The 57671-nt window shown below is 72.0% G+C and carries 42 protein-coding genes; 25 read left to right on the top strand and 17 right to left on the bottom strand.

Annotated features, from left to right (window positions below; all coding sequences use genetic code 11):
- Window positions 1-152: 152 nt before the first annotated feature.
- From ACFY9E_RS01790 to ACFY9E_RS01780, 3 genes are all read left to right on the top strand, one after another.
- Window positions 153-1583, top strand: a complete 1431-nt coding sequence (locus ACFY9E_RS01790) for a S8 family serine peptidase (RefSeq protein WP_390978340.1) — start codon at window positions 153-155, stop codon at window positions 1581-1583.
- A 62-nt stretch (window positions 1584-1645) separates the two neighbouring features.
- Window positions 1646-2221, top strand: a complete 576-nt coding sequence (locus ACFY9E_RS01785; RefSeq protein WP_390978338.1) for a sigma-70 family RNA polymerase sigma factor — start codon at window positions 1646-1648, stop codon at window positions 2219-2221.
- Between the two features lie 5 nt (window positions 2222-2226).
- Window positions 2227-2730, top strand: coding sequence for a hypothetical protein (locus ACFY9E_RS01780; RefSeq protein ID WP_390978336.1), 504 nt, complete (start codon window positions 2227-2229; stop codon window positions 2728-2730).
- A gap of 49 nt (window positions 2731-2779) precedes the next feature.
- Here the strand turns inward: ACFY9E_RS01780 and ACFY9E_RS01775 are convergent, their stop codons facing one another.
- Window positions 2780-3568: an N-formylglutamate amidohydrolase gene (locus ACFY9E_RS01775; protein WP_390978334.1), complete on the bottom strand. Its 789-nt coding sequence runs from the start codon at window positions 3566-3568 to the stop codon at window positions 2780-2782.
- A gap of 81 nt (window positions 3569-3649) precedes the next feature.
- Between ACFY9E_RS01775 and ACFY9E_RS01770 the strand changes: the two genes are divergently transcribed.
- The gene (locus ACFY9E_RS01770) at window positions 3650-3991 is read left to right on the top strand and encodes a DUF5713 family protein (RefSeq protein ID WP_390978332.1); all 342 of its coding nucleotides are present in this window, start codon (window positions 3650-3652) and stop codon (window positions 3989-3991) included.
- A 103-nt stretch (window positions 3992-4094) separates the two neighbouring features.
- On the opposite strand, the gene ACFY9E_RS01765 is transcribed toward ACFY9E_RS01770, so the two are convergent.
- Entirely contained in the window at window positions 4095-6314 is a 2220-nt protein-coding gene (locus ACFY9E_RS01765) for an NADP-dependent isocitrate dehydrogenase (protein WP_390978330.1), read from the bottom strand.
- A 187-nt stretch (window positions 6315-6501) separates the two neighbouring features.
- Here ACFY9E_RS01765 and ACFY9E_RS01760 point away from each other — a divergent pair, with 187 nt between their 5' ends.
- On the top strand, window positions 6502-8046 hold the full coding sequence (locus ACFY9E_RS01760; RefSeq protein WP_390978328.1) for a M1 family aminopeptidase: 1545 nt from the start codon (window positions 6502-6504) through the stop codon (window positions 8044-8046).
- 43 nt (window positions 8047-8089) lie between these two features.
- On the opposite strand, the gene ACFY9E_RS01755 is transcribed toward ACFY9E_RS01760, so the two are convergent.
- On the bottom strand, window positions 8090-9187 hold the full coding sequence (locus ACFY9E_RS01755) for a mechanosensitive ion channel domain-containing protein (RefSeq protein ID WP_390978326.1): 1098 nt from the start codon (window positions 9185-9187) through the stop codon (window positions 8090-8092).
- Between the two features lie 294 nt (window positions 9188-9481).
- The gene (locus tag ACFY9E_RS01750) at window positions 9482-10381 is read right to left on the bottom strand and encodes a lysylphosphatidylglycerol synthase domain-containing protein (protein WP_390980241.1); all 900 of its coding nucleotides are present in this window, start codon (window positions 10379-10381) and stop codon (window positions 9482-9484) included.
- 300 nt (window positions 10382-10681) lie between these two features.
- Here ACFY9E_RS01750 and ACFY9E_RS01745 point away from each other — a divergent pair, with 300 nt between their 5' ends.
- From ACFY9E_RS01745 to ACFY9E_RS01730, 4 genes are all read left to right on the top strand, one after another.
- Entirely contained in the window at window positions 10682-12565 is a 1884-nt protein-coding gene (locus tag ACFY9E_RS01745) for an ABC transporter transmembrane domain-containing protein (protein WP_390980239.1), read from the top strand.
- 77 nt (window positions 12566-12642) lie between these two features.
- The gene (locus ACFY9E_RS01740) at window positions 12643-13131 is read left to right on the top strand and encodes a hypothetical protein (RefSeq protein WP_390978324.1); all 489 of its coding nucleotides are present in this window, start codon (window positions 12643-12645) and stop codon (window positions 13129-13131) included.
- A 123-nt stretch (window positions 13132-13254) separates the two neighbouring features.
- A complete protein-coding gene (locus ACFY9E_RS01735) occupies window positions 13255-14883 on the top strand; it encodes an ATP-binding protein (protein WP_390978322.1) in 1629 nt (542 codons plus the stop codon).
- Window positions 14880-15581 carry a response regulator gene (locus ACFY9E_RS01730; RefSeq protein WP_390978320.1) on the top strand — a complete coding sequence of 234 codons (702 nt, stop codon included), beginning with the start codon at window positions 14880-14882 and terminating at the stop codon, window positions 15579-15581. The genes ACFY9E_RS01735 and ACFY9E_RS01730 overlap by 4 nt, the downstream gene beginning before the upstream one ends.
- On the opposite strand, the gene ACFY9E_RS01725 is transcribed toward ACFY9E_RS01730, so the two are convergent.
- Together ACFY9E_RS01725 and ACFY9E_RS01720 are read right to left on the bottom strand one after the other, a co-directional pair.
- The gene (locus tag ACFY9E_RS01725) at window positions 15563-16042 is read right to left on the bottom strand and encodes a transcriptional regulator (protein WP_390978318.1); all 480 of its coding nucleotides are present in this window, start codon (window positions 16040-16042) and stop codon (window positions 15563-15565) included. The genes ACFY9E_RS01730 and ACFY9E_RS01725 overlap by 19 nt on opposite strands.
- A 157-nt stretch (window positions 16043-16199) precedes the next feature.
- Window positions 16200-17147, bottom strand: coding sequence for a formyltransferase family protein (locus tag ACFY9E_RS01720; RefSeq protein ID WP_390978316.1), 948 nt, complete (start codon window positions 17145-17147; stop codon window positions 16200-16202).
- A 248-nt stretch (window positions 17148-17395) separates the two neighbouring features.
- On the opposite strand from ACFY9E_RS01720, the gene ACFY9E_RS01715 reads away from it, so the two are divergent.
- The 8 genes from ACFY9E_RS01715 to ACFY9E_RS01680 all read left to right on the top strand — a co-directional run bounded on the left by ACFY9E_RS01715 (window position 17396) and on the right by ACFY9E_RS01680 (window position 37429).
- Window positions 17396-18751, top strand: coding sequence for a SidA/IucD/PvdA family monooxygenase (locus tag ACFY9E_RS01715; RefSeq protein ID WP_390978314.1), 1356 nt, complete (start codon window positions 17396-17398; stop codon window positions 18749-18751).
- Window positions 18752-18803: 52 nt separating this feature from the next.
- Entirely contained in the window at window positions 18804-19865 is a 1062-nt protein-coding gene (locus ACFY9E_RS01710; RefSeq protein ID WP_390978312.1) for an iron chelate uptake ABC transporter family permease subunit, read from the top strand.
- Window positions 19862-20923, top strand: coding sequence for an iron chelate uptake ABC transporter family permease subunit (locus ACFY9E_RS01705; RefSeq protein WP_390978310.1), 1062 nt, complete (start codon window positions 19862-19864; stop codon window positions 20921-20923). Before ACFY9E_RS01710 ends, ACFY9E_RS01705 begins: the two co-directional genes overlap by 4 nt.
- 39 nt (window positions 20924-20962) lie before the next feature.
- Window positions 20963-21820 (top strand): ATP-binding cassette domain-containing protein, encoded by an 858-nt coding sequence (locus tag ACFY9E_RS01700; RefSeq protein ID WP_390978308.1) that lies wholly within the window; start codon window positions 20963-20965, stop codon window positions 21818-21820.
- 88 nt (window positions 21821-21908) lie between these two features.
- Entirely contained in the window at window positions 21909-22967 is a 1059-nt protein-coding gene (locus tag ACFY9E_RS01695) for an ABC transporter substrate-binding protein (protein WP_390978306.1), read from the top strand.
- Between the two features lie 4 nt (window positions 22968-22971).
- Window positions 22972-24759, top strand: coding sequence for an ABC transporter transmembrane domain-containing protein (locus ACFY9E_RS01690; protein WP_390978304.1), 1788 nt, complete (start codon window positions 22972-22974; stop codon window positions 24757-24759).
- Between the two features lie 57 nt (window positions 24760-24816).
- On the top strand, window positions 24817-35739 hold the full coding sequence (locus ACFY9E_RS01685) for an amino acid adenylation domain-containing protein (protein ID WP_390978302.1): 10923 nt from the start codon (window positions 24817-24819) through the stop codon (window positions 35737-35739).
- Complete coding sequence (locus ACFY9E_RS01680) at window positions 35729-37429, top strand: ABC transporter transmembrane domain-containing protein (protein WP_390978300.1); 1701 nt, start codon at window positions 35729-35731, stop codon at window positions 37427-37429. Before ACFY9E_RS01685 ends, ACFY9E_RS01680 begins: the two co-directional genes overlap by 11 nt.
- Before the next feature lie 76 nt (window positions 37430-37505).
- Here ACFY9E_RS01680 and ACFY9E_RS01675 read toward each other — a convergent pair whose 3' ends face one another.
- Entirely contained in the window at window positions 37506-38612 is a 1107-nt protein-coding gene (locus ACFY9E_RS01675) for an alpha/beta hydrolase-fold protein (RefSeq protein ID WP_390978298.1), read from the bottom strand.
- 93 nt (window positions 38613-38705) lie between these two features.
- On the opposite strand from ACFY9E_RS01675, the gene ACFY9E_RS01670 reads away from it, so the two are divergent.
- The 3 genes from ACFY9E_RS01670 to ACFY9E_RS01660 are packed head-to-tail and all read left to right on the top strand — an operon-like array spanning window position 38706 to window position 41053.
- Entirely contained in the window at window positions 38706-38918 is a 213-nt protein-coding gene (locus tag ACFY9E_RS01670; RefSeq protein ID WP_352118251.1) for an MbtH family protein, read from the top strand.
- Window positions 38919-38926: 8 nt separating this feature from the next.
- Window positions 38927-40501, top strand: a complete 1575-nt coding sequence (locus ACFY9E_RS01665) for an amidohydrolase family protein (protein WP_390978296.1) — start codon at window positions 38927-38929, stop codon at window positions 40499-40501.
- Window positions 40502-40531: 30 nt separating this feature from the next.
- Window positions 40532-41053, top strand: a complete 522-nt coding sequence (locus ACFY9E_RS01660) for a GNAT family N-acetyltransferase (RefSeq protein WP_390978294.1) — start codon at window positions 40532-40534, stop codon at window positions 41051-41053.
- Here ACFY9E_RS01660 and argB read toward each other — a convergent pair.
- Complete coding sequence (gene argB / locus ACFY9E_RS01655; RefSeq protein WP_390978292.1) at window positions 41040-41945, bottom strand: acetylglutamate kinase; 906 nt, start codon at window positions 41943-41945, stop codon at window positions 41040-41042. The two genes, ACFY9E_RS01660 and argB, sit on opposite strands and share 14 nt — an antisense overlap.
- Window positions 41946-42124: 179 nt before the next feature.
- Complete coding sequence (gene aztA, locus ACFY9E_RS01650; protein WP_390978290.1) at window positions 42125-42877, bottom strand: zinc ABC transporter ATP-binding protein AztA; 753 nt, start codon at window positions 42875-42877, stop codon at window positions 42125-42127.
- Between the two features lie 16 nt (window positions 42878-42893).
- Here aztA and aztB point away from each other — a divergent pair, with 16 nt between their 5' ends.
- From aztB to ACFY9E_RS01625, 5 genes are all read left to right on the top strand, one after another.
- On the top strand, window positions 42894-43751 hold the full coding sequence (gene aztB / locus ACFY9E_RS01645; protein WP_390978288.1) for a zinc ABC transporter permease AztB: 858 nt from the start codon (window positions 42894-42896) through the stop codon (window positions 43749-43751).
- A 15-nt stretch (window positions 43752-43766) separates the two neighbouring features.
- Window positions 43767-45005, top strand: a complete 1239-nt coding sequence (locus tag ACFY9E_RS01640; RefSeq protein ID WP_390978286.1) for a hypothetical protein — start codon at window positions 43767-43769, stop codon at window positions 45003-45005.
- Window positions 45002-45961 (top strand): zinc ABC transporter substrate-binding protein AztC, encoded by a 960-nt coding sequence (gene aztC / locus ACFY9E_RS01635; protein ID WP_390978284.1) that lies wholly within the window; start codon window positions 45002-45004, stop codon window positions 45959-45961. The genes ACFY9E_RS01640 and aztC overlap by 4 nt, the downstream gene beginning before the upstream one ends.
- 87 nt (window positions 45962-46048) lie before the next feature.
- A complete protein-coding gene (gene aztD / locus ACFY9E_RS01630) occupies window positions 46049-47251 on the top strand; it encodes a zinc metallochaperone AztD (protein ID WP_390978282.1) in 1203 nt (400 codons plus the stop codon).
- Window positions 47252-47564: 313 nt separating this feature from the next.
- Window positions 47565-47735 (top strand): hypothetical protein, encoded by a 171-nt coding sequence (locus ACFY9E_RS01625; protein WP_390978280.1) that lies wholly within the window; start codon window positions 47565-47567, stop codon window positions 47733-47735.
- Between the two features lie 281 nt (window positions 47736-48016).
- Here the strand turns inward: ACFY9E_RS01625 and ACFY9E_RS01620 are convergent, their stop codons facing one another.
- The 8 genes from ACFY9E_RS01620 to ACFY9E_RS01585 all read right to left on the bottom strand — a co-directional run bounded on the left by ACFY9E_RS01620 (window position 48017) and on the right by ACFY9E_RS01585 (window position 57380).
- Entirely contained in the window at window positions 48017-49216 is a 1200-nt protein-coding gene (locus ACFY9E_RS01620) for a beta-eliminating lyase-related protein (protein WP_390978279.1), read from the bottom strand.
- A 70-nt stretch (window positions 49217-49286) separates the two neighbouring features.
- Window positions 49287-50564: an MFS transporter gene (locus tag ACFY9E_RS01615; RefSeq protein ID WP_390978277.1), complete on the bottom strand. Its 1278-nt coding sequence runs from the start codon at window positions 50562-50564 to the stop codon at window positions 49287-49289.
- Window positions 50557-51813, bottom strand: a complete 1257-nt coding sequence (locus tag ACFY9E_RS01610; protein WP_390978275.1) for an acetyl-CoA carboxylase biotin carboxylase subunit family protein — start codon at window positions 51811-51813, stop codon at window positions 50557-50559. Before ACFY9E_RS01610 ends, ACFY9E_RS01615 begins: the two co-directional genes overlap by 8 nt.
- On the bottom strand, window positions 51810-53441 hold the full coding sequence (locus tag ACFY9E_RS01605) for a class I tRNA ligase family protein (RefSeq protein WP_390978273.1): 1632 nt from the start codon (window positions 53439-53441) through the stop codon (window positions 51810-51812). Before ACFY9E_RS01605 ends, ACFY9E_RS01610 begins: the two co-directional genes overlap by 4 nt.
- Window positions 53438-54541, bottom strand: coding sequence for an FAD-dependent oxidoreductase (locus ACFY9E_RS01600; protein WP_390978271.1), 1104 nt, complete (start codon window positions 54539-54541; stop codon window positions 53438-53440). Before ACFY9E_RS01600 ends, ACFY9E_RS01605 begins: the two co-directional genes overlap by 4 nt.
- Window positions 54534-54911 (bottom strand): cupin domain-containing protein, encoded by a 378-nt coding sequence (locus ACFY9E_RS01595; protein WP_390978269.1) that lies wholly within the window; start codon window positions 54909-54911, stop codon window positions 54534-54536. The genes ACFY9E_RS01600 and ACFY9E_RS01595 overlap by 8 nt, the downstream gene beginning before the upstream one ends.
- Window positions 54908-56140, bottom strand: a complete 1233-nt coding sequence (locus ACFY9E_RS01590; protein ID WP_390978267.1) for a SidA/IucD/PvdA family monooxygenase — start codon at window positions 56138-56140, stop codon at window positions 54908-54910. Before ACFY9E_RS01590 ends, ACFY9E_RS01595 begins: the two co-directional genes overlap by 4 nt.
- A 16-nt stretch (window positions 56141-56156) precedes the next feature.
- Window positions 56157-57380, bottom strand: coding sequence for an ATP-grasp domain-containing protein (locus tag ACFY9E_RS01585; RefSeq protein ID WP_390978265.1), 1224 nt, complete (start codon window positions 57378-57380; stop codon window positions 56157-56159).
- Window positions 57381-57671 lie beyond the last annotated feature (291 nt).

Here is a 57671-nt window from a genome sequence, read left to right as displayed (position 1 = left end):
CGAGTCGCTTCCCGCTGTCACTCCTCGGATGGTAGTGCTCCCGGAGCGCACCACACAGGTGTCGAGCTGTATCAAGGGACGGCACGGCGGCTCTTGTTGACGACCGCTCCGCGGCACCGACCGACGCCGTCGCACCAACGGGAGGACCCGCCATGGCACCTCAGCGATTCCACGAGCAGTTCGACCAGGTCCAGCGTTCGATGCCGGACGTCCCGCTGGCGATGGGCCCGGACGACTCGGCGGAGTTCATGTACGAGAAGGGCGTGGTCCTCGTCCGCGACGGCGAGGAGGCCCGGATCGTCGAGGACACGGTACGGGCGCACTTCACGGCGGCACCCGACCTCGACCAGGAGCAGGTCCGCCGCGCGGGAGAGCAGACCAACCGCAGCGGCATCACCCGTATCCGCGTCGGCGACCCCGGCGAGGGCGGCCGGGACGCCGACCGGGCCGTCGCGCACGCCCTTCGCTCGGTACGGGAGCACGAGTCCCGGGCCGGGCGCCGGATGGTCGCCCGCAACCACGTCGTGCACATCGCGGTCAACGCCTGCCCCGGTGACGAACCCGTCCCCGCCCCGCTCAGCGAGCCACCCAACCCGGCCGCCGCCGACACGCCCCACGATCCGGACACCGCGGTCGGCGTCCTCGTCGTCGACACCGGCCTCATGCACGACTACCGCTCCTGCGGTCTGCTGGCCCACACCGACGGCGACGCCCAGCTCCGGGAGTGCGACGACCGGGGGATTCTCCAGCAGTACGTCGGACACGGCACGTTCATCGCCGGGCTCGTCGCCGCCGTCGCGCCCAACACCGACATCACCGTGCGCGGCACCCTCAACGACGCCGGCGCCATCCTGGAGTCCGAGTTCGGCGAGAAGCTCTTCGAGGCCGTCGACGCCGGCGGCTGGCCGGACGTCCTCAGCCTCTCCGCCGGCACCTCCAACGGCCGCGGTGACGGCCTGCTCGGCGTCGAGAACTTCATGCGGGAACTGCGCGAGCAGCGCACCCTGCTGGTCGCCGCCGCCGGCAACAACGCCAGCGCCGCGCCGTTCTGGCCCGCCGCCTACGCCGACCTGCCCGGCTGGGAGGACTCCGTGCTGTCGGTCGGCGCCCTGCGCAGCGACGGCGAGCACGGCGCCTGCTTCACCAACCACGGCCCCTGGGTGAAGGTCTACGCCCCCGGCGAGCGCCTCACCAGCCCCCTCACCGGCTTCGACTCGCCCGTCCCGTACGTGTACCAGCACTCCACGTACGACACCTGCCGCTACGGCTTCTCGTACGGCTGCACCTGCCAGCACCCCCGCCACAGCGGGGTGCTGAGCGACCAGGGCAACGCGGCCAAGCCGGACCAGGTGATGTTCGAGGGGTACGCGCAGTGGAGCGGCACCTCCTTCGCCGCCCCCGTGACCGCCGGCTTGGTCGCCGCCCACATGACGGCGCACAAGGAGACCGATCCGCGTGCGGCCCGGCGACAACTGCTCGCTTCCGAAGCGGAGTTCGCGGAAGTGCGTGGCGCGCACGTCCCGGCGCTGCGTCCGCCCACCTGGCGCCCGGTCCCGGTCGTGCGCCTCGGCGCCGCGCTGTGACGGCCGAAGCCGTCCCCTCCACGGCGTACCATGACCTGCCGTACTCGAGGGGTGGGGCTGCCGTGGACCGTACTGATGCCGGCGCGCTCGTCCAGGCAGCCGCCGACGGTGACGCGGCGGCCTGGAAGGCGCTCGTGGAAGGGCTGAGCCCCCTGGTGTGGTCCGTCGTCCGGGCCCACCGGCTCTCCGATGCCGACGCCCACGAGGTGTACCAGACGGCCTGGTTCCGCTTCGCCCAGCACCTGGGGCGGATCCGTGAGCCGGGCAAGGCGGGCGCGTGGCTGGCGAGCACCGCGCGCCACGAGTGCCTCAAGGTCATCAAGAACTCCCAGCGGCTGACCCTGACGGACGATCCGCGACTGCTGGACCGGGTCAGCGAGGACGGCACGCCGGAACAGTCGCTGCTCGACTCCGAGGAGGCGGCCGCGCAGAGCGAACGCGTACGGCGGCTGTGGCAGGAGTTCGAGGAACTGGGCGAGCGGTGCAGGCAGTTGCTGCGCGTGCTGATGGCCACGCCGCCGCCCAGCTACCAGGACGTGTCCGCCGCGCTGGGGATCGCGGTGGGCAGCATCGGGCCACTGCGCCAGCGCTGCCTGCGGCGCCTGCGGGCCCGGCTCGAGGCACGGGGGGCGATGTGAGCGGCATGAACGACGACATGAACGACGACGTGCACGACGACGAGCTGTTCGCCGAAGAGGACTGGGACGACGAGGAGTTCGACGCGGGGTTGCTGGAGGAGGAGCTGCGGCAGGCCGCCGCCGTCCTCGACCCGGTGCCGGCGCAACTCCAGCAGATCGCCGTCGACGCCTACGCGCTGCACGACCTCGACGCGCGCGTGGCCGAGCTGACCTTCGACTCGCTGGTCGACGCGCTCCCGGTCCGGGGCGCCGGCGACGTGCCCCGGATGCTGACCTTCCAGGCGGGCGAGGTGACCGTCGACGTCGAGGTGACCGCGCAGGGGCTGATGGGGCAGGTGCTGCCGCCGCAGCCGGCCCGGATCGAGGTCCTCGGCGGGCCGCGCCCCGGTTCCCCGCTCACGGCCGACGACCTGGGCCGCTTCACGGGCGACGCGCCGCCGTCGGGTCCGTTCGCCCTGCGGTTGCGGACCGGCGGGGACGTGGTGGTGACGGAGTGGCTGCGGGCCTAGGGGATGCGGGTGCACCGGCGACCGGGACGGGTACGGAGACCGTGGCGGATCAGCGGGACACGGCGTCGACCAGCCCGGCCAGCGCGGCGGCGAGCCGTTCGAGACCGGGCCCCGCGGGACCGCCCGGCTCGGTCATGTAGGTGTCCCGGCGGATCTCCACCATGAGGGCGCTCACCTCGGGCCGCTTCCCGTAGAACTCCAGGGGGACGTAGGCCCCGCCGAACGGGGTGTCGAGCTCCGTCTCACCGAACGCCTCCCGGGCGGCGCCCAGCAGCGCGGGCGGCGTGTGAAAGGAGTCCGTACCGAGGCAGACCGGGGGGCGGGCCCCCTCCCCGTGCAGCTCGTACGGCAGTCTCCGGCTCGGGTAGGAGTGCACGTCGATGATCACGGCCCGCCCGGCGGCTTCCAGCCGGTCCGCCACGGCCCGCGTCATCGCCCGCGCGTAGGGCTCGAAGTACCGCTCGACGAGCGGCGCGGCATCGACGTCCCCGGTCCGCAGCGCACCGCCGTGCGTGGTCCGGGTGTACACCGCTCCCATTCCGGCGGCGAGCATCTCCTCCCGCTCGTCCGGAAACCGCTCCGGGTCGACGACCAGCCGCGACAGCCGGTTGACGAAACGCCACGGCATGACGCCCGCCAGCTCCGCCGCCGCCTCGGCGATCCGAGCCGTGTGCGCGTCGGTGATGTGGTCCAGCTCCCGCTCCAGCTCCTCGTCGCCCAGCACGATCCCCGCCCGCACGGCGTCCGGTATCTCCCGCGCGGAGTGCGGCACATGCAGGATCACGGGAGACCGCCCGTCCCCGGACAGCAGCTCGAAGGGGTGCGGGGTGTCGGTCACGAGGCGGCTCCAGGGGCGTTGTCAGTGGCGTGCGGCACGATCAAGGTGTCACATCGCCGAACCACCGAGGCCTAGGACGTCATGCCGATCAGCAACGAGCAGGTGAGCACCCACCCGTTCCTCCGGGGGCTGTACGAGGACGACTACTACCCCGACCACGTGCTGGACCGCGGCCGCGCGATCCTGCTCGCCCTGTGCGAGCGCATCGAGGCGGAGCGGCCCGCCGGCCTCGACGCGCTGTACGCCCTGACGCAGGCGGCCACGGAGGAGTTCAACGACCTGGAGGCCGCGTTCGAGGCGGCCGGCAGCGAGATCGAGACGGTGGCCCGGGAGGAGATAGCCGAGGACTTCGGCTTCCTCGCGCGCGCGTACGGCTTCCCGGACGCGGACGTGGAGGAGCTGATCGCCACGCGGGAGTGGTGAAGGCGGGGAGGGGCGAGGGCCGGGGGAGGGGCGCACAAGGCTCCGCCCCGGCCGGGCGTGGTGCCGGCCGGGGCGGAGTCGGGGGCCGATCCGGCCCGGGGCGTCAGCTGAGGGACGCGAGGGCCTCGTTCCAGGTGGAGGACGGGCGCATGGCCGCCGCGGCCTTCTCCGGGTCGGGCTGGTAGTAGCCGCCGATCTCGACGGGCTTGCCCTGGACGGCGTTCAGCTCGTCGACGATCTTCTGCTCGTTGGCGGCGAGCGTCTCGGCGAGCGGGGCGAAGGCCTTCGCCAGGTCCGCGTCCTCGGTCTGCCCGGCCAGCTCCTGCGCCCAGTACAGGGACAGGTAGAAGTGGCTGCCGCGGTTGTCGATGCCGCCGACACGACGGGTCGGGGACTTGTCCTCGTTGAGGAAGGTCGCCGTGGCGCGGTCCAGGGTGTCGGCCAGGACCTGGGCGCGGGCGTTGCCCGTGACCTTCGCGAACTGCTCGAGGGACGGAACCAGGGCGAAGAACTCACCCAGGGAGTCCCAGCGCAGGTAGTTCTCCTTGACCAGCTGCTGCACGTGCTTCGGCGCCGAGCCGCCCGCACCCGTCTCGAACAGGCCGCCGCCCGCCATCAGCGGAACGACCGACAGCATCTTGGCGCTGGTGCCCAGCTCCAGGATCGGGAACAGGTCCGTCAGGTAGTCACGCAGGACGTTGCCGGTGACGGAGATCGTGTTCTCGCCTCGGCGGATGCGCTCCACCGACAGCTTCGTCGCCTCGACCGGGTTGAGGATCCGGATGTCCAGGCCCTCGGTGTCGTGGTCAGCGAGGTAGGTGTTGACCTTGGCGATCAGGTTGGCGTCGTGCGCACGGGTCTCGTCCAGCCAGAACACGGCCGGGTCGCCGGTGGCGCGGGCGCGGGTGACGGCCAGCTTCACCCAGTCCTTGATCGGCGCGTCCTTGGTCTGGCAGGCGCGGAAGATGTCGCCGGCCGAGACGCTCTGCTCGATGAGCGCGGTGCCGTTCCGGTCGACCAGGCGGACGGTGCCCGTGGTGGCGATCTCGAAGGTCTTGTCGTGGCTGCCGTACTCCTCGGCCTTCTGCGCCATCAGACCGACGTTCGGCACCGAACCCATGGTGGAGGGGTCGTAGGCGCCGTTGGCCCGGCAGTCGTCGATCACGGCCTGGTAGACGCCCGCGTAGGAGGAGTCCGGCAGCACCGCGAGGGTGTCGTGCTCCTGGCCGTCGGGGCCCCACATGTGGCCCGAGGTGCGGATCATGGCCGGCATGGAGGCGTCGACGATGACGTCCGAGGGGACGTGCAGGTTCGTGATGCCCTTGTCGGAGTCGACCATCGCCAGCTCCGGGCCCTCGGCGAGCTCGGCGTCGAAGGAGGCCTTGATCTCGGCACCCTCCGGCAGGGCCTCCAGGCCCTTGTAGATGCCGCCCAGGCCGTCGTTCGGGGTGAGGCCGGCCGCGGCGAGCTTGTCGCCGTACTGCGCGAACGTCTTCGGGAAGAAGGCGCGCACCACGTGGCCGAAGACGATCGGGTCGGAGACCTTCATCATCGTGGCCTTCAGGTGCACCGAGAACAGCACGCCCTCGGCCTTGGCCTTGGCGACCTGCGCGGTCAGGAACTCGCGCAGCGCGGCGACGCGCATCACGGAGGCGTCGACGACCTCGCCGGCGAGCACGGGTACGGACTCGCGCAGCACCGTGGTGGTGCCGTCGTCGCCGACCAGCTCGATGCGCAGCGCGCCGTCCTCGGCGATCACGACGGACTTCTCGGTGGAGCGGAAGTCGTTCTGCCCCATGGTCGCCACGTTCGTCTTGGACTCGGAGGTCCAGGCGCCCATGCGGTGCGGGTGGGACTTGGCGTAGTTCTTGACCGAGGCGGGGGCGCGCCGGTCGGAGTTGCCCTCGCGCAGGACCGGGTTCACGGCGGAACCCTTGACCTTGTCGTAGCGGGCGCGGATCTCGCGCTCCTCGTCGGTCTTCGGGTCGTCCGGGTAGTCCGGCAGCGCGTAGCCCTGGCCCTGCAGCTCGGCGACGGCGGCCTTGAGCTGCGGGATGGACGCAGAGATGTTCGGCAGCTTGATGATGTTGGCGGCGGGCGTCTTGGCCAGCTCACCGAGTTCGGCGAGGGCGTCCGGGATGCGCTGGTCCTCGGTCAGGTACTCCGGGAACAGGGCGATGATGCGTCCGGCCAGCGAGATGTCGCGGGTCTCCACGGGGACACCCGCCTGCGACGCGTACGCCCGGACCACCGGCAGGAAGGAATACGTCGCCAGGGCGGGGGCCTCGTCAGTGTGCGTATAGATGATGGTCGAGTCAGTCACCGGGTGCTCCGCTCCACGTCTGCAACATTGCTCGACATCAAGATATCTCGTGATCGACCTCGTCTCGACAGGGGTCCGCGTCCAGTTTCGTGCAACCGATCGGCTCGCTCCCGTGTCCTGGAGGGAGATCACTCACTCCAAGCCACGGCCGGATCTGACCACCCGGCCGTCCGAGCGAAAGCGGACCATGAGATATCGCACCAGAGTGACGGCCCCGGCGGTCGCCCTCATCGGCACGGCGGCGGCACTCACCACGGGGATCCCGGCCCAGGCGGCCACCAGGACCGGCGCCACCCCGGGCGCCGAGACCCTCGGGGACCCCGTCTACCCCGGCCTGGGCAACGACGGCTACCGCGTCTCGGCCTACCACCTCGACTTCGCGTACGACGCCACGACCAGGCTCGTCGAGGCGACCGCGACCCTGACCCTCCGCACCACCCAGGCCCTGAGCCGCTTCTCCCTGGACGCGCGCGGCCTGGACATACGCTCCGTCCGGATCGACGGCCGCACGGCCGCCTTCGAGCAGGTGGCCGAGAAGCTGCGGATCACCCCCGCCCGCCGGCTCGCTGCGAAGGCCCGGGTCACCGTGTGCGTGGCCTACGGCGCCGACCCGCGCCGGACCCCGCCGCCCGCCGGCGGCTGGGTGGCCACTCCGGACGGATTCGCGGTGTGCTGCCAGCCGGACCTGGCGCACACCGTCTTCCCCTGCAACGACCACCCCTCCGACAAGGCCGACTTCACCTTCCGCCTCACCGTTCCGGCCGGACTGCGGGGCGTCGCGAGCGGCCGGCTCGAGCGCACCGAGCAGCTGGCCGGTGACCGGACCGCGTACACGTACCGCTCCCGCTCGCCGATCGCCACCGAGGTGGTGCAGATCACCGTCGGCGACTACGTGATCAAGGACAGGCAGGGCCCGCACGGCCTGCCGCTGCGGGACGTCGTCCCCGTCGCCCGGGCCGCCGCCCTGGAACCGGCCCTGGCGCTCACCCCGGCCCTGGTGGAGTGGGTCGAGCAGCGGCTCGGCGCGTACCCGTTCGAGACGTACGGCCTGCTGCCCTGCAACAACGACGCCCCGGACGCCTTCGACTTCACCGGTCTGGAGACCCAGACCCTCACGCTCTACAAGCCGAACTACCTCCTCCAGGAGGAGAGCAAGATCGGCTCGCACATGATGCACGAGCTGGTCCACTCCTACTTCGGCAACAGCGTCAGCCCCGCCACCTGGGCCGACCTGTGGCTGAACGAGGGCCACGCAGACTTCTACGGGCTGCTGTACCGCTACGAGCGCGGCTGGGCCGACTCCAAGGGCATGACCACCATGGAAGCCCGGATGAAGGACACCTACGCCATGGGCGACCAGTGGCGTCGCACCTCGGGGCCGGTCGCCGCACCCAACGCGGCGAATCTGTTCGACAGCCAGCGCTACCTGGGTGGCGTCCTCGTCCTCTACGCGCTGCGGCAGCAGATCGGCGAGGCGGCCTTCAGCGCCGTCGAGCGTGCCTTCCTCGAGCGCTACCGCGACTCCTCGGCCTCCACCGAGGACTACATCGCGGTCGCCTCGGAGGTCTCCGGCCAGGACCTCTCCGGATTCCTGCGGGAGTGGCTGTACGGCACGAAGACACCGCGGATGCCGGGCCACCCGGACTGGACCGTGACGCCGGTCGCGCCGTCCCTCGCGGCGCCGCGCGGCCGGAGGGACAGCGGGCACCACGACAACTCCGCGACGCTGTGACGCGGTGAGCGGTGACGCCGTGAGGCCGTGAGGCCGTGAGGCACTAGTCGAGCCGGACGGAGGCCACTTCGCCCGGCTCGATCGCGCCGGTGCGCTGCTGGGGGATGACGACCGCGCCCTGCTGGAGCGCCACCGTCCGGGCCGGGGCGGGTATGCGGATGCCCTCCGCGCGGTAGCGCTTGTGCAGGCGCTTGATGAACTCGTGCTTGATCCGGTACTGGTCGCTGAACTCGCCGACGCCCAGGATGACGGTGAAGCCGATGCGGGAGTCGCCGAAGGTGTGGAACCGGATGATCGGCTCGTGGTCGGGCACGGCGCCCTCGACCTCGGTCATCGTCTCGGCGATGACCTCGTTGGTCACCCGCTCCACGTGGTCCAGATCGCTGTCGTAGGCCACTCCGACCTGGACCAGGACGGTCAGCTGCTCCTCGGGGCGCATGAAGTTGGTCATGTTCGCCTGCGCGAGCTGACCGTTGGGGAGCACGATGAGGTTGTTGGACAGGTTCCGGATCGTCGTCTGCCGCCAGTTGATGTCCTCGACGTAGCCTTCCTCGCCGCTGCTGAGCTTGATGTAGTCACCGGGCTGGACGGTCTTGGAGGCGAGGATGTGGATGCCCGCGAAAAGGTTGGCGAGGGTGTCCTGCAACGCCAGCGCGACCGCCAGACCGCCCACGCCCAGGGCGGTGAGCATCGGCGCTATCGAGATGCCCAGGGTCTGGAGGACCACCAGGAAGCCGATCGCCAGGACCAGGATCCGGGTGATGTTGACGAAGATCGTGGCCGATCCGGCGACCCCGGAGCGGGACTGGGTGACCGTACGCACCAGCCCGGTCACCACCCGGGCCGCCGACACCGTCGCGACGAAGATGAGCAGCACGGTGAGCACCTGGTTGGTGGTGTGCTGCACCACCCGGGTCAGGGGCAGCACCGCCGCGGCGCCCGCGGCGCCGCCCACGACCGCGGCCCACGGCACCACGGCCCGCAGCGCGTGCACGATGACGTCGTCCCCGGTCCAGCGGGTGCGGTCGGCGTGCCCGCCCAGCCAGCGCAGCAGGATGCGCAGCGCGAACGCCGCCAGCAGGCCCGAGCCGAGGGCGATGCCGGCGAACAGCAGATCGTCCACGGTGAGTGCCCGGTTCACCGGTCACCTCCGGGGCGGGGAACCGAGGCGGAGACCGCCATCGGCGGCCGGATGTGAAGTCTCGTCACGTCGTCACCTGCTCGTTTTCCGGGGGTGTTCGAAGGTGCCCGACCACCCTGACCTGCGGTCGGCACGATCGTTCATCCTGCCGTATCCCGTACGGGCTTCCGTACCGGAGACGGGGATGAGCGGAGGGTGAGTTAGTGCACATGACACACCGTCACGACCGGTTCGCCCACGGGACCGTGGGGGCTTCGGGCGGGTCCCGGTGACCGAGTGGGCACGCCACCCGGGTCAGATCACCTTCAGCCGTACCAGCGCCGCCAGGGTCAGCGCGCCCGGCACCAGGGGGAGCCAGACGGTGATGACCCGGAAGGCCAGGACCACGGCCGTGGCCACCGCGGCCGGGCCGCCCGCGGCCACCAGCGCCATGACGAGCGCCGCCTCCACCGAGCCGATGCCGCCGGGCGTCGGCACCAGAGCGACGGCGACGGTCGCCGCCAGATAGGCCACCGCCATGTGCGCGACGGGAACGTCCAGCCCCAGCGCCCGCCCCACCAGCACCAGGACGGAGGCCTGCAGCGCCGGGAAGGTGAAGGCCCCGCCCCACAGCGCCAGGGCCCGCGCCGGACGCCTGTGCACCGAGCGCGCCTCGCCGAGCGCCGTCCGCAGGAAGGACACCAGGGCCGAGCGCAGCCGCCGCACGAGGCCGAGCACGGTCGCGGCGATCACGAGCACCACGGCTACGCCGGCCAGCAGCGGGCCGAACGCCGCCTCCGGCACCAGCGTGCCGAGGCGCAGCGCGTCGGGGAACGCGATGAGCAGGGCACCCAGCAACAGCACCCGGCCGGCACTCTCGGCCAGCAGGTACAGGCCGAGGGCGGCCGAGGAGCGGGCGAGCGGCAGCCCGCACACCGTCATGAACCGCAGGTTGACCGCGCTCGCGCCCAGTCCGGTCGGCAGCAGGTGGTTGGCCGCGCCCGCCGCGAACTGCGTGGCCAGCAGCCGCCGTCGGGGCAGCCGCTCGACGACCGCGCCCTGCCGGGTGCAGGCGGCGGCGACCCAGGTCAGACAGGTCGCCCCGGCCGCGGCCAGCAGCCAGGGCCACTCGGCGGTGCCCAGATGCGCGAAACCCGCGGCCAGCACGGACCGGTGCCGCACCGCGACCACGGTGACGAGCAGGAGCGGGAGCAGACACAGGATCTGCCGCAGGCGGCGGACCGGGACGCGACGGGGGAGTCGTCCCGGGTGGAGTTCGGGGAGCTGGACCGCTGTCACATCACCAGAGGCTGTCCAGGCCGGGCCAACTACGGGTTGCGGGAGCGGGGACTGGGCATTGCGCGCGGGAAGCGGCTGGGTGGGGAGCGTCATCGGGGCCTTTGCGCGGAGGGGACGGAGACGAGGGGGATCGGGCCGATTGTGCGGGATGTCATGGCAATAGGCGAGCTCCTTGACCTCAACATTGCTTGAGGTTCTACGGTCTTCCTCATGAGCATGGAGACCACAGCGTGGACACAGCTGCACAGCGTCATGAACGCCGAGCGGGAGCGCCGCCCCTTCGCCCTGGCGACCCTGCGCCGCATCGGCGCGTTCGCCCGCCCGCACCGGCGCCGCATCACCCTCTTCGTCCTGCTCGGCGTGGGCACCGCCCTGCTCGCCGTGGCGACCCCCGTCCTGGCCGGATGGGTCGTGGACACGATCGTGTCGGGCGGTGACGAGGGCAGGGTCGTACGCCTCGCCCTGCTCATCGCGTTGATCGCGGTGGCGGAGGCGGCGCTGGGCATCCTCGGCCGGAGGCTGTCCGCGACGCTCGGGGAGAATCTCATCCTCGATCTGCGGACCGCCGTCTTCGACCATGTGCAGCGCATGCCGATCGCGTTCTTCACACGCACTCGTACGGGCGCCCTCGTCTCCCGGCTCAACAACGACGTCATCGGTGCCCAGCGCGCCTTCAGCAACACCCTCTCCGGAGTGGTCAGCAACCTCGTCACCCTGCTGCTCACCCTCGCGGTGATGCTCACGCTGTCCTGGCAGATCACCCTGCTCGCGCTGGTGCTGCTGCCGGTGTTCGTGATCCCGGCGCGGCGCATGGGCAGCAGGATGGCCCGGATGCAGCGGGAGGCGGCGACGCTGAACGCGGCGATGGGCACCCGCATGACCGAGCGCTTCTCCGCCCCCGGCGCCACCCTGGTCAAACTCTTCGGGCGGCCCGAGGAGGAGTCGCGGGAGTTCGCCGAGCGGGCCCGCCGGGTCGCGGACATCGGGATCCGGACGGCGACCGCCCAGGCCGCCTTCATCACCGCCCTCACCCTGGTCTCCGCCCTCGCCCTGGCCCTGGTCTACGGCCTCGGTGGCTGGTTCGCCCTGCGCGGCTCGCTGGAACCGGGCGCGGTCGTGTCGCTCGCGCTGCTCCTGACCCGGATGTACGCGCCGCTGACGGCGCTCGCCGGGGCGCGCGTCGAGGTGATGAGCGCCCTGGTCAGCTTCGAGCGGGTCTTCGAGGTGCTCGACCTCAGGCCGCTCATCGAGGAGAAGCCGGACGCGCGCCCGGTGCCCGACGGACCCGTGGCGGTCGAGTTCGAGAACGTCCGCTTCGGCTACCCCGCCGCCGACAAGGTCTCCCTGGCCTCCCTGGAGGAGGTCGCGTCCCTGGACAAGCGAGGCGGCGACGAGGTCCTGCACGGCCTGTCCTTCCGCGCCGAACCCGGCCGGACCGTGGCGCTCGTCGGCTCCTCCGGCGCGGGCAAGTCCACCATCGCGCAGCTGATGCCGCGCCTGTACGACACCGACGAGGGAGCCGTACGCATCGGCGGTGTCGACGTCCGCGACCTCACGGCGCGGTCGCTGCGGCAGACCCTCGGCATGGTCACCCAGGACGGCCACCTCTTCCACGACACCGTCCGCGCCAACCTCCTGCTCGCCCGCCCGGAGGCCACGGAGGAGGAGCTGTGGGACGCCCTGCGCCGGGCCCGCCTCGACGACCTGGTGCGGTCGCTGCCGGACGGCCTCGACACCGTCGTCGGTGAACGCGGCTACCGCCTCTCCGGCGGCGAACGCCAGCGCATGACCATCGCCCGGCTGCTGCTGGCCCGCCAGCGCGTCGTCATCCTCGACGAGGCCACCGCCCACCTCGACAACACCTCCGAGGCGGCCGTCCAGGAAGCCCTCGCCGAAGCCCTCGCGGGCCGCACGGCGGTCGTGATCGCCCACCGCCTGTCCACCGTCCGCGCGGCCGACCAGATCCTGGTCGTCGAGGCCGGCCGGATCGTGGAACGGGGCACGCACGAGGAACTCCTGGCGGCGGGGAAGCGGTACGCGGAGCTCTACCGCACCCAGTTCGAGGGGACGCGGGCGACCGCGGTGGAGGAGGCCGCCTAGAGCGGGTGAACACCCGCCCGGACCTGTCCGTACTCCCGTCGAGTACTCCTGCCGACAGCCGCACCCGGAGAGGCGAAGTGTTCCAGCAGCGACCGCACGTACGATCCACCCGCCGGACCCCGTCCCGCGCCCGGCGTCGCACCGCCGCCACGGCCGGGGTCCTGGCCGTGCTCCCCCTCGTCACGGCCTGCGGCGGCGGTGACGACCGCGGGGCGACGGCGACGCCGAGCGTGTCCGCGGCACCCGCCGCCGGGGTGGTCGCGCCGGCGAAGGTGGAGGTCATCGCCGGCCTGACCGGCTGCAAGGCGAAGATCCGCACCGAGGCCGACGAGCTGCGCGAGGGTGTGTGCCACACCAAGAAGGGCGACTACCTCATCACCACCTTCCCGGAGGAGGGGCTCAAGGAGACCTGGCTGGAATCGGCCCGCGTGTACGGGGGCACGTACCTGGTCGGCATGCGCTGGGTGGTCAGCGCCAAGCCCGCGATGCTGGAGCCGCTTCGCGCGAAGCTCGGCGGCACCGTCCGGAAGCTGACGGGCGTCGGCCCGCGCGCGAACGCCTCCTGACGTCACCGCGGTCCGGATCTTCTCCCGACACGTCTCTTTCGGTTTGCGCTGGTGGACGTCATGATGGTGCGACTCGGCAGATGAGCCGCCCCTCGCGCGGCGGCCTCGGAGATTGAGTTCGTCGTGGTCGCCACCTTCCGTCGCCACTCGCTCGCGGGCGAGATGCTGGTGCTCCAGCTCGCCATCGTCGTGGTGGTGCTGCTGGCTGTCGCCGCGGTCTCCCTGGCCCAGTCCCAGGCCACCTTCAACCGGGTCGAGGGACGCCGGGTGAGCGCGCTCGCCGAACAACTGGCCGCCAACCCCCTGGTGCGCAGCCAGCTCGTGCGCCCCGCGCCCGGTGAGGCGCTCGCCCCGCTGGTGCTCGCCACACAGGCACAGTCCGGCGTCACCTCGGTGACGGTGGCCGACGGCGCCGGGCGGATCGTCAGCTCCACCAATCCCACGGTGGTCGGGGAGCGGATGCGGCTGGGGCCGGGCACCGCGCGAGGGCGGGGCTGGTCCGGGCAGTTCACGCTGGACGGCAACCGCGAACTGGCCGCCCAGGTCCCCGTCCTCGGGGCCACCGAGGAGAACCTCGGCCGGATCCTCGGCACGGTGATGATCGGCGAGGCCGATCCGACGGTGTGGCAGCGGCTCAGCGGCGCCTCCTCCTTTCTGCTCGCCTACCTGGGCGTGGCCAGCGGACTCGGCGTCGCCGGCTCCTGGCTCCTCGCGCGCCGGGTGAAACGGCAGACCCTCGGGCTGGAGCCGGGCGAGATCGCCGGGCTCGCCGAGCACCGGGAGGCGATGCTGTACGGGATCGCCGAGGGCGTCGTCGCCCTGGACCCGCAGCACCGGCTCACCCTCGTCAACGACATGGGCCGCCGGCTGCTCGACCTGCCCGAGGACTGCGTCGGCCAGAGCCTGGAGGGCCTCGGCATCGACGGGCGGCTGCGCGACGTGCTGTCCGGCCACGCCGCCGGCGAGTGTGACGAGGTCGTCGTCCGGCACGGCCGGGTCCTGGTGATGAACCGGATGACCGTCACCAAGGACGGCCGGCCCCTCGGCTCGGTCACCACCCTGCGCGACCGCACCGAACTGGCCCGGCTGGAGCGGGAGATCGGCTCCTTCCGCAGCTCCTCGGAGCTGCTGCGGGCGCAGGCGCACGAGTTCGCCAACCAGCTGCACACCATCTCCGGGCTGATCCAGATCGGTGAGCAGGACGAAGTCGTCCGCTACATCCGCGCGTTGAGCCGGCACCGGCAGTCCCTGGACGTCACCCTCAGCCGCCGCGTCAGGGACACCGCGGTGGCCGCACTGCTGATGGCGAAGGCGTCCCTCGCGGCCGAACGGAAGGTCAGCCTGCGCATCTCGGACGACACCGCGCTGGAGCGACTGGCTCCGGAGGACGCCGCGGACGTGGCGACCGTGGTGGGCAACCTGGTGGACAACGCCGTCGACGCCGCCGCCGCACAGGACGACGCCTGGGTGGAGGTGGCGCTGCGCCAGGACGCCTCCAGCGTGGAGGTCGTGGTCCGCGACTCCGGGCCCGGGGTGGCCCCGGAGCTGGCCCGCGAGGTGTTCTCCCACGGCTTCACCACCAAGGCCGCGCGAGAGGGCGGGCGCGGCATCGGGCTGGCCCTGACCAAGCTGGTCTGCGAACGGCACGGGGGAGAGATCTCGGTGGCCAACACCCCCGAGGGGGCCGTGTTCACCGCACGCATGACCGTCAGCCGCCTCACCGGCACGGTGGCGGAAGGAGCGGCCCCATGACCGCAGCGGGCGACAAGGCGGGCACGATCGGCGTCCTGGTGGTCGACGACGACTTCATGGTGGCCAGAGTCCACCGCGCGTTCGTCGCGCGCGTCGAGCCGTTCCGCGTGGTCGGCGTGGCCCACACGGGCGGACAGGCCATCGAGGCGGTGGACGAACTGCGCCCCGACCTCATCCTGCTCGACCTGTACTTGCCCGACCTGTCCGGGCTCGACGTCATCCCCCGGCTGCGCACCGCGGGCCACGACTGCGACGTCATGGTCATCAGTGCGGCGGCGGAGGCCGACACCGTGCGCGGCGCGGTCCGCCGCGGCGTGGTCGACTACCTCCTCAAGCCCTTCGAGTTCGAGGACCTGCGCCTGCGCCTGGAGAGATACGCCGCCCAGCGGGGCCGGCTGCTCACGACCGTGGTCCGGGGGCAGGCGGACGTCGACCGTGTCCTGGCCGGCGCGTTCGTCCCCGCCCCGGCGCACTCCCTGCCCAAGGGCATGAGCGTGGAGACCGCCGAACTCGTCGAGCGGGCCCTGCGCGAGGCCGACGGCACCCTGTCCGCCTCCGAGTGCGCCGCCGTCACCGGCCTGTCCCGGGTGAGCGCCCGCCGCTACCTGGAGTACTTCCACGGCACCGGCAGCGCGGAGGTGTCCTTGCGCTATGGCGCGGCCGGCCGGCCCGAACGCCGCTACGGCTGGCGGGCCTGAGCCGCCACCCGGAGCCCGGCCGCGGGGCTCGTCCCCTCGTGGTGGGCGTGCACGCGCCGCAGCAGCGAGGCGAGTTGCTCGCGTTCGGCCTCGCTCAGGGGCGCCAGGAGGTCGTCGTCCGCGGACGCGATGTCGGCGTTGAGATGGTCGAGGGCGGTCCTGCCCTCCGGGGTGATGCGGACGTCGACGCGGCGGCGGTCGACGAGGCTGCGGACGCATTCGACCTGCCCCGCGTCGGCCAGGTCCTTCACGATCTTCGCGAGGTCACTGGCGTTCATGTCCAGCCGAGCGGCCAGCACGCCCTTGGGCTGCGGAGCGAGGTCGGCGACCAGGGTCAGGACCGTCAGATGCCACAGCCGCAGGCCTCGGGCGGTGAGCTTCTCGGACAGGGTGCGGCGGGCGGTCTTTCCCGTCGCGTACATCAGGTACGCGCTGAGGTTCAGCACGCTGGGCGGGGTCATGCGTGCACGGTAGCCCGGCTGTGCCTCTGCTGTGAACGCCGTTCGGGCGTCGGCCACTTGGGCGCTGCGGCAGCACCCCGCACGATCGCCGCCGCGCGGCCCCGGCCCGCGCGGCGGTGATGCCGGCCCGGCCCCGGGACCGTGCCGGGCCGGCACGTCAGGGCTGGTTGGTGAGGTAGCCGCCCATGGAGGTGAAGTACTCGGCGGCGGGCAGCTCCCGGCCGTCCTCGGTGCGTACGCGGGTGAGGGCCAGGCCGCGGTTGCGTCCGGTGCGCGCGTCGGCGCCGGCGACGATCACCACGCCGTCGCCCTCGCGGTAGAAGATGCGGCCGGGCGTGCCGCCGTAACGGCCCTCGGACACGAACGACGCCAGGACCTCGAGCCGCTTGCCCCGGTGGAAGGTGTAGGCACTGGGGTACGGCTCGGACTGGGCGCGCACCAGGCGCTCCAGGTCCTCGGCCGGCCAGTTCCAGTCGATGCGGCTGTCCTCGTCGGCCCGCTTGTGGAAGAAGGACGCCTGGGTGCGGTCCTGCCGGGTGAACTCGGTCTGCCCGGAGGCGATCAGGCCGAGCGCGCCGATGGTGACGGGGGCGATGAGGTCGACGGTCTTGTGGAAGAGGTCGGTGGCGGTGTCCGTGGGGCCGACCGGCACGGCCTCCTGCCGGACGATGTCGCCGGCGTCGAGCTCGTCGTTCATCATGTGCGCGGTGACGCCCACTTCGGACTCGCCGTTGATGAGGGCCCAGATCAGCGGGGAGAACCCTGCGTACTTCGGCAGCAGCGAGTCGTGCACGTTCAGGGTGCCGTGGCGCGGCAGACCGAAGATGCGCGGCGGGATCCACGTACGCCAGTTGTTGGCCACGATGATGTCCGGGTCGGCCTCCTTGAGTCGCTCGAACAGCTCCTCGTCGTCGGGCCGGTTGCGGATCAGCACCGGGACGCCGTGCTCCTCGGCGAGGTCGGCGACGGAGTCGCTCCAGATCTTCTCGTAGGCGTGCTCGCTCTTGGGGTGGGTCACGACCAGCACCACGTCGTGCTCGGACTCCAGGAGGGCTTGCAGGGTGCGGTGCCCCCAGGTCTGGTAACCGAACATGACGACCCGCATGGGGTTCCTCCTCAGAGCAAGGGGTTGGCCGAAGCAAGTAAAGCAAGCCTTACCTTAGTCCGCAACGGGTGCGCCCAGTCGCCCAGTTGAGCGGAGGGTTGTGCGTGGGGAGTCCGTTTTGCCCTGTCGACACCTTCACGGGTTTAGCTTAGGCTCACCTAAGTTCCTTGGTGTGCCGCTCCGTTGGCATGCCCGCCTTTCGTTCCCTCCACACCTGACACGCGGCTGCCCCGCACGATGGGAGTGACATGTCGCAGGTTCTTCCTGGTGACACACCACCGATCCACGACCTGATCGGTATCGGCTTCGGGCCGTCCAATGTGGCCATGGCGATCGCGCTCCGCGAGCACAACACCCGCGTCGGCAGGCAGGGGGCGGTCTCCGCTCACTTCTTCGAGCAGCAGCCCCGCTTCGGCTGGCACCGCGGCATGCTCATCGACGACGCCACCATGCAGGTCTCCTTCCTCAAGGACCTGGTGACGCTGCGGAACCCGGCCAGCGAGTACAGCTTCCTCTGCTACCTGCAGAGCAAGGGCCGGCTGATCGACTTCATCAACCACAAGAACCTGTTCCCGCTGCGCGTGGAGTTCCACGACTACTTCGAGTGGGCGGCGGCCCAGGTCGACGACATGGTCTCCTACGGCCACGAGGTCGTCGGCGTCGCGCCCGTGACCCGGGACGGAGTCGTGGACCACTTGGAGGTGACCGTCCGGTCGGGCGGCGGCCTCGAGATCCACCGGGCCCGCAACCTCGTCATCGGCACCGGCCTGCGCCCCCTCATGCCCGAGGGCGTCGAGCGCGGCGAGCGCGTCTGGCACAACTCCGAACTACTGGCCAGGGTCGACGAGTTGGAGGGTACGTCCCCCTCCCGGTTCGTCGTCGTGGGCGCGGGGCAGAGCGCCGCCGAGAACGTGGCCTACCTGCACCGCCGTTTCCCGGGGGCCGAGGTCTGCGCGGTCTTCTCCCGCTACGGCTACAGCCCCGCCGACGACAGCAGCTTCGCCAACCGCATCTTCGACCCGCAGGCGGTGGACGAGTACTTCGCCGCGCCCGAGGACGTCAAGCGCCGGCTGATGGACTACCACGGCAACACCAACTACTCCGTGGTGGACATCGACCTGATCGACGACCTCTACCGGCAGTCGTACCAGGAGAAGGTCCTCGGCACCGAGCGCCTGCGGTTCCTCAACGTCTCCCGGCTCACCGGCGTCAAGGAGACCCCGTCCAGCGTCCAGGTGACGGTGACGTCGCTCGTCACCGGTGAGGACACCGACCTGGAAGCGGACGTCGTGGTGCTGGCCACCGGCTACAGCCCCGCCGATCCCACCAGCCTGCTCGGCGAGGTCGCCGACAGCTGCCTGCGCGACGCCGAGGGCCGCGTCCGCGTCGAGCGGGACTGGCGCATCGCGACCGACCCGGGCCTGCGCTGCGGCATCTACCTGCAGGGCGGCACGGAGCACACGCACGGCATCACCTCGTCGCTGCTCTCCAACACCGCCATCAGGGTGGGCGAGATTCTCGACTCGCTCCTCGGCCGTGGGGCCGGACCCGCCGCGGACCAGGAGCGGACCCTCGCCGACGACACGGGCAGCACGGCCCGCTAGGGAGGCACGTCCGGTCAACTCGCCGACAGCGCAAGGGATAACGTACGTCGTCATGGGCACGACTGTCGCAGTGGAGCGCCCCGCGTCCAGGGGCACGACGCAGATCCGTCGGCGACGGGTCGTGGGTCTGGCCACCCTCCTGGGGGTCCTCGTGATCGCCGTGGTCCTGTCGCTGGCCGTCGGTGCCCGCGCGTTGAGCCCCGCCGACGTGTGGCACGCCCTGACCGGCACCCCGGGCGCCGGCCGGCGGCTCACGGAGATCAGGCTCATCGTCGAGACCGTACGGGTGCCCCGTACGGTCCTCGGGATCGTCGCGGGCACGGCCCTCGGTGTCGGCGGGGCGCTCATCCAGGGGTTCACGCGCAATCCGATCGCCGACACGGGCCTGCTGGGCGTGAACTCCGGTGCCTCGTTCGCGGTCGTGGTGGCGATCGCCGTGTTCGGGCTCGGCAACCCGTTCCAGTACGTCTGGTTCGGCTTCGCCGGGGCGGCCGTCGCCGGTGTCGTGGTGTTCGGTCTCGCGAGCATCGGGCGGGGGACCGGCAACCCGCTGACCCTCGCCCTGGCCGGCCAGGGCGTCACGGTGTTCCTCGCGGCGATGACCACCGCCGTCGCGCTGTCCGACCAGGCGGCGCTGAACGCCCTGCGGTTCTGGAACGCGGGCTCCCTCGCCGGTGTCGGATTCGACGTCATCTGGCCGGTGACGGCGTTCATCGGCGTCGGGCTGGTGCTGGCCCTGATCACGCTGCCCTCCCTCAACCTGCTCAACCTGGGCGACGACGTGGCCCGCGGGCTGGGCGTGAACATCGCGCTGAGCCGGACCGTCGGCATCACCGCCATCACACTGCTGGCGGGCGCGGCGACGGCCGCGTGCGGGCCCGTCGCCTTCCTCGGGCTCATGGTGGCCCACGTCGCCCGGTACCTGACCGGGCCGGACTACCGCTGGCTCGTGCCGTACGCCGGTCTGCTCGGGGCCGTGGTGCTGCTGCTCTGCGACATCATCGGCCGACTGGTGGTCCGGCCGGGCGAGTTGGACGCGGGCGTCCTCGTGGCGCTCCTCGGCGCCCCCTTCTTCGCGGTTCTCGTCTGGCGCGGAAAGTTCAGGAAAGCATGAACGTGACCGATGTGAAGCCGTCGCTGCCGCCGGGTGTGCGGTTCGGCCGCGTGTCGTTCGTCTGGCGGCCCTGGCTCGTGGGCGTCACGCTGCTGCTGGCCGCGGCGGCCTTCCTGGTGTTCTGCGTGTCCATCGGCGTGGGGGACTTCCCGATCGGCCTCCCGCAGGTGATCGCCACGATCCTCGGGCGGGGCGAACAGGTCGACGAGTTCGTCATCATGGACCTGCGGATGCCGCGCGCCCTGGCCGGGCTCGTCGTGGGCGTCGCGCTCGGGGTGTCCGGCGCGATCACGCAGTCCGTCGCGCGCAATCCCCTGGCCAGCCCGGACGTTCTCGGCATCACCTCGGGCGCCAGCGCGGTCGCGGTCTGCCTGGTGACGGCCTCGGGCGGGACCGCCGCGGCGATCGTGGGCTCCGTGGGCCTGCCGGCGGCGGCGCTCGCGGGCGGACTCGGCACGGGCCTGCTGGTGTACTTCCTGGCGTGGCGGCGCGGGGTCGACGGCTTCCGGCTCATCCTCATCGGCATCTCGGTGAGCGCCGTGATGGAGGCGATCACGACCTGGCTGCTGGTCACGGCCGACATCAGGGACGTGGCCCGGGCCCAGGCGTGGCTGGTCGGCTCGCTGGAGGACCGCTCGTGGGGCGAGGTCTGGACGGCCCTGTGGTGCGGGCTCGTCCTGCTGGCCGTCGTGTCCTGTGTGGCGTTCCAGTTCCGCCCGATGCACTTCGGTGACGAGGTCGCCGCCGGGCTGGGCGTCCGGTACACGCGGGTGCGGGCCGTCCTGCTGCTGTGCGCGGTGCTGCTGGCCGGAGTGGCGGTGAGCGCGGCGGGGCCGGTCCCCTTCGTCGCGCTGGTGGCGCCGCAGGTGGCGATGCGTCTGGCGCGCTGCCCCACACCCCCGATGGCGGCTTCGGGCCTGGTGGGCGCGCTGCTGCTGATCGGCTCGGACCTCGTCGCGCGTACGGCGCTGCCGGTCTCGCTCCCGGTCGGGGTGGTCACCGCCGCGATCGGCGGGCCCTTCCTCGTCTATCTGCTGGTGCGGGCGAACCTCCGGTAGATGTACAAGAGTCAGGTGAACCTAAGCAAGGGGGGACCCGTGGTCGCACAGTCCGTCACCGAGGCCGCGGTCGGCGGCACGCCACGGCTGGCAGCCCGAGGCGTCACGGTCGGCTACGGCGGCCGGGTCGTCATCGACGAGCTCGACGTGGCGATACCGCCCGGTGTGATCACGACGATCATCGGCCCCAACGGCTGCGGGAAGTCCACCCTGTTGCGCACCCTGTCCCGGCTGCTCAAGCCGGCCAGGGGGACGGTCGTCCTGGACGGTGAGGACATCGGCCGGCTCAGGACCCGGGACGTGGCGAAGAAGCTCGGCCTGCTCCCGCAGGCGCCGGTCGCGCCGGAGGGGCTGACCGTGGCCGATCTGGTGGCCCGGGGCCGTCACCCGCACCAGAGCTGGCTGCGGCAGTGGTCCTCCGACGACGCCGACGTGGTGGCACGCGCCCTGGCCATGACCGGGGTGTCCGACCTGGCCGACCGTCCGGTCGACGCGCTGTCCGGCGGGCAGCGCCAGCGCGTCTGGATCTCCATGACGCTGGCTCAGGGCACGGACCTGCTCCTGCTGGACGAGCCGACCACCTATCTGGACCTGGCCCACGCGGTCGACGTCCTCGATCTGGTGGACGACCTGCACGAGTCGGGCTGCACCGTCGTCATGGTGTTGCACGACCTCAACCTGGCCGTCCGCTACAGCGACAACCTCGTGGTGATGCGGGAGGGCTCGATCCTTGCGCAGGGTCATCCCCGGGACGTCGTCACCGCCGAACTCCTGCACGAGGCCTTCGGGTTGCGTGCTCAGGTCATCGAGGACCCGGTCGGCGACCGGCCGCTCATCGTGCCGATCGGGCGGACCCATGTGCAGCCGGAGCACGTCCCGACACCGAGCTCTGGGTAAGGCTAGGCTTACCTCATTCTTCGCGGTAAGGTTTGCCTGCCCTTTAGGCGAGGGTGCAGTGAACTAGCGCGAAAGCAAGGGGATTTGGATGCTCCTCCATCGAACGACGCCCGGGAAGCCATGGCGGCGGCTGGCGGCGATCCTGTCCGCGGCCACCCTCGGCGTCGGTCTCCTCGCGGGATGCGGTTCCGACTCGGCGGACTCGGCGGACGGCAAGAGCGAGGACACCCAGGCCGCGTCCGCCGGTGCGTTCCCGGTCACCGTGGAGCACGCGTTCGGATCCACGACGGTCGAGAAGGCGCCCCAGCGGGTCGTCTCCGTCGGCTACACCGACGACCAGACCATCCTGGCGTTCGGCATCAAGCCCGTCGGCATGGTCGACCAGTACCCGAACCCGCCGGGCAAGAGCCCCGACATCAACACCCAGTGGCCCTGGGTGAAGGACAAGTGGGGCGACACCAAGCCCGAGGTCGTCATGAAGAACGGCGACTCGGGCCCCAACTACGAGAAGATCGCGGCCCTTCGGCCCGACCTGATCGTCGCGGTCTACTCCGAGATCGACCAGGCCGCCTACGACAAGCTCTCGAAGATCGCCCCGACCGTCGCCCGCACCAAGGGCGAGAAGGAGCCCTTCAGCGCTCCCTGGCAGGACAACGCACTGCACATCGCCAAGGCCCTCGGCAAGGCCGATGAGGGCCAGAAGATGGTCGACGGCATCCAGGGGCAGCTCGACACGGCCAAGAAGGCGCACCCCGAGCTCGGCAAGGAGACCGCCGTCGCGCTGTCCTGGTACAAGGACTCGGTGGCACCCTTCACCTCCACCGACGTGCGCGGCCGGCTGATCACGGGCATCGGCTACACGTACCAGACCGAGATCGACAAGGTCGCGGGCGGCAACTTCTACACCACGCTCTCGCCCGAGCGCATCGACCTCGTCGACGTCGACCGCATCTTCGTCATCAACGACAAGGCCGACACCGAGGCGCTCAAGAAGTTCAAGCTGTTCGCCAACCTCGACGCCGTGAAGAAGGGCAACGTGTCCTACCTGCTCGACAGCGAGGGGCCGGCGGTCGGCGCGGCCATCTCCCAGGGCACCCTGCTGTCCATGCCGTACGCGATCGACGAGCTCGTCAAGTCGGTCGAGTAGGGACGTGAGCACCACCGACACGCGCGTCGCTCCGGCGACCCTACGCACGACGACCGGACGCGAGGCCGCCCGATGGGTCGCGGAACACTGCCGCACGATGCCGGGGCTGACGGTCGCGACCGTGCTCACCACGGTCGCGGGGGCGGCGCTCCAGGTACTCCCGGTGCTCCTGCTCGGCCGGGTGGTCGACGGGGTCGTCGGGGGTGAGGACCGCTCGGTCCTGGTCACCATCGGGGTGCTGATCGGTGCCGCCGCGCTGCTCGGCGCGGCGGCCACCGCGGTGTCGACGTACCTGATCGGACGGCTGGGCGCGGATCTGCTCGCGCGGCTGCGCGAAGGCGCCGTCCGGGCGGTGCTCGGCATGCCGAGCGCACGGATCGAGCAGGTCGGCCGGGGAGACGTGCTCTCCCGGGTCGGTGACGACGTGGCCGTCATCTCCAAGGGCATCCGCACGGCCGTCCCGACGGTGTTCTCGGCGGGCGTCCTGGTCGTCATCGCCACCCTCGGGATGTTCGGCCTGGACTGGCGGCTCGGCCTGGCCGGAGCCGGCGCGCTGCCCGCCTACGCGCTGGCGCTGCGCTGGTACCTGCCCCGGTCCGCCCCGCTCTACCGCAAGCAGCGCGTGGCCCAGGCCGACCGGGCCCAGGCGTTCATCAGTGGCCTGAACGGCATCGACACGGTCCGGGCGTACCGCCTGGAGGATGCCTTCCGCGAGAAGGTCACCACCGAGTCGTGGCGGGTGCGCGATCTCGGGATCGAGGTGTTCCGGTTCTTCGGCCGGTTCGTGGGCCGGGAGAACCGCGCCGAGTTCATCGGACTGGTCCTGATCCTCGTGGTGGGGTACGCCCTGCTGGAGGCCGACGCGGCCACCCTGGGCGAGGTGTCGGCGGCCCCGCTGCTGTTCCACCGGCTGTTCACCCCGCTGGGTGCCATCATGTTCACCTTCGACGAGGCGCAGAAGTCCGGCGCGAGCCTGACCCGCCTGGTCGGGGTGCTGGGGGAGTCCGCCGAGGAGCGGCTGGTCGGCGACGAGTCCGTCGCGGTGGCGCGAGCCGGAGCGTACCCGGTGACCGTCGAGGGACTGACGTTCCGCTACCCCGGTTCCGAGGAGCCGGTGCTCCGGGACGTCAACCTCCATATCGCCGCCGGGAGTTCCCTCGCCCTCGTGGGGGCGACGGGGGCGGGCAAGACGACCCTGGCCGCGCTGATCGCCGGCATCGGCACCCCGGAGGCCGGGTCGGTGCGCATCGGGACGACCGACCTCGCCGATCTGGACGAGGCCGCGGCGCGGGCCCTGGTGAGCATCCTGACGCAGGAGACGCACGTGTTCTCCGGGCCGCTCGCCGACGACCTGCGGCTGTCGGCGCCGGGGGCGAGCGACGCCGAACTGACGGACGCGCTGCGCACCGTCGGCGCCGAGGGCTGGGTCCGCGCACTGCCCGACGGGCTCGGCACCCCGGTCGGCGAGGGCGGTGAGCGCCTGGACGTCACCAAGGTCGCGCAGATCGCCCTGGCACGGCTGGTGCTGGGCCGGGCGCCGGTGGTGGTGCTCGACGAGTCGACCGCCGAGGCGGGGAGCGAGGGCGCCGCCGAACTGGAGCGGGCCGTGCGGGCCGCCTGTGCGGGCCGGACCACGCTGTTCGTGGCGCACCGGCTGACCCAGGCGATGGCCGCCGACCGGATCGCCGTGCTGGACGCGGGCCGGGTCGTGGAGCAGGGAACACACGAGGAACTGGTGGCTCTGGGTGGCCGGTACGCACGACTGTGGCGGGCCTGGCGAGAGGGTAGTTAGGCAACCCTTATTTAGGTTAGCCTAACTCCACATTCTGGAAGGGACGCTGAGTCTTCGATGATGGAACCGCGCGCTCGTCTCACACTGCCTTCTCCCACACGTCTGGCCGATGTGCGCCGGCGGATCGGCGACTACCCGGACAGGACCATCGCCGAAGCCTGCGCCATCGGACTGTCGTACTGGGCGACGGGCGAGAGCCCCGAGGGCATCGACCTCACCCCCGGCACGCTCTTCGCCGACGTCCTCGGCTGGGTCGACAACGGCGGGACCGCACCCGGTGGTTGGGACGTCGCCCCGGACGGCCGCACCCTCGCCGTCCCCGACGGCGTCCGGCCGCAGGACGCGCAGCTCGCGCTGGACGACCTGGCCGACTTCCCGGACCGGCCCCTCGGCACCATCGGTCCGTCCAGCATCGCGGCCAGGCTCCGGACCCTGGGCGAGTGGAACGACAACCGGGCCGACCGGGTCCGCCCCACCATCGTGGAGATGTTCCGCGAGCAGGCGAGGGCCCGGCCGGACGCCGTGGCCGTCGTCGACGAGCACCGGTCCCTGACCTACCGTGAAGCCGCCGAGCACTCCGGCCAGTTGGCCCACCACCTGCTCGCCCGCGGCCTCGGCTCCGAACAGGTCGTGGGCATCTCCCTGACCCGCTCCGCCGACATGGTCGTCGCCCTGCTCGCCGTGCTCCAGGCCGGCTGCGCCTTCGTGCCGCTCGACCCGCAGTGGCCCGCCGCACGCCGGGCCGTCGTCATCGAGGACGCCCGGGTCGTCGTCCAGCTCAACGCCTCGGGCGAGCACGACCCGGCCGAACCGGACGCCGTGGCCGTCGACTTGGGCCACTGGCGGTACGGCTCGTACCCGGCGCGGGAGCCCGCGGTCACCGTCCTCGGCGACGCGCTTGCCTACGTCATCTTCACGTCCGGTTCGACCGGGCGGCCCAAGGGCGCGATGATCCGGCACGAGGCGATCAGCGAGCGCCTGCTGTGGCAGGTGAACGAGATCCTCGGCTTCGGCCACGACGACGCCTCCCTGTTCAAGGCGCCGCTGTCCTTCGACATCTCCATCAACGAGATCTTCCTGCCCCTGGTCTCCGGCGGCCGGCTCGTCGTCCTGCGGCCCGGGGGCGAACGCGACCCCCACCACCTGCTGAGCGTCATCGCCGAACAGCGCGTCACCTTCACCTACCTGGTGTCGTCCATGCTGGACGTCCTGCTGGAGATGGCGGGCGACTCCGGCCGCCTGGACAGCCTGCGGCACGTCTGGTGCGGCGGCGAGGTGCTCACCCCCGAGCTGTACGAGCGGTTCCGCACCAGACTCGACATCCCCATGTACCACGGCTACGGCCCCGCCGAGACGACCATCGGCGTCTCGCACGTCATCTACCGGGGCGCCGCGGAACGCCTGTCGACCTCCATCGGCAAGGCCAACCCCAACACCCAGCTCTACGTCCTGGACGACGAACTGCGCCCCGTCCCGGTCGGCGTCGGCGGAGAGCTCTACGTCGGCGGCTTCCTCCTGGGCCGCGGCTACGTGGGCGCGCCCGGCCTGACCGCCTCCCGCTTCGTCGCGAACCCCTTCGCGAACGACGGCTCCCGCCTCTACCGCACCGGCGACCTCGCGCGGTTCGCCCCCGACGGTTCGCTGGACTTCCTGGGCCGCGCCGACAACCAGATCAAGATCCGCGGGATGCGGCTGGAGATCGAGGACGTCGAGGTCGGTCTCGCCGAACACCCCCGCGTACGGCACACCTGCGTCGTCGCGAAGAAGAACGCCGCCGGCGGCACCTATCTGATCGGCTACGTCATACCGGCAGCCGGCGGCGAGGACCTGCGGGCGGACGAGGTCAAGGCGTGGGCCACCGCGCACATGGTCGAGTACATGGTGCCCGCCCACATCGTGGTGATGGAGGAGTTCCCCCTCACCGCCAACGGCAAGCTCGACCGCAACGCGCTGCCCGAGCCCACGATCGGGTCCGGCTCACTCGTGCGCCCCACCACTGACGACGAACGCGCGGTGTGCGCCGCGGTCGCGGAGGTACTGCGCCTCGAAGAGGTCGGAGTCGACCAGGACTTCTTCCAGCTCGGCGGCGACAGCATCCTGGCCATCTCCCTACTCAGCGCGCTGCGTGAGCAGGGCCTGCACGTCACGGTCCGGCAGATCTTCACCCACGGCACCGTGGGCGCGCTGGCCGCGGTGGCGAGCCGCGAGGACGTCTCCACCGTCGACCACGCCGATGTCGCGACCGGCACCGTCGTCGGCTCGCCCATCGTGCAGTGGCTCGGCGAGACCACGGACGCCATCGACGGCTTCGTCCAGTCGGTCGTCCTGAACACCCCCGCGGAGCTGACCGCCGACGCCCTCGACGCGATCCTCACCGCGCTCGTCACCCGGCACGCCATGCTCCGCGCCCGGCTGGTGCGCGGCAGCCGCTGGAGCTTCGACATCCCAGAAGCGGACCGTGCCGAGCCCTGCTGGCAGCGGAGCGACCGGCCGCTCGACGAGTGCATCGCCCTCGCCACGGACGGGCTGGACCCCGCGGGCGGCGCGATGCTCCGGGCCGTCTGGCGCCCCAGCGCCCGCCACCTCGTCCTCGTGGCCCACCACGTGGTCGTCGACGGCGTCTCCTGGCGCGTCCTGATGGAGGACCTGGCCACCGCCTGGCGGCAGTTCACCTCGGGCGAGCCCATCGAACCGCCCGCGGTGGGCACCTCCTTCCGGCGCTGGACCCAGCTGCTGGAACGCGCCGCGTTCGACGCCGACAGCTCCTTCTACCGGCGCCCCCTGCCCGGCGAGGACCAGCCGCTGGCCCACCGCGCCCTGTCCGAGACGGACACCGTCGCGAACGAACGCCTGCGGACCGTCTCGGCCGGCCCCGAGGTCACGGCCGCGCTGCTGAACGAGATCCCCGCGAAGTTCCACGCCGGCGTCAACGACGTCCTGCTCACCGCGCTCGCCGTCGCCCTCGCCCGCCGGCGCCGCGACCTCGGCCAGGACCAGACCTTCGCCCACATCGAGCTCGAAGGCCACGGCCGCGAAGGGCAGTTCGTGGCGGGCTCCGCCGGCTTCGAACCGGACCTGTCGCGCACCGTGGGCTGGTTCACCACCCTCTTCCCGGTGACCGTGGACCCCGGTACGGCAGCCGACCTCACCGCTCCCGAGTACCTGACCGCCGCCCTCAAGGCGGTCAAGGAGGACCTCGCCCGGGTACCGGACAACGGCGTCTCCTACGGCGCCCTGCGCTACCTCACCCACAGCGAGTTCGACGCCCCCGCCCCCCAGGTGCTCTTCAACTACCTGGGCCGCTTCGCCGCGGGCGCCCCCGGTGACTGGCAACTCGCGGGCACCACCGGCCAGCTCGGCGAGAAGCGCGACCCGAGGATGCGCCTGCCGCGCGCCCTGGAGTTCAACGCCATCGCCGAACCCTCCGCCAGCGGCGGATACGAACTGGTCACCACCATCTCCTGGCCCGACGGGATGTTCACCGACGCCGACATCACGACACTCGGCGACTACTTCCGCACGGCCCTGGCCGGACTCGCCGCGCTCGACCAGGGCGGCCACTCGCCCAGCGACTTCCCCCTGGTCCCGCTCACCCAGGCCGACGTCGACACTCTGGACGGCCCGCAGCTGCGGGACATCCTGCCGCTGACCCCGCTGCAGGAAGGCCTCTACTTCCACTCGGTCTTCGACGACGACTCCGCCGGCGCCTACGTCGAGCAGCAACTCCTCACCCTGGAGGGCGAGGTGGACGCCGACCGGCTCGCGGCGGCGGCCACCCGGCTGCTCACCCTCTTCCCGAACCTGGCCGCCCGCTTCACGGCCCTCTCCGACGGACGGGTGGTCTCCGTCCTGGAGAGCGGCGCCGAAGCCCCCTTCACCACCCTGGACCGCCCCGGCATCACCGACGAGGAGATACGCGAGCTCGCCGAACAGGACCGCCGCGCCGGCTTCGACCTGGCCACCGGCCCGCTGATGCGCTACACCCTCGTCCGCGCCGGCTCCGGCCGGAACGTCCTGGTGCAGACCGTGCACCACATCATCGCCGACGGCTGGTCCGTGCCTCCCATGCTCCGCGCGCTGCTCGCCGAGTACCACGCGCCGGGCACCGTCCACCCGCTCGGCGGCTTCGCCGACTACGTCCACTGGCTCGCCGGACGCGACGCCGACGAGAGCGACCGCGTCTGGCGTGAGGAACTCGCCGGCCTGCCCGGCCCCTCACTGGTCGCCGAGGGACACACCCCCTCCGACCGGTTCGCCGACACCGCCGTGGAACCCGAGGGCGACATCGACGCCGCCGTCCGCGAGGCCGGCGTGCCGCTGAGCGTGGCCGTGCACAGCGCCTGGGCCGTCACCCTGGGCGGCATCCTCCAGGGCCGGGACGTCGTGTTCGGCTCCACGGTCTCCGGCCGCGACGCCGAGGTCCCCGGCATCGGGGACATGGTTGGCCTGTTCATCAACACCGTTCCGGTACGCGCCCGTTGGGCCCCGGGCACCACCGCGGGAGACCTGCTCACCTCGGTGCGCGACCACCAGGGAGCGGTCCTGCCGCACCAGCACGTCTCCCTGGCACGCATCGCCCGCCAGGCCGGCACCGGCTCCCTCTTCGACACCCTCGTGGTGTTCGACGTGGCCACCGACGTGACCGCGCTCCGGCGCCCCGCCGACACCCTGGCCATCACGGACATCGTCAACGAGGGCGCCCCGCACTACCCGCTGACCCTGGTGGTCGAACGCGCACTCGACGGCCGCCCGCGCTTCAACCTCATCTACGACGCGCAACTGCTGGGAGAGCCGACCGCCCGGACCGTCCTGCGCAGCTTCACCCGGACCCTGACCGGTCTGCTCACCCACCCGGACACCCCGGTCGACGACCTGACGTCCGAGAGCGAACGGCGTCCCGCACCGATCACCCCGACGACCCTGGGCGGACTCTTCGACGCCGCCGCCCGCCGCGACCCGGCGGCCACCGCCGTCACCCAGTGCGCCCTCGACGGCGCCACCCGCTCTCTGACCTACGGCGAACTGTCCGACGCGAAGAACGGCCTGGCCTCGGCGCTGCGCGCGGCCGGAGTGGGCCCGGGCAAGCGGGTCGCCGTGGCCGTCCCGCGCTCCTTGGAGCAGGTCGTCGCCCTGGTCGCGATCGTGAGTGCGGGCGGCGCCTACGTCCCGCTGGACCTGGCGTACCCGGACGAACGGCTGGAGTACATCCTCGCCGACGCGGCCCCCCAGGCAGTCCTCGTGGACCGCGACCAGCACGACCGCTTCACGCGGCTCCTGGCCCGGGCGGGAGTGCCGGCGCGCGTCCTGGTGCAGGGCGAGGAGCCCCCGTCCGCTTGCGCGCACCCCGTTCCCGAGCCCGACTGGCACACCCCTGCCTATGTGATCTACACATCCGGGTCGACCGGCCGCCCCAAGGGCGTCGTCGTCCCGCACTCCAGCGTGGTGACCCTGCTCGCCAACACCCGACCCGCCATGGACTTCGGCCCGCACGACGTCTGGGTCCAGTTCCACTCCTTCTCCTTCGACTTCGCGGTCTGGGAGCTGTGGGGCGCGCTGGCGTACGGCGGTGAGCTGCTGGTGCCCGAGTACGGGCTGACGCGCTCCCCGGTCGACTTCCACCGGCTGGTCCGCGAGCGCGGCGTGACCGTGCTCAACCAGACGCCGTCGGCCTTCTACCAGTTCATCGAGGCCGACCGGCTGGCCGGCGAGCCGCTGCCCGCACTGCGCCGGATCGTCTTCGGCGGCGAGGCGCTGGACCCGGGGCGGCTGCGCGACTGGGTCGAGCGGCACGGCACGGCCGTCCCCGAGCTGGTCAACATGTACGGCATCACCGAGACCACCGTCCACGTCACCCACCGGGTCCTGACCGACGCCGACTTCGGCCCCGGCGACGACGTGAGCCCCATCGGCGGCCCGATCCCCGGCCTGGTCACCTACCTCCTCGACGACCGGCTCCGCCCGGTGCCGCCGGGCCGGGTCGGCGCCATCTACGTCGCCGGCGACCAGGTGTCGCTCGGCTACCTGGGCAGGCCCGGCCTCACGGCGGGCCGCTTCGTGGCGAACCCCTTCGCGGCCGACGGCTCCCGCATGTACCACACGGGCGACCTCGCGATCCGCACCCTCGACGGTGAGCTTCAGTTCACCGGCCGCGCCGACGACCAGGTGCAACTGAAGGGCTTCCGCATCGAGTCGGGCGAGGTGGAGTCCGCGATCAGGGCGCTGGACGGGGTGATCGACGTGGCCGTGACGGTGGCGGACACCGGCGACCACCTGGTCGCGCACGTGGTGGGCCGCGTACCCGAGGACCTCACCGCCCTGCTGTCCGAGAAGCTGCCCGTCCACATGATCCCGGGCCGGATCCTCACGATCGACGCCCTGCCCCTGACGATCAACGGCAAGCTGGACAGAAAGGCCTTGGCCGAACGCCCCCTCGACGGCGCGGGGCTGTATCAAAGTGCGGCTCCGCCGCGGGGCGCGACCAGCGACGCGCCCGCGGACGAGAACGCGGCACTCGCCACGCTGGTCGAGATCTTCACTCGGGCACTGCCCGGCTCGGAGGTGACCGCCGACACCGACTTCTTCCGCGCCGGAGGCGACAGCATCATCGCCATCACGGTCGTGAACCGGGCCCGGACACTGGGCCTGCCCCTCTCACCCCGGGACGTCTTCCTCCTCAAGACCCCGCGCGCCCTGGCCGCACACTTGACGACGCGGACACCCCAGGCCCCCCCGGCCCCCGTGCACCGCGAAGAGGGTCCGCTGCCCCCCACCCCGATCATCCTGCGCCAGCGCGAACTCGGCGGCTCCCTCACCCGCTTCGCCCAGGCCAGGACCCTTCGGGCGGCCGAAGGCACCGGTTACGCCGACGCCGTACGCGCCGCCGACGCGGTCGTCGCCGCCCACCCCGCCCTCCGGCTGCGGCTCCGGACGGAACACGGCGTGTGGACCCTGCGCACCGACCCCGCCCGCGAGATCACCGTCACACGCCCGGACACCACCGACGCGACAGCCGTCGCGAACGAGGCCGCCGGACGGCTCGACCCCGAGTCCGGTGAGGTGGTCGCCTTCGCGTGGCTGGAGGCGAGCCGGACCCTCGTGGTCACCGTGCACCACCTCGCCGTCGACGCGGTCTCCTGGCTGATCCTGCTGGACGACCTGACAGCGGCCCTGCGCGGGGAGCCCCTGCCCCCGCCCACCACGTCCTACGCCGAGTACGCCGAGGCCCTGACGCTCCAGTCGACCCGGGCCCTCGACGACATCGGCCGCTGGATCACCACCCTCCAGGCGCCGGACCTGCTGCCCGCCCCCGGCGGACTGCGCCGGACCACCGTCGTACTCGACCCCGACGTGAGCGACCGGCTCACGCGCACCGCACCCGCCGCGCTCGGCGTCGGCCTCACCGAGCTGCTGTGCGGCGCCCTGCGCACCGCACTGACCCGGATCCAGCCCTCGCCCACCGACCTCGCGGTCGACCTGGAGCGGCACGGCCGAGTCCCGGTGCTCGAACAGCACGACTACACCCGTACGGTCGGCTGGTTCACCTCCGTCGCACCCGTGCGGCTCACCCCGCACACCGACCCCGTCGCCGCGGCGCGCGAGGTCGTCGAGCGCCAGCCGGACGAGGCCGGGCACGTCGCCTACGGCCGGCTCAGGTACCTCAACCCGCAGACGGCCCCGCTGCTGACGGCCCGCCCGCAGGTGCTGTTCAACTACCTCGGCCGGGGCAGCGAGTCCCAGGCGCTGCACCTCGCCGGGGGCGACCAGGGCAGCCCGTACGCCGTCGAGGTCAACGCGTGGACCGACGAGGCCACCGGCAGCCTGCTCGCCGAGTTCGTCCTCGCCGAGGGCATCCCCGGCGAGATCACCGAGCACTGGCGCGGCGCGCTCCGGCAGCTCGCGGAAGCGGCGACCACGGCCGAGCGCACCGCCCCGGTCACCCCGCTCCAGCGCGGCCTGTTCTTCCAGGCCCAGATGGCGGGCTCCGCCGGACACTACGTCGCACAGAACTGGTTCACCTTCGACCGGCGCCTCGACACCGGCGCGCTGGCCGAGGCGATGGCGCACGTGATCGCCCGGCACCCGGTCGTCGGCGCGGGCTTCGGCACCGACGACGACGGAAACCCGGTGCAGGTCCTCAAGGCCGGGCGACGGGTCGGCGTCCGCGCGGTCGCCGTGTCGTCGGACGCCGAGATCGACGCCCTGCGCGCCCGGGACCGGGACACCGGGTTCGACCCGGGCGAGCCGCCGCTGATCCGGCTGACCGTCGTGCACCTGCCCGGCGACCGGGACGGCCTGCTGCTGAGCTACCACCTGCTGCTGTGGGACGGCTGGTCCCGCGAGATCGTCCTGCGCGACCTGTTCGACGCCTACCGTGCCGTCCTCGCGGGCGAGCCGCTCGATCCGGCGCCGGCCACGCCGGGCTTCGAGGAGTACGCCCGGACACTCGCCGCCAAGGACCCGGCGGTGTCGGAGCGTTTCTGGGCGGACCAGCTGGCCGCTCTCCCCGGCCCGACCCTGCTCGCCGGACCGTCGCCGTCCTTCTCGGACGACCTGCCGAGCGCGCTCACGCATACGCTGTCCGCCGAACAGTCGGACCTGGTGCGGGAAGCGGCCCGGGTGCACGGCGTCACCCTGAACTCGGTGCTGACCGGCGCCTTCGGACTGCTGCTGGGCGCGCACACGGGCCGCGGTGACGCCGTGTTCGGCGTGACCGTGTCCGGTCGCGAGGGCGAGGGGCTGTCCGGCATCGTCGGAGTGCTGCTCAACACCGTGCCGATGTGGACCCGGCCCCGCCCGGACGACACGGTCCGCGCCTACCTGTCGGCCGTCCAGTCGGCCCGGGTCGAGGCGATGGAGCACGAGCACCTCGGACTCGGCGAGATCCAGCGGGCCAGCGGACACGACACCCTGTTCGACAACCTGTTCGTGCTCCAGAACTTCCTGGACATGGACGCGTTCGCCGAGATGAACGCGCGGCACGGCATCACCTCGGTGAAGGCCGACGACTCCACCCACTATCCGTTCACCTGGGTCGTCACGCCCGGCGACCGGCTCACGGTGAAGCTGGAGTACCGCGACGGCGACACCGGGAACGCCCGCCGTCTCCTCGACGACTACCTGAGCGTCCTGGAGGACCTCGCCCGGACCACCGGACCGGTCGGCGCGCTGCGGGGCCTCGGACCGGTGCCCGAGCCGGGCGCACGCACCGACGTCGGCACGGACACCGTCGTCGACCGGTTCGACCGGGCGGCGGACCGCGACCCGGGGCGGGTCGCGCTCGTCGCCCACGGCTCGACGATGACCTTCGGCGAACTCCGGGACCGCAGCCGTGCCGTGGCGGGCGTGCTCGCCGCGCGCGGCATCGGGCCGGAGACGGCGGTGGGCCTCGCCGTCCCGCGCTCCCTCGACTGGATCGTGGCCCTGTTCGCCGTCCTGCGGACCGGCGCCGGGTACGTGCCGCTGGAGCTGGACCACCCGGACGAGCGGATCGCCGCCATCGTCGAGGACGCCCGGCCGGACCTGATCCTCACCGTGAGCGCCGTGTCCCCCCGGCTGACCGGCGAGCTGATCGAACTCGACCGCCCGCTCCCGGACGCGGAGCCGTACGTAACGTTCGCACCGGACGATCCCGACCGGCTGCGGCACCCGGCGTACACGATCTACACGTCCGGTTCGACCGGCAAGCCCAAGGGCGTGGTGACCGAGTACGCCGGGCTCACCAACATGCTGATCAACCACCAGCGCCGCATCTTCGAGCCGGTGCTGGCGGAGCACGGCCACCGGGTCTTCCGGATCGCGCACACCGTGTCCTTCGCGTTCGACATGTCGTGGGAGGAGCTGCTGTGGCTCGCCGACGGCCACGAAGTGCACATCTGTGACGAGGAGTTGCGCCGGGACGCGCCCCGGCTGGTCGCGTACTGCCTGGAGCACGGGATCGACGTGGTCAACGTGACCCCGACCTACGCACAGCAGCTGGTGGCCGAGGGCCTGCTAGACAACCCCGATCGGCGGCCGGCTCTGGTGCTGCTGGGCGGTGAGGCCGTCACGCCGACGCTGTGGCAGCGGCTCGCCGAGACCGAGGGCACGGTCGGCTACAACCTGTACGGGCCCACCGAATACACCATCAACACCCTCGGCGTCGGCACCTTCGAGTGCGCGGACCCGGTGGTGGGCGTCGCCATCGACAACACGGACGTGTACGTCCTGGACCCGTGGCTGCGGCCGTTGCCGGACGGCGTACCCGGCGAGCTGTACGTGTCGGGCATCGGCATCGCGCGCGGCTACCTCGGACAGCCCGCCCAGACCGCGCACCGCTTCGTCGCCTGCCCGTTCGGTGAACCCGGCGAGCGCATGTACCGCACCGGCGACCTGGTGGTCCGCCGGCCCGACGGCAACCTCATGTACCTCGGCCGCACCGACCAGCAGGTCAAGATCCGTGGCCACCGCGTCGAACTCGGCGAGGTCGAGGCCTTGTTCGCGGCCCACCCGGCGGTGCGGTTCGCCGCCGCGGTCGCCCAGCCCGACCCGCAGGTCGACGGCGCGTACCGGCTGGCCGCCTACCTGGTCCTGGAGGGCGCGGAACTCGCGACCGTCGCCGCCGACGTGGGCGCCGGACTGCCGGACTTCCTGCGCCCCACGCACTACGCGCAGGTCGACAGCATCCCGCTGACGGTGAACGGGAAGGCCGACACCAAGGCGCTGCCCGAGGCCAAGCCGCTGGGCGCGCTGACCACGGCGGGGGAGCGGGGACCCGAGACCGAGACCGAGACCGTGGTGTGCGAGTACTTCGCCGAGGCACTGGACCTGGACGACGACGAGGTGAGCGCGGTGAGCGACTTCGTGTCCCTGGGGGGACACTCCATGCTGGCGGTACGGCTCACCGGGCTGCTCCGCCGCGAGTACGGTCCCGTGATCACGATCCGCGATCTGTTCACCCTGCGAACCCCGGAAGCGATTGCCCGCCACATCGATGACAACTGACACGCAGCGGCCCCGCCAAGGGGCCGCCATCCTCCGGACCGCCCTGCGCCGCAACATCGGCGCCATGGCCTGGGGCACCCTCCTCATGGGCCTCTACCAGGCCGGTGAGACGGCCTTCCCCATCGCGCTCGGCCTGATCGTCGAGCACACGATGCGCGACGGCCGCGGCCTCCAGGCGCTCGCCCTGTCGATCGGCGCGCTGGCCGTGATCATCACGACGGTGTCGCTGTCGTGGCGGTTCGGCATGCGGATCCTGCAGAAGGCCAACACGACCGAGGCGCACCGGTGGCGGGTGAAGGTCGCCGCCTGCGGCCTGCAGCCCGTGGCCCGGGACGTCGACCTCAAGTCCGGCGAGGTGCTGACCATCGCCACCGAGGACGCCGACCAGACCGCCGACATCATCGAGGTGGTGCCGCTGCTGATCAGCTCGCTCGTCGCGGTGCTGGTCGCGGCGGTCGCGCTGGGCCTGGCCGACGTCCGGCTCGGCCTGCTGGTGATCGTGGGGACCGTCGCCATCCTGTCGATCCTCAGCGTGATGTCCAAGCGGATCGGCAGCAGCACCCAGGAGCAGCAGGCCCGGGTGGCGCGGGCGGGTGCGAAGGTCGCCGACCTGATCACCGGCCTGCGCCCGCTGCACGGCTTCGGCGGCAACCACGCCGCGTTCCGGTCCTACCGGAAGGTCAGCACCGAGGCGAGACACCAGGCGATCACCGTCGCCAAGGTGAACGGCGCCTACGCGGGCACCGCCCTGGCCCTCAACGCGGTCCTCGCCGGCGCCGTGACCCTGACGGCGGGCTGGCTCGCCTTCGAAGGCCGGATCACCATCGGGGAACTCGTCATGGCCGTCGGCCTGGCGCAGTTCATCATGGAACCGCTCAAGCTGTTCTCGGAGATGCCCAAGTACGTGATGATCGCGCGCGCCTCGGCCGAGCGGATGGCGTTGGTGCTGTCGGCCCCGCCGGTCATGACACCGGGCTCCGGACGCCCGTCCCCGGGCGGCGACCTGGAGATCGACCGCGTCCGCCACGGCACCCTGACCGACCTGAAGTTCCGGGTGAAGGCAGGGGAGTTCGTCGCCATCGCCCCCTACCAGCCACGCGCGGCGGCCGACCTCGCCGCCGTCCTGGCCGTGCGCGTCCCGCCCGCCGCGTACGAGGGAACGGTGCGGCTCGGCGGTCAGGAGCTGACGGACCTCTCCGTCGAGGCGGTCCGCGCGCACATGCTGGTCAACCCGTACGACGGGGAGATCTTCGCGGGCACCCTCCGCACGAACATCGACCCGGCGGGCACCAGCCGGACGGTCCCCGCCGCCGTCGAGGCCTCCCTGCTGACCGACGTCGTGGCCCTGCACCGCGAGGGCCTCGACTACGGCGTCCGCGACCGGGGCGCCAACCTCTCCGGAGGCCAGCGCCAACGCCTCTCCCTGGCCCGCGCCCTGGCCGCCGACACCGACGTCCTCGTCCTGCACGACCCGACGACGGCGGTGGACGCGGTCACCGAACAGCTCATCGCCCGCAACGTGGCGAAGCTGCGCCGGGGCCGCACGACGATCGTGATCACCAGCAGCCCCGCGTTCCTGGACGCGGCGGACCGGGTCCTGGTCCTGGACGACGGCACGATCACGGCGGAGGACACCCACCGCAACCTGCTGTCCAAGGACGAGGCGTACTGCCTGGCGGTCGCACGGTGAGCCGCCAAGGGGCTGGGTGACCTGCCTTCAGGGGCGCGGGGAACTGCGCGACCAGCCCCCACCGGCCCGCAGCCGACTACTCACCGAGGGCCCAGCCGACGTCCCTGAGCAGGGCATGACGCCACCCGGCCCGGTCATGCCCCGACGCGGACCGGGAGACCCGCACGGTCGCCCCGGCGCGCTCCACCAAGTTCTCGGTCATCTCGCAGTGGGGCAGCATCCGGCCCTCGTGCTCGCCGACGTCGAACGCCACCCGCAGCCCCGACAGTTCGGCCCCCTCCCGCAGCCGCTCGGCAACCGCGCCACCGGCCGGCCCGCCCAGCGGATCGGCCGACCCCGGGGCATCCGGCGTCCACCAGAACGACCCGGACTGACAGGCGACCCGCGACACCAACTCGGGAAACTCCAGCGCCGCGTACACCGCGCTCAGCCCGCCGAGACTCTGCCCGGCGACCACCAGCCGCTCCGGATCGGCGGGGACGCCCGACTCCGCCACCAGCGGCAGCAGTTCGTCCCGCACGGCCTCCCACAGCTCCGGCCGGCACGTGAACTCCGTTGCCCGGTCCTTGGCGGGCAGGAAAACGAGAGTGACCGGCGGCAGATCCCCCGCTTCCACCGCCGAGTCGAACGCCGTCATGGCCGGATGCAGATACAGCCAGTCGTCCCCGTCGAGCAGCAGCACCACCGGCCCACCACCCCCCGCCGGATGAATGCGCACCGTACGCCGCCCGCCCAGCCGCTCACTCGCCCAGCGGATCCGCGCCCGCGGCACCGGCAGGACCGCGTCGGCCCCGACGGCGGGCCAGTGCGGCTGCTCCGGGGCGTCCGGCGTCGCGGCGATGGACCGGTCACCGCCCGCCCCGGCGGGGTTGAACGGGTCGGCGTACGACACGTCCCCCACCAGGAACCGATACGTCACCCGCAGCCGCGCGGGCATGCGCACCTCGGCGTACCAGCAGTCCGAGCCGGCCCAGCGGCGCAGGGGGACAGGATCCGACCAGCTCTCGAACTCGACGGTCACCGGCTCGGGCCCACGCCACAGGAACAGCGTCACCCAGCCGCCGTCGCCGTCCGGCACCGCCACGGGTGCGCCCGCGGCGGCCCAGAACGCGTCACTGCCGGGCGCGCCCGGCAGCCCGAACCCGGCGAAGGCGTCCTCCCTGTCGGCCGCGGCCAAGCGCATGAACGTCTCCTTGTGAGAGGGAAGGGGCAAAGGCTAAGCTCCGTCAATTAGGCGAGCCTAACCTAATCTTGGCCCTCCGAGGAGGCACCGCGCATGAGCACCAACCCCTTCGACGACAACGAAGGCCGTTTCCTGGTCCTGGTGAACGACGAGGGCCAGCACTCCCTCTGGCCGTCCTTCGCCGAGGTGCCCGGGGGATGGACGATCGCCTTCGCCGAGAACACCCGCGAGGCGTGCCTGGAGTACGTCGAGACCCACTGGACGGACCTGCGCCCCCGGTCCCTCGCCGCGGCCCAGGACGCCTGATCCCACCGATGCTGTGCACCAGGCTGACCAACGCCCGTTTCCTCACGATGGATCCGGACCACCCGGTCGCTCATGACCTGGGCATCTGGCAGGGCCGGATCGTGGGTCTCGACGACGCCGTGGCGTCCCTGCCCGTCCGGGAGGTCGTCGACCTGCAGGGCGCCACGGTGCTGCCGGGGTTCATCGACGCCCATGTCCACCTCGCCTGGACCGGGTTCAAGCAGAACACCCCGAGCATCGCGGGCCGCACCCGCATCGACGACGTGCTCGCGGTCGTGGCCGAGGCCGTCGCCCGCAGCCGCGCGCCCGGCGACTGGGTGAGCATCGCCGGGTACGACCAGCGGGCCCTGGGCCGCCATCTGACCGCCGCCGACCTCGACCGGGTCAGCGACGGACGCAAGCTCTACCTGCTGCACGACTCCGGGCACGGCTGCGTCGTCAACACCGCCGTCCTGGACCTGCTCCCCGCCGGCATCCCGCACGAGAACGGCTTCCTCGCCGAGCAGGCCATGGGCGCCGCCCGGGCCCTGCGCCTGCCGCACTCCCAGGAGGACCTGGCCGAGGCGATCGGCCGCGCGGCCCGCACCTGCCTGGCCGAGGGCGTCACCGCCTGCGCCGAAGCGGGCATCGGCGGCACCCTCTTCGGCCACAGCACCGTCGAACTCGGCGCCTATCAACTTGCCCGGGACAAGGGGCTGCTGCCGCTGCGCGTACAGCTCATGGTCTCCGCGGACCGGCTGCGCCCGGTCGCCGCCCACGAGACCGACGGCATCCCGCGCGCCCTCGACCTCGGCCTGCGCACCGGCTTCGGCGACGACCGGCTCTGCGTCGGCGCGCTGAAGATCTACACCGACGGCGGCATGATGGCCCGCACGGCCGCACTGACCCGCCCGTACGAAGGGCTCGACCACGCCGGGCAGTTGCAGGACGACCCGGACGTGCTCACCGACGTCATCGTGGACGGTCACCTCGCCGGCTGGCAGCTCGCCGTGCACGCGATCGGCGACCGCGCGGCCGACATCGCCCTGGACGCGATCGAGCGCGCCCAGCGCCTGCGCCCCCGCCCCGAGGCCCGCCACCGCATCGAACACGCGGGGCTGATCCGGCCGGACCAGCTCCCGCGCTTCGCGCGACTCGGCGTCACCGCCGTCGTCCAGCCCACCTTCCTGCGCTGCTTCGGCGACGACTACGCCTCGATCATGGGTGAGGAACGGGCGCCCTGGATGTACCGGGGCAAGGGGTTCCTGGACCACGGCATCCCGCTGGTGGGCAGCTCCGACCGCCCCGTCGCCGACGGATCGCCCCTGCGCGCCGTCCAGTTCATGGTCGAACGCGCCTCCGTCTCCGGGCAGCTGATCGGCCCGGACGAGGCCGTCACCGTCGACCAGGCCCTGCACGCCTACACCGTCGCAGGCGCCCGCGCCTGCCACTGGGAGGACCGCCTGGGCAGCCTCACCCCGGGCAAACGCGCCGACCTGGTCGTCCTCGGCGACGACCCCCGGCGCGTCGACCCCTCGCGCATCGGCGACATCGAGGTGGTGGAGACGTACGTCGACGGCCTCCCGAGCCGCCCGCGCGCCTGATTCCCGGTCCGGAACCGAGGAAGGAACCCCTTGACCACGGCCACGCCGCGCCCTGCCGCGCCGCCACACGCCTTTCCGGCGCTGACGCCCTTCGTGCGCACCGCCCGCCCGGACGAGGCTCCCGCCCTCGCCGCCCTGTCCCGGCCCTTCGTCCGCTCGGGCGCGCTGCGTGAACGCCCCGTCTCCCTCTACGCCGCCCACGCGGCCGACTTCCTGGTGCTGGAGGCCTCCGAGGGCACCCTCGACGGCTGCGTGGGCCTGCGCGCGTACCCCGCGGACGCGGGGGAGGGCGACGAACGCGCGGGCGTCGTCTACAACTTCTGCGTGGCCGCGCACCGGCAGGGGAGCGGGGCGGGAGCCGGACTGTTACGCGCGGTGCTCGCCACGGCACACGCCCGGTCGCTCGACGCCCTGTACACGGCGACCACCGGGGGCGCCGGACTGTTCCTGCGCTACGGCTTCACGCAGACGACGGCCCGTCAGGCGCCGCGTGCCTGGGCCGATTCCCTGGACCCGCGGCGCGACGCGCACGTACTGGTCAGGAGGTGGTGACCTTGTCGGGGACCACGGTGGTGCCCGCCCCGGCCTCGGTGAGCACGCTGCGCAGTACCGCGTGCGGTACCCGACCGTCCACCACATGCGCTCTGCGCACACCGCCGCGGACGGCCCGCAGACAGCCCTCCATCTTCGGCAGCATCCCGCTCGCCAGCCCGGGCAGCAGCTCGTCCAGCGCACGGGCCGTCAGACGCCCGATCACCTCGGTGCTGTGCGGCCAGTTGGCGTACAGCCCCTCGACGTCGGTGAGCATCACCAGCCGCTCGGCGCCGAGGGCCACGGCGAGGGCCGCCGCCGCGAGATCGGCGTTGACGTTGTAGACCTGCCCGTCCGCGCCGCGCGCCACGGGGGAGACGACGGGGACGTGGCCCTGCTCCAGCAGCGCACGCACCATGGCCGGATTCACGTCCACGACATCGCCGACGAGACCGAGGTCCACCGCCCGGCCGTCGACCCGGGCCGGCCGCCGCACGGCCGTCATCGTGTGTGCGTCCTCCCCGGTCAGGCCCACCGCGAAGGGCCCGTGGGCGTTGATGTACCCGACCAGCTCCCGCTGCACGCGACCCGTCAGCACCATGCGCACCACGTCCATGGTTTCCGGGGTGGTCACCCGCAGGCCGGCCTCGAACCGGGTCTCCAGCCCGAGCCGGTCGAGCATCGCGCTGATCTGCGGCCCGCCGCCGTGCACGACGACCGGCCGCAGACCCGCGTGCCGCAACTCCACGATGTCCTGCGCGAAGGTGCGTTGCGCACTCGCGTCCACCATGGCGTTGCCGCCGAACTTGACGACCACCACACTGCCCCGCGGCTCCTCGGGCCGGGGAAGGGTCTGGACGGACGGATCCCCTGCTCGGGCGGGTGTCACGGTCACGCGGTCACTCCGTTTCATCACCGGCATGGGGAAGAAGCCACTTAGCTAAGCCTAACCTAAATCAGAGGGTTTTCGGTCAAGAGGGCCTAGGGAAACGGCAGTTCGGATGTCTCTACGCGCGCCTGACGGCCGGTGTCCTCCGGGGCGCCGGATGGGCTCTGTGGACGGATGCCCGTATGACGATCCCCGGGTGAGACTCAACCGGGGACGACCGGCTGCCAGATGCCGGCGAGCGTCGAGGGGGTGAGGAGTTGCTCGGGGCTCCCTTGGTCCACCAGGCGGCCCTCGCGCAGCAGGAGGCAGGCGTCGGCCGAGCGGGCGGCGTCCAGGTCGTGGGTGGCGTGGACGACGGTGACGCCGTCGGCGACCAGTTCCGTCAGCAGCGTCGCTATGCGTTCCCTGGCCTCGGGGTCGAGGCCCGTGGTCGGCTCGTCCAGCAGGAGCAGGTCCGACTCCTGGGCCAGGCCCTGGGCGATCAGGGCGCGCTGTCTCTGCCCGCCCGACAGTTCCCCGAGCTGGCGCGAGGCCAGGTCGGTGATGCCCAGGCGTTCCATGGCGGCGTCCACCGCGGCCCGGTCCTGGCGGGTGAGCCGGCGCCAGGGTCCGCGCTCGCCCCAGCGCCCCATCTCCACGGTCTGCCGGACCGTCAGCGGCAGCGCGTCGCCGACCGCGCCGCGCTGGGGCACGAAGGCCGGTGCCCGAGTCCCGAGGTGGCGCAGAACGCCCGCTGTGGGCTGGATCACGCCCGCCAGTACGCCGAGCAGGGTGGATTTTCCGCTGCCGTTCGGCCCGACGAGCGCGGTGGTCGTCAACGCCGGTATGTCGACGTGCAGTTGGTGCAGGACCGGGTGGCCCGCGTAGCCGGCTGACAGCTCCGCGAGCCGGACGCGAAAGGCGGCATCTTCGGTGACGGAGGGCGAGGGGCGGGGTGTTTTGAACATGATTTTCATTGTAGTGTGCTCGCTCATGGAGTGGTTGACAGGCCCTTTCGAGGTCACCTTCGTGCAACGGGCCTTGTGGGGCGGCGTTCTGGTATCGGCGATCTGCGCCCTGGCGGGGACCTGGGTGGTGCTGAGGGGGATGGCCTTCCTCGGCGACGCCATGTCGCACGGGCTGCTGCCCGGCGTCGCGATCGCCGCGCTCCTGGGAGCGAACCTGCTGGTGGGGGCGTTGCTGAGCGCGGCTGTCATGACGGCCGGGGTCACCGCCCTCGGCCGCAGGCCGCGGCTGTCCCAGGACACCGGGATCGGCCTGCTCTTCGTGGGCATGCTGTCGCTCGGCGTCATCATCGTGTCGCGGTCGCAGTCCTTCGCGGTGGATCTGACCGGGTTCCTCTTCGGGGACGTCCTCGCCGTCCGCGAACAGGATCTGGTGCTGCTGGGCGGGGCCCTGGCGCTGGCGCTGGCCGTCTCGATCCTCGGCCACCGGGCCTTCCTGGCCCTGGCGTTCGATCCGCGCAAGGCTCAGACGCTCGGTCTGCGTCCGCGCCTGACGCATGCCGCGCTGCTGGGACTGCTGGCGCTGGCCATCGTCGCCTCCTTCCACATCGTGGGCACGTTGCTGGTCCTGGGGCTGCTCATCGCTCCGCCGGCGGCCGCGCTGCCATGGGCGCGCAGCGTCCGGGGTGTGATGGTGCTCGCGGCGCTGCTCGGCATGACCGCCACCTTCGGCGGCCTGCTGCTGTCCTGGCACCTGAGCACCGCGGCCGGCGCCACCGTCTCGGCCCTGGCGGTGTGCCTGTTCTTCCTCTCCCACCTGGCATCCGGCAACCGCCACCGCCGCGGCGCACGCTTGCCCGGCATCCGTCCGGCGACAACCAACTGAGAAAGACCTGAAGCGATGTCCTTGTCCGTCGGAAGAAACGTCACTGCATGGGCGCCGGCCGCGCTCGTGGCCCTCGGGCTGCTCACCGCGGGCTGTGCGGGGCAGGACCACAACGCGACTGCCCCCAAGGCGGGTTCCTCACCCTCCGCCACCCCGCACGGCTACGTCGAAGGAGCGAAGGAGGCAGCCGAGCAGCAGTCCCGGCTGCTGCTCAACGACCCGGACACCGGTGACACCCGGGTGCTCGACCTGATCACCGGGAAGAAGCAGGACGTCTCCCGGACCACGGGCGCCTCCGGCCTCACCACGGACGGCCGGTTCGGATACCTCCACACCGGCAGCGGCACCCGTGTCCTCGACGGCGGTGCCTGGACGGTGGACCACGGTGACCATGTGCACTACTACCGCGCCGCGATACGCGACGTCGGCCGCATACCCGCACGCGCCGGCGCACACGTCCGCAGCGACGCGGCCGTGACCGCAGTGACCGGCGAGGACGGCCGGGCCACGGTCTACCGCCGGGCCGAACTGGAGCAGGGAAAGATCGGAACTCCCCGCCCGCTTCCCGGGACACACGCGGGCGCGGTGGTGCCGTACGAGGAGCACCTGCTCGCCCTCCCCGGCGACGGGGAAGTCGCGGTGTACGACCGCGAGGGCGGACGGTCCGCCTCTGTGGAGGCCACGTGCGAGGAACCGAAGGGGGACGCCGTCACCCGTCGCGGAGTCGTCTTCGGATGCGCCGACGGCGCCCTGCTGATCCGTGAGGACGGTGGGAGCTTCACGGCCGACAAGATCCCCTACGGAGTGGGCGTATCCGCGAAGCAGCGGGCGTCGGCCTTCCACCACCGGGCCGGAAGCGACACCCTGACGGCGTCGGCAGGGGACCGGGCCGTGTGGGTGCTGGACGTCACCGAGCGCACCTGGACCCGTGTGAAGACCGGCCCCGTCGTCGCCGTCAACACCGCGGGCGAGGGCTCGCCCCTCCTCGTCCTCCAGGACGACGGGGCCCTGCACGGCTACGACATCACCACGGGCCGGCAGGTGTCCAAGACGAAGCGGCTGCTGACCGGCCTGCCCGAAAGCCTCGCCGACAGCGCCACGACCCCCGTCATCGAGGTCGACCGCAGCCGGGCCTACCTCAACGACCCGGCGGGCAGGCGCGTGTACGAGATCGACTACAACGACAACCTGCGCGTCGCCCGCACCCTCGACGTCGGTATGAAGCCGGCCCTGATGGCGGAGACCGGGCGATGACGACACCGAAGCGCACCGTCCCGCGACTGCGCCGTCTGCCTGCGGCCCTGCTCACCCTCGCTCTCGTCGGCACGGCCACCGCCTGTGCGAGCAGCGACGACCGTCCCCGGGTCGTGGTGACGACCAACATCCTCGGCGACATCACCCAGCAGATCGTCGGCGACGAAGCCGACGTCACCGTCCTGATGAAACCGAACGCCGACCCCCACTCGTTCGGCCTGTCGGCCGTGCAGGCCGCCGAACTGGAGCGTGCCGACCTCGTGGTCTTCAACGGGCTGGGCCTGGAGGAGAACGTACTGCGGCACGTGGACGCCGCCCGCGACGCCGGGGTCGCCACCCTCGAGGTCGGCAAGGCGGTGGAGCCGCTCACCTTCCAGGCACACGCCGAGGGCGGCCCCGAAGAAGAGGCAGGGCAACCCGACCCGCACTTCTGGACCGATCCCGACCGCGTACGCAAGGCCGTCGGCCTGATCGCCGACCGGGTCGTCGAGAACGTCGACGGAGTGGACGCGAAAACGGTCCGGTCCAACGCCGCCCGCTACGACGGACAACTCACCGGCCTCACCGCCTGGATGGAGAAGTCGTTCCACCGCGTACCCGAGCAGCGGCGCGCGCTGGTGACCAACCACCACGTCTTCGGCTACCTCGCCGAACGCTTCCACTTCCGGGTGATCGGCGCGGTCATCCCCAGCGGCACCACGCTGGCCTCGCCCAGCTCCTCCGACCTGCGCTCACTCACCGAAGCCATGCGCGAGGCCGGGGTGCGGACGGTGTTCGCCGACTCCTCCCAGCCCAAGCGGCTCGCCGAGGTCCTGCGCACGGAACTGGGCGGCCGGGTGCGCGTCATCGCGCTGTACTCCGAGTCGCTGACCGGCAAGGGCGAGGGCGCCGCCACCTACCTGCAGATGATGCGCGCCAACACCACCGCCATGACCGACGGCCTCACCAACGACTGAACCCGCGCCACCGCGCCGGCACCAGCACGTCCGAACACCCCCACCCCGTCACCCACGCCGCAACCGTGCGGCGGGAAGGAACACACAGTGAAGAAGTCGGTACGCACCAGAGCCGCCACCGCGACAGCCCTCGCCCTCGCGGCCTCCGCGGTACTGACCGCCTGCGGAGGAGGCGACGGGGCCTCCTCCGACACGAAGGCGGCGAACGACTCGCCGGGCCCCAAGCCCGTCGCGGTGAAGAACCCGCTGGTCGCCACGTTCGACGGCGGCCTGTACGTCCTGGACGGTGAGAGCCTGAAGCCGGCCAGGACGATCGAACTGCCCGGATTCAACCGCGTCAACCCGGCCGGCGACGCCTCCCACGTCATCGTGTCCACCGACTCCGGGTTCCGCGTCTTCAACGCCGCCGAGCAGACCTTCACCGGCGTCGAGTACAAGGGTGCCAAGCCCGGGCACGTCGTCCGGCACGCCGGGCGGACGGTGCTGTTCACCGATGGCACCGGAGAGGTCAACGTCTTCGACCCCGAGGGCCTCTCGGGCGACAAGAAGCCGCAAGGCCGCACCTACACCTCCGCCGAGCCGCACCACGGCGTCGCCATCGAACTGGGCAACGGCGAACTCCTCAGCACCCTCGGCACCGAGGAGAAGCGCACCGGCGCCCTCGTCCTCGACAAGGACGACAAGGAGATCAAGCGCAACGAGAACTGCCCCGGCGTCCACGGCGAGGCCGCGGCCAAGGACGAGGCGGTCGCCGTCGGCTGCGAGGACGGCGTCCTGATCTACAAGGACGGCGAGTTCACCAAGGTCGACGCCCCCGACGACTACGGCCGCATCGGCAACCAGGCCGGCAGCGACGCGTCCCCCGTCCTCCTGGGCGACTACAAGACCGACCCCGACGCGGAACTCGAGCGGCCGACCCGCATCTCCCTCATCGACACCAGGACCGCGAAGCTGCGCCTGGTCGACCTGGGCACCAGCTACTCCTTCCGCTCACTGGGCCGCGGCCCCCACGGCGAGGCACTCGTCCTCGGCACGAACGGCACCCTCCACGTCATCGACCCGGAAACGGGCAAGGTCGAGAAGAAGATCCCCGTCGTCGACGACTGGCAGGAGCCGCTCGACTGGCAGCAGCCCCGGCCCACCCTCTTCGTTCGCGACCACACCGCGTACGTCTCCGAACCGGGCAAGCGCAAGCTGCACGCCGTCGACATCGCATCGGGCGAGAAGCTCACGTCGGTGACGCTCCCGAAGAGCACGAACGAACTGTCGGGCGTCATCACCGGCCACTGACCGGCGCGGGACATCGGACAGGGCCGGTACTCCGCCGACCGGTCGTCGTACGGGCGCCGAGTTGCCAGGACGAACCTCTGGACTTGCTCAAGGAGCGATTGAAGTCACCGGGGCGGGGGGCATCGTCCGGACACCCGGTGCGCCTGGCCCGGTGGAGGGGGGAAGCGATCGTGACTGCTTTGGTCGTGGTGGCCGTTGCCGTACTGGGGATCTCCGTGCTGTGCACCTGGCTCGTGCGTCGGGCCTGGCGGCGTGCCTGGAGCGATCTGGGCCGGCAGGCGTCCGGGTATGGCTGGGGGGCCGGGCCGGGAGCATGGCCGACGAGCAGCGGTACGGGGGCGGCATCCGGGACGGGAGGCGCCGGCACGTCGTTCAGCTCTTCGTCCTGGTACGCCGCGGGCGACGCCTGCGACGGCTCACCGTCCGGCTCATCCTGCGGCGGTTCCTCCGCCTGCTCCGGCGGCAGCTCGTCGTCCTGCGGTAGTTCGTCGTCCTGCGGTAGTTCCTCGTCCTGCAGCAGTTCGTCGTCCTGCGGCAGTTCGTCGTCCTGTTGACCGCGGGGGCGTTGTCGGGGACGTCAGCAGCGGGTCAGTGTGAGCCCTGAAACACCTGGGGGCAGTTGTTTCCGCAGGCCTGAGCCCTGCTCGGCAGGCTTGTTGCGTGGCCCGACCGCTGGAGTGCAGCGGGACGGTAGCTGATCACTGGTGGTCTCTTGACTGCCCGGGAGTCAGGGCGCTCGCCTGACTCCCGGGCTTCCGCCGCCGGCTACTTCGTCTCGCGGTTCGCGGAGAAGGCAGGCTCTTTCCCCAGCACTTCGATCGTCTTTTCCATTTCGCGGACCTTCCGGCGCAGTTGCACCAGTTCCTCGCGCTCGGCCGTGGTCAGCGCGCCCACCGGCCCTTGGCCTCGCTCCGCCGCCAGTTCCTCCGCGATCGCCGCCGCGAACGCGTCCACGTCGTCCTCGGTGGTGTCGAAGGAGGTCATCCAGCGGACCTCGCCGGCCTGCTCGTCCCAGGTGTAGAAGCGGAAGCGCTTCTGGAGACGCTCGGTGACGGCCGGCGGCAGGACGGCGAAGATCTGGTTGGCCTGCACCGGGCGGGAGATCTCCAGGCCCGGCAGTCGACGCACCGCCTCGTACAGCCGCTGGGTCATCGCGTTGGAGCGGGCCGCCGAGCGCAGCCAGAGGTCGCCGCCCAGCAGTGCCTCGAACTGCACCGACATGAAACGCATCTTGGAGCCCAGCTGCATGCTCGTCTTGCGCAGGTGGGCCATGCCGCGCACCGCGTCCTCGTTGAGCACGATCACCGCCTCGCCGAAGAGCAGCCCGTTCTTGGTGCCGCCGAGCGAGAGGACGTCCACGCCGGCGTCGGTGGTCATCTCACGCAGGGACGCGCCGAGGGTGGCGGCGGCGTTGGCGAGCCGGGCACCGTCCAGGTAGACGAGCATGCCGAGGTCGTGCGCGTGGTCGCAGATCGCACGGATCTCGTCCGGCGTGTAGCAGGTGCCGAGCTCGGTGGACTGGGCGATCGAGACGACCCTGGGCCGGGCCCGGTGCTCGTCCTCGAAGCCCCATGCCTGACGGTCGATCAGCTCAGGGGTGAGCTTGCCGTCCCACGCGGGCACCGTCAGGAGTTTGATCCCGGCGACCTTCTCGGGCGCCCCGCCCTCGTCGACGTCGATGTGGGCCGACTCGGCGCAGACCACGGCGTCCCAGCGGTCGAGCATGGTCTGGAGCGCCACCACGTTCGCGCCGGTGCCGTTGAAGACGGGATACGCGTGCGCGGTGGGGCCGAAGTGGCCGCGCACCACTTCCTGGAGGCGCTCGGTGTAGACGTCGGCGCCGTAGCTGACCTGGTGGCCGCCGTTGGCCAGGGCGATCGCCGCAAGGATCTCGGGGTGCGCGCCCGCGTAGTTGTCGCTGGCGAAGCCGCGCTCGTCCGGGTCGTGTCGTCGCTGTACGGTCATGGTGCTCGCCTACTTGTTTCGGTCGGACGGGTGTGACACATGTGGTCCGGACGGGCGCCGGCCGGTCCGCTCAGGCCGGCGCCGGCTCCGTCCGCGCGCGGGCCTTCTCCAGGCCGCGCACCAACGGCGGCGCGGCGAGCCCGAGCAGGGCGAAGAGCGCCGCGAGGACCAGCCAGCCGGTCCCCGCCGCACCGACGACCAGGGAGGTCATCAGCCACGGCCCGGCGAACTGCTGGAACCCGCGCCCCAGGGAGAACACCGCCTGGTACTCCCCCTGCCGGCCCGCCGGGGCGAGCCCGAAGGACAGGCCCCAGCTCGCCGACGCCTGGTACAGCTCGCCGAGGACGAGCACCAGCGCACCGCCCAGCAGGGCCGCGCTGTCCAGGAGCGCGCCGTGCCCCCCGCTCACCGCGAAGACCAGGCAGGACGCCCCCAGCGCCCACCCCGCCCAGCGCAGCATACGTGCCGCTCCCGCCGGGGTACGCGCGCCCCTGCTGACCGCGACCTGGAACAACAGCACCAGGACGGTGTCCACGATCAGCAGCCCCGACACCAGCAGCGCGGGCGCGTCGGTGCCGGTGACGATCCACAGCGGCAGACCGACCGTCAGCAGCGGGTGGTACAGCTCCAGAGCGCCGCACACCAGCGCGACCGCCACATAGCGCACGTCCCGCAGCGCGGCGCTGCGCAGCACCCCGCCCGGCACCTCGGCGGCGGCCCGGGGCCCGGCGCCCGCGGGCAGCCGCATTCCGAGCAGCACGGCGACGGAGACCAACTGGAGGGCGGCGTTGGCGAGGACCGTGGCGTACAGGGCGGTCGAGGTGCCGGCCGCGATGGCAGCTCCGGCCAGCGCGGCGCCGCCGAGGAAACCCAGGTTGAACAGGCTGCGCATCTGCGCGCTCACCCTGACCCGCTCCGCCTCGCCCACCAGCGCGTCGGTGAGCGACGCCTGGAGCGCGCCCGCCGAGGTCTCCAGGACCGCGATGGCGCAGGCGACCGCGAGGAACGCGGCGAAGCCGTCCACCAGGCAGTACGCGGTGAAGCCGACGGCCGCGAGCAGGAAGTTGACGGTGAGCACCCGGCCCGCGCCGAGCCGGTCCGCGAGTCGGCCGATGGGCACGGTGCAGACCAGACCGCAGAGCCCGGCGACCGACAGGGCGAGGCCCACGCGCTGGGCGGGGATGCCGATGGTCCGGGTGAAGAACACGGCGCTGGAGGTGAGGAACACCCCGAGCCCCAGGGACTGGATGAGTGTGAGGACGCCGAGCCTGCGCGCGTTCCCGGCGGCCGGAAGGGTCTCCCGGAACCAGGCGCGCAGCACGGCGGCGTACCGGCGTGCCTCAGCCATGCGGCTCAGCTCCCTCAGTTCCCTCGGCCCGCTCGGTCCGCAGCCCGTACACCTCCATCGCGGTGTGCACGGCGGCGCGCACCGCGGCGGCGTTCCGTCCCCGGAACCGGAAGATCCCGCAGCCCTCGTCATAACTGCCGGGCCCGGTCATGATCTGGCCGATCGCGGGCAGTTCCTCGTGGTAGACCTCGGGGACGGCCGACCTGGGCGAGGTGCGTGCGACGACCCGTCCGGGCAGCTCGCGCGGAGCGGGGTAGATGAGCCAGCCGCCGGCCCGGGGCCCGACCGGTTCGGACGGCTGCCACAGCGGGGGCAGGCCGAGGGCCGCCCGGAACGCCTCGGCGAACAGGTCGATGCCGTAGAGGTCGACGTGCAGGAACGGCACCTGCGCGCCACCCGGCCGCAGCCCGACCTCCAGGAACACCAGCTCGCCGCCCGGACGCCGGATCGCCTCCAGGTGGAACGCGCCGTCGCGCAGCCCGAGCGCCCGCAGACAGCGGTCGGCGAACGTGGTGAGCTCGTCGCGCTCGAGGCCCGGGTCGAGCAGGACCGAGCCGAGCGGGCGGCCGTGTGCGTAGTCCAGGCAGGTGTGGACGTACTGGGAAGCGGTGACGAAGTGCAGGCGGCTGGAGCGGCGGACGCCGTCGACGTGGAAGATGTCCCCCTCGACGTACTCCTCGCACTCGTACGCCGCGGGGTCGACGCCCCCCAGCGCGTCGCGCAGTTCGCCGGCGCTGCGGACGACCGTGACTCCCTGGGAGCCCGCCGCGGCGCGCGGCTTGAGGACCAAGGGCAGAGAGCCGAGGGCGTCGACGACCGCCTCCGTCGAGGGGGCGTCGTCGAGGCTCCGGAACCGGGGAACCCGCAGTCCGGCCGCGCCCACCGCGCTCTTCATGGCGGGCTTGTCCTTGAACCGCTCGACGAGGTCGAGACCGTAGCCGCCGGGGACGCCGAGTGCGGCCGAGAGCCGGGCGGCCGTCAGGATGTCGTACTCGGACTGGCCGAAGACGGCCTCGGGCGTGCCGTGCCGTTCCGCGATCTCCCGTACGAGGGGCAGCAGGTCGTCGTGGGCGAGGCTGTCGCGCACATGGACCTCGGTGGCCCCGTCCTGGTCGAGCGCGGGCAGCCCGCCGGGCGTGGTGAGGTACACCGTCCGGCAGGGATGGCCGTCGAGGAAACGGTGGTATTCGCCGAACTCGTCGCCGGAGCGGTTGAGGACGACGTACAGCGGGGCGGTCCGGTCGGTCACGCGTCCGCTCCCGGTCGAAGGGTGTCGGGCAGGCAGGCGTCGAGATCGGCGGCGCTCACCCGGCCGAAGCCGGGCGCGGGCCGGTCCCGGTGGGCCGGGGTCCTGGCGAGGAAGGCCGCCGCGCGAGGCTCTCCGGCGCCGCCGAGGCGCTGCCAGACGAGCTCGGCGAGGTCCGGCATCACCGGGAACGCCAGCAGGGACAGGCCCTTGAGCCACCAGTAGGCGCCGTCCTCGGCCGCGTGGGCGACCGCGTCGTCGGCGCACCAGCGGTCGAGTGCCGCGACCGCGCGCCGGGTCGAGACACGGGTGGCGTCGAGTGCCGCGGAGTGCTCGGCGAGCAGGGATTCCAGGAGGTCGGCGACGGCCGGGGCGGGCGCCTGCGGCGGCCCCTCGGGCAGCCGGCTCCAGGCGGCGTCGATCCGCTTGCCGAGGCCGTCGGCGAGCGTGGCGTTCGCGGTCCGAAGGAAGTCCGCCGTCTCGAAGCTCGTCGCCCCGGACTCCAGATCGGCCCCGGCGAGGTGGTACCGGACGGTGTCCACGCCGATGGCGGGCGACGCGGCGATGTCCGCCGCCCAGATGGCGTGCCGGGCGCTGGTGGAGAACTTCCGCCCGGCCAGCCGGTAGAAGTGGTTGATCAGGCACCGGTCGTACGGCTTCATGTCGCCGTGCAGCAGGCTGGTGCCGACGATCGAGACCAGGGTGGGGATCACGTTGTCGATCCCCAGGGTGGTGATGGTGGTGACCCCGGAGTCCGGGTCGAAGGCGTTCACGCCGGTGCCGGAGAGCCGGCCGTGGACGGCGCCGGCGAGGCGGGCGAACATGAAGATCCCGGCGTACGGGAAGAGGGCGCGCGGCACGTCCGCCTCGGGTCCGGGCAGCGGAACCCCCCACGTCTGCGGGGCGCTCAGCCGCACGGTCAGGCCGTCGCGCTCCAGGAAGCGCGCCACGGTCGCCCGGTAGCGGTCGGCGACGCCCAGGTCCACGAGCGTGCTGTCCAGGAGGTCGCGGTCCGGCAGCCGCAGGAAGAGGCTGGAGATCTCCCGCCAGATCAGCGGCCCCTCGTCGAGCAGGGGGCGTGGCTCGACGACCGACTCGGGCAGGAAGTGCGCACTGCACTCCTCGCAGAAGTAACTGGCGATGCCCGCACCGCACTCGGGGCAGCGGCCCTGGAGCCAGCCGCCCACCACCCAGCGGTCCGACGCCGCGCAGTGGGGCACGCGCTCGGTGCGCGTCAGCACCGCGCCCCGGGCCGTCAGCCGCTCGATCGAGGCGGCGACCTCCTGCTCGAACTGCTCCCGCCAGGGCTGCTGATCGGGGACGATGAACGCGTCGACGCCGATGCGCAGCGCGGCCAAGTCGTCCTGGATGCGCTGTCCGTAGCGGGCGGCGACCTCGCCGGGCGTGGAGTGCTCGGCGTGCGCCTTGAGCGCCACGTACGACTCGTACACATCGCTGCCCGTGATCACCAACGGCAGGTCGCCGCGGACCCGCAGATGCCGCGCGATCATGTCCGACCACAGGAAGGGGCCGCCGATGTGGCCGAGGTGCAGGGGGCCGTTGGGCGTGGCCTCGGGCGGCACCAGGAGGTAGTGCCGGGGGGTGTGCGTGTCCCCGGTCAGCAGGCTCATGTCCGCGGTCTCCCGTCGAGCAGGTTCAGTGCGCCCTCGGCCATGGCCGGGGCGAGTCGGTAACCGGAGCCGGAGCCGCCGATGGCCATGACCACGTCGTCGCCGCCGACCGTGTCCACGACCGGCAGATGGCCGGGGGTGAAGCAGTCGCTGAAGACCCGGCCGCCGAGCAGGTGCGGCAGGAATCCCGGTACGTGCCGGGCGAGCAGGGCTCGGGCGAGTTCCCGGTCGCGGGCGTCGATGACGAGCGGTTCGTCGGGGCCGCGGTCCCAGTCCGGCGAGGTGATGCTGAAGATCCAGTGGCCGCCGGGGCGGTGGGGCAGCAGGAAGGCGTCGGCGTCCTCCAGGACGAGTGCCGGGGCGCCCGGCGGCGGCGGCGTCATGATGTGGAACGCCACCACCTTCTTGACCCGGGCCCCGCACTCGCGGGCCGCCGCCGCCACCGGGCCGTCGAGGACCCAGGGGCCGGGTGCGAGGACCGTTTTCGTGGCGGTGATCCGGCTGCCGTCGGCGGCGACCAGTTCGACGCGCCCGCCCGTACGGCGCACTTCGGTCACCCGGAAGCCCTCCAGGAGGGTGTTGTCCGGGCGGCCGAGGACCTCGTCGAGAAGCCGGTCGGTGAGCCACTGGGGCTGACCTGCCGTCATGGGAGGGGTGGCCAGAAGGAGTTGGTCGTCGTCGTGGGCGAGCCCGGGGAACGTCCGGTCGAGCAGGGCCCGCTGCTCCCTGGTGACCGGGCGGGTACGGCCGCCGTCGGCCATGGTCGCGTCGAGGGCGGCCGTGTTCTCGCGCGCCACCAGCCAGCGGACGTCGACCGGCGTGCGTCCGGCGTCACCGAGTCCGGCGGCGAGCTCGTCGAAGAGCGCGGTGCTGCGGGCGGCCAGGGCGCGCTGGGCCGGGTTGTGCCCCGTGGGCGTGTCGAACCCGGCCGAGAGACGGGTCGCGCCCGTCCCCCGTCCGGCGTGCGTGATCACGGCGACGCGGCGGCCCGGGTCCCGGCGCACGGCGTAGTACGCGGCGAGGGCGCCGACCACGCCCGCGCCGACGACGGCGAGGTCGTAGTGGGGCGCCTCACCGGTCCCGGTGGTGCGCTCACTCATCGGGCGCCGACCACCAGAAGGAGTAGATCACCAGTTCCTCGCCCTGGTCGGCGAAGATCTCGTGGACGGCCTGCGAGGCGAAGCCCACCATGGAGCCGGGCCCGACGAGCGACCGTTCGCCGTCCACCTCCAGGGTGCCGGATCCGGCGTGGACCACCCAGATCTCCTGGACCGCGTGCCGGTCGGGCGAGCTGGTCCCGTCCGGCGGCACGGTGAAGCGGGCCGCCTTGAACGGCACGCGGGGGAAGACCGAACGCGCGAAGTCCGCCTCGGCGACGGTCACTCCGTCGGGTTCCACCTCGGTCGGGGCGAAGGGGACCAGGACGCCGACCGCCTCGGCCTGGAACTTCGAAACCTGACGACCGGTCATACGGGATACCTCGTTTCACCGAGCAGGCTGTTGAGGATGACCGCGCTGCGCCAGGCGAGCAGGCTGAGATTGGGATCGGCGACGCCCCAGGAGTGCCGGGCGCCGTTCTGGAGGTAGATCCGGTTCTCCGCAGGCCCGTCCCATGCGACCGAGAAGTCGTCGCCGACGACGAGCATCCCGCTGTCCCGCCGCAGCCGAGCGTCCAGCGGAGCCATGAAGTCCGGCAGCGCGTAGGCGTATCCGGTGCTCAGGATCACGATGTCGGCCGAGAGCACAGCGGGTGCGTCGTCCGGGCCCGAGGACTCGACGACGAGCTTCCATTCGTCGGGGTCACCCTCGATCGCGGTGACCGCGCAGTCCGCCAGGAAGCGCAGCCTGCCGGGGTCGTTCTCGATGAACTCGTCGCGGTAGCTCAACCGGTAGATGTCCTGGAGGACTTGGAGGTCGATGCCGTCACTGGTGTACCTCTGCCGCTCCAGGAGTCGGGCCTTGTGGTCGGAGGGCAGCGCGTGGAAGCGGCGTACGTAGTCGGGCGTGTAGAGGTCGTTGGCGAACGGCGAGTCGTCCATCGGCAGGAACGACGAGCGCCGGCTGACCCAGGTGATGCTCTCGGGGGCCGCGCCGGCCGCCAGGTGGCGCACGATCTCCGCGCCGCTCTGGCCGCCGCCGACCACGACGACCCGCTTGCCGGTCACCTCGGGGGCCCGCAGCAGGAACTCCCCGGAGTGGAAGACGGTGGGGCCGAGTAAGGAACGGAACGGCTCGGGGACGGACGGGGTGAGCCCGGTGCCGAGCACGAGGTGACGTGCCGTCACTTCATGCTCGTCGGTGCGGAGACGGAAAGCCCCGTCGCGGAAGTCCACGCTGTGTACGTCCGCCCCGAACGTCAGGCTCGGCAGCCGCCCGGCGACCCACTGGAGGTACTGGTTGAACTCGGCGCGCAGGACGGCCGGGAAGTCCGCGGCCAGGAACCGGTAGAGCCGGCCCTCACTCGCCAGGAACGACAGGAACGAGAAGGGACTGGTCGGATCGACCAGCGTCACCAGGTCCTTGAGCAGCGAGACCTGGAGGGTGGCCTCGGGCAGCAGCAGTCCGGGGTGCCAGGAGAAACTCTCACGGCGTTCCAGGTGGGCGCCGCGCAGCCCTTCGACCGGATGCGCGAGCGCGGCGAGGCTCATGTTCGCGGGGCCGATGCCGACGGCCGCGTAGTCGAGTATGTGTGCGTTCATGGTGGGAACCGCCGAGTCAGGCCGGGACGACGAGGTCGCCGAGCGCCTGCCAGCGGTCCAGGGCGCCCTGCGGCGAGTCGGCGGTGAACAGGGCGTGGCCGAGGCGCGAGCGGCAGTCCTCGACGCCCGGGATGGTCTCGCCCGGCGCGAAATACAGGGCGGTCTCCGTGACTTCCGGCAGTGCCTCCAGCTCCGGCCACCCGGTGAGCTCCCGGTACGAGGAGCGGCCCGCGGCGGAGAAGAAGCGGATGCCGGCGCTCTCGGCCTGCGGCCGCGCGAAGGCGCCGGCTGCCTCCAGGCCGATGCCGAGCGCGGTGGCGACTGCCACCCTGGGCAGGCTGACGCCGGTCACGAGCCGCAGCAGCTCCACGATCCGGTCGCCCGGCAGCCGGGCGCCGATCTCGATGAGCACCGGACCGTCGGCGGTCAGGCGCAGTTCGCAGTGGAAGGGGCCGCTGGTGATGCCGACGGCGCGGACGACGTCGCCGACGTACGCCTCGACGTTCTTCAGGGTGGCGTCGTCGACGAGCGCCGGGGTGAGGTGGCCCAGCTCCACGAAGTCGGGCTCGGGGCCGAGCAGCGTGCGGCTGAGGGCGACGACGGTGACCTCGCCGCTCTCCAGGACATAGCCGTCGGCGCTGAACTCGGGGCCCTGGACGTACTCTTCGACGAGCACCCGGTGCTCGTGCAGCTTGCCCATGTCGGGTTCCGGGTCGGTCACGAGCCGCTGGAACGCGGCGGTGAGCTGGTCGAGGTCGTCGGCGCGGCTGACGTGGATGCTGCCGGAGCAGGCGACCGGCTTCAGCACGCAGGGGAAGCCGACCCGCTCGGCCGCGGCGCGCAGTTCGGCGTCGGTGGTCGCCTGGGCGAAGCGCGGGGTGCGCAGCCCGGCCTCCGCCACGGCGGCTCGCATGACGCTCTTGTCCCGGACCCGGTCGACGGTCGCCACGGGCAGGCCGGGCAGGTCCAGTGCCGCGGCGACGCGCGCGGTGGCCGTCACATAGATGTCGGAGCCCGGCAGTACCGCCTCGAACGGCTCGGCCCGGTGCAGTTCGAGCACGGCCGCTTCGAGGGCGGCCTGGTCGTTCGTCTCCACCGTCAGCACCGAATCGGCCGCCGCGCGCACGGCGTCGGAGAGCCGGCGGTCGCCGGAGTCGGCGGTGGCGACGACGACCCGCAGTCCCATCTCGGCCGCGACGCCGATCAGGGTGGCGCCTCCGGAGGAGGCGGGTTCGACCACAAGGACGCGGGCAGGACGAAGTGCATCTGTGTGCGGCAAAGCGAAATCCCCCGAGGCAGAGCTGTATGGACCGGACTCGCGATCGCGATCCTGGTCGTGATCTTTCTATCCGGGCGCCTCGGCCCCGGTCAATGGATGACCGCAAAATTATCTGCGAGAGCGCACCTGAGCCGCAGGTTTTCCGGTACGAGAGCCCTGTCGGTGCCTGTTCGACCCGGAAGCGACCGAACGCCTTCGTGAAGGTGCTCAGCGGCGCGACGTCACCTTCGGCCGGCTCGGGCACGGCGGACG

Origin of the sequence: Streptomyces sp. NPDC012466, from assembly GCF_042955215.1 — a bacterium.
Taxonomy (GTDB): domain Bacteria; phylum Actinomycetota; class Actinomycetes; order Streptomycetales; family Streptomycetaceae; genus Streptomyces.
Note: the sequence above shows the minus strand (reverse complement) of the source record. Positions and strands in the feature narration are given on the sequence as shown.

What these genes read in the sequence shown, in the direction of transcription:
- ACFY9E_RS01595 (WP_390978269.1), bottom strand. Translation starts at nt 54,911, where the DNA reads ATGACCGGTCGTCAGGTTTCGAAGTTCCAGGCCGAGGCGGTCGGCGTC.
- ACFY9E_RS01780 (WP_390978336.1), top strand. Translation starts at nt 2,227, where the DNA reads ATGAACGACGACATGAACGACGACGTGCACGACGACGAGCTGTTCGCC.
- argB (WP_390978292.1), bottom strand. Translation starts at nt 41,945, where the DNA reads ATGAAACGGAGTGACCGCGTGACCGTGACACCCGCCCGAGCAGGGGAT.
- ACFY9E_RS01730 (WP_390978320.1), top strand. Translation starts at nt 14,880, where the DNA reads ATGACCGCAGCGGGCGACAAGGCGGGCACGATCGGCGTCCTGGTGGTC.
- aztC (WP_390978284.1), top strand. Translation starts at nt 45,002, where the DNA reads ATGACGACACCGAAGCGCACCGTCCCGCGACTGCGCCGTCTGCCTGCG.
- ACFY9E_RS01680 (WP_390978300.1), top strand. Translation starts at nt 35,729, where the DNA reads ATGACAACTGACACGCAGCGGCCCCGCCAAGGGGCCGCCATCCTCCGG.
- ACFY9E_RS01715 (WP_390978314.1), top strand. Translation starts at nt 17,396, where the DNA reads ATGTCGCAGGTTCTTCCTGGTGACACACCACCGATCCACGACCTGATC.
- ACFY9E_RS01670 (WP_352118251.1), top strand. Translation starts at nt 38,706, where the DNA reads ATGAGCACCAACCCCTTCGACGACAACGAAGGCCGTTTCCTGGTCCTG.
- ACFY9E_RS01605 (WP_390978273.1), bottom strand. Translation starts at nt 53,441, where the DNA reads ATGAGCCTGCTGACCGGGGACACGCACACCCCCCGGCACTACCTCCTG.
- ACFY9E_RS01615 (WP_390978277.1), bottom strand. Translation starts at nt 50,564, where the DNA reads ATGGCTGAGGCACGCCGGTACGCCGCCGTGCTGCGCGCCTGGTTCCGG.
- ACFY9E_RS01745 (WP_390980239.1), top strand. Translation starts at nt 10,682, where the DNA reads ATGGAGACCACAGCGTGGACACAGCTGCACAGCGTCATGAACGCCGAG.
- ACFY9E_RS01770 (WP_390978332.1), top strand. Translation starts at nt 3,650, where the DNA reads ATGCCGATCAGCAACGAGCAGGTGAGCACCCACCCGTTCCTCCGGGGG.
- ACFY9E_RS01720 (WP_390978316.1), bottom strand. Translation starts at nt 17,147, where the DNA reads ATGCGGGTCGTCATGTTCGGTTACCAGACCTGGGGGCACCGCACCCTG.
- ACFY9E_RS01600 (WP_390978271.1), bottom strand. Translation starts at nt 54,541, where the DNA reads ATGAGTGAGCGCACCACCGGGACCGGTGAGGCGCCCCACTACGACCTC.
- ACFY9E_RS01705 (WP_390978310.1), top strand. Translation starts at nt 19,862, where the DNA reads ATGAACGTGACCGATGTGAAGCCGTCGCTGCCGCCGGGTGTGCGGTTC.
- aztB (WP_390978288.1), top strand. Translation starts at nt 42,894, where the DNA reads ATGGAGTGGTTGACAGGCCCTTTCGAGGTCACCTTCGTGCAACGGGCC.
- aztA (WP_390978290.1), bottom strand. Translation starts at nt 42,877, where the DNA reads ATGAAAATCATGTTCAAAACACCCCGCCCCTCGCCCTCCGTCACCGAA.
- ACFY9E_RS01675 (WP_390978298.1), bottom strand. Translation starts at nt 38,612, where the DNA reads ATGCGCTTGGCCGCGGCCGACAGGGAGGACGCCTTCGCCGGGTTCGGG.
- ACFY9E_RS01685 (WP_390978302.1), top strand. Translation starts at nt 24,817, where the DNA reads ATGATGGAACCGCGCGCTCGTCTCACACTGCCTTCTCCCACACGTCTG.
- ACFY9E_RS01620 (WP_390978279.1), bottom strand. Translation starts at nt 49,216, where the DNA reads ATGACCGTACAGCGACGACACGACCCGGACGAGCGCGGCTTCGCCAGC.
- ACFY9E_RS01760 (WP_390978328.1), top strand. Translation starts at nt 6,502, where the DNA reads ATGAGATATCGCACCAGAGTGACGGCCCCGGCGGTCGCCCTCATCGGC.
- ACFY9E_RS01695 (WP_390978306.1), top strand. Translation starts at nt 21,909, where the DNA reads ATGCTCCTCCATCGAACGACGCCCGGGAAGCCATGGCGGCGGCTGGCG.
- ACFY9E_RS01640 (WP_390978286.1), top strand. Translation starts at nt 43,767, where the DNA reads ATGTCCTTGTCCGTCGGAAGAAACGTCACTGCATGGGCGCCGGCCGCG.
- ACFY9E_RS01625 (WP_390978280.1), top strand. Translation starts at nt 47,565, where the DNA reads ATGGCCGACGAGCAGCGGTACGGGGGCGGCATCCGGGACGGGAGGCGC.
- ACFY9E_RS01590 (WP_390978267.1), bottom strand. Translation starts at nt 56,140, where the DNA reads ATGAACGCACACATACTCGACTACGCGGCCGTCGGCATCGGCCCCGCG.
- ACFY9E_RS01710 (WP_390978312.1), top strand. Translation starts at nt 18,804, where the DNA reads ATGGGCACGACTGTCGCAGTGGAGCGCCCCGCGTCCAGGGGCACGACG.
- ACFY9E_RS01665 (WP_390978296.1), top strand. Translation starts at nt 38,927, where the DNA reads ATGCTGTGCACCAGGCTGACCAACGCCCGTTTCCTCACGATGGATCCG.
- ACFY9E_RS01790 (WP_390978340.1), top strand. Translation starts at nt 153, where the DNA reads ATGGCACCTCAGCGATTCCACGAGCAGTTCGACCAGGTCCAGCGTTCG.
- ACFY9E_RS01725 (WP_390978318.1), bottom strand. Translation starts at nt 16,042, where the DNA reads ATGACCCCGCCCAGCGTGCTGAACCTCAGCGCGTACCTGATGTACGCG.